This is a genomic window from Halomonas sp. AOP7-B1-5, assembly GCF_052353045.1.
Classification (GTDB): domain Bacteria; phylum Pseudomonadota; class Gammaproteobacteria; order Pseudomonadales; family Halomonadaceae; genus Vreelandella; species Vreelandella colorata.
In genome coordinates this window covers 1-52,983 of record NZ_JBQTDC010000032.1, presented here as the reverse complement: position 1 = coordinate 52,983, position 52,983 = coordinate 1, and the positions used below count along the sequence as shown (strand labels likewise).

General features: G+C 53.8%; 32 protein-coding genes. 20 read left to right on the top strand and 12 right to left on the bottom strand.

Annotated features, from left to right (window positions below; genetic code table 11):
* Window positions 1-70 precede the first annotated feature (70 nt).
* Window positions 71-1,027: a sulfotransferase family 2 domain-containing protein gene (locus ACT3XD_RS14900; RefSeq protein ID WP_192539456.1), complete on the top strand. Its 957-nt coding sequence runs from the start codon at window positions 71-73 to the stop codon at window positions 1,025-1,027.
* A gap of 154 nt (window positions 1,028-1,181) precedes the next feature.
* On the opposite strand, the gene ACT3XD_RS14895 is transcribed toward ACT3XD_RS14900, so the two are convergent.
* Window positions 1,182-2,909: an SLC13 family permease gene (locus tag ACT3XD_RS14895; protein WP_192539455.1), complete on the bottom strand. Its 1,728-nt coding sequence runs from the start codon at window positions 2,907-2,909 to the stop codon at window positions 1,182-1,184.
* 184 nt (window positions 2,910-3,093) lie between these two features.
* On the opposite strand from ACT3XD_RS14895, the gene ACT3XD_RS14890 reads away from it, so the two are divergent.
* The 16 genes from ACT3XD_RS14890 (at window position 3,094) to cysQ (ACT3XD_RS14815) (ending at window position 29,571) form a co-directional block, all read left to right on the top strand.
* On the top strand, window positions 3,094-3,834 hold the full coding sequence (locus ACT3XD_RS14890) for a helix-turn-helix domain-containing protein (protein WP_192539454.1): 741 nt from the start codon (window positions 3,094-3,096) through the stop codon (window positions 3,832-3,834).
* A gap of 41 nt (window positions 3,835-3,875) precedes the next feature.
* Window positions 3,876-4,778, top strand: coding sequence for a sulfate adenylyltransferase subunit CysD (gene cysD / locus ACT3XD_RS14885; protein ID WP_192539453.1), 903 nt, complete (start codon window positions 3,876-3,878; stop codon window positions 4,776-4,778).
* Window positions 4,778-6,682 (top strand): sulfate adenylyltransferase subunit CysN, encoded by a 1,905-nt coding sequence (cysN, locus tag ACT3XD_RS14880; protein WP_192539452.1) that lies wholly within the window; start codon window positions 4,778-4,780, stop codon window positions 6,680-6,682. Before cysD ends, cysN begins: the two co-directional genes overlap by 1 nt.
* A gap of 76 nt (window positions 6,683-6,758) precedes the next feature.
* Window positions 6,759-7,547: a 3'(2'),5'-bisphosphate nucleotidase CysQ gene (gene cysQ / locus ACT3XD_RS14875; protein WP_192539451.1), complete on the top strand. Its 789-nt coding sequence runs from the start codon at window positions 6,759-6,761 to the stop codon at window positions 7,545-7,547.
* A gap of 436 nt (window positions 7,548-7,983) precedes the next feature.
* Window positions 7,984-9,321: a phosphoglucosamine mutase gene (gene glmM, locus ACT3XD_RS14870; protein ID WP_225736296.1), complete on the top strand. Its 1,338-nt coding sequence runs from the start codon at window positions 7,984-7,986 to the stop codon at window positions 9,319-9,321.
* A 39-nt stretch (window positions 9,322-9,360) separates the two neighbouring features.
* Window positions 9,361-11,055, top strand: coding sequence for a glycosyltransferase family 2 protein (locus tag ACT3XD_RS14865; protein ID WP_192539449.1), 1,695 nt, complete (start codon window positions 9,361-9,363; stop codon window positions 11,053-11,055).
* A 43-nt stretch (window positions 11,056-11,098) separates the two neighbouring features.
* Window positions 11,099-13,432, top strand: a complete 2,334-nt coding sequence (locus ACT3XD_RS14860; protein WP_192539448.1) for a hypothetical protein — start codon at window positions 11,099-11,101, stop codon at window positions 13,430-13,432.
* Window positions 13,432-16,500 (top strand): glycosyltransferase, encoded by a 3,069-nt coding sequence (locus tag ACT3XD_RS14855; protein WP_192539447.1) that lies wholly within the window; start codon window positions 13,432-13,434, stop codon window positions 16,498-16,500. Before ACT3XD_RS14860 ends, ACT3XD_RS14855 begins: the two co-directional genes overlap by 1 nt.
* Window positions 16,501-16,626: 126 nt before the next feature.
* Window positions 16,627-18,051: an alginate O-acetyltransferase AlgX-related protein gene (locus tag ACT3XD_RS14850; protein WP_192539446.1), complete on the top strand. Its 1,425-nt coding sequence runs from the start codon at window positions 16,627-16,629 to the stop codon at window positions 18,049-18,051.
* A gap of 86 nt (window positions 18,052-18,137) precedes the next feature.
* Complete coding sequence (locus ACT3XD_RS14845) at window positions 18,138-20,405, top strand: glycosyltransferase family 2 protein (protein ID WP_192539445.1); 2,268 nt, start codon at window positions 18,138-18,140, stop codon at window positions 20,403-20,405.
* Window positions 20,406-20,426: 21 nt separating this feature from the next.
* Window positions 20,427-21,608, top strand: coding sequence for an aminoglycoside phosphotransferase family protein (locus tag ACT3XD_RS14840; RefSeq protein WP_192539444.1), 1,182 nt, complete (start codon window positions 20,427-20,429; stop codon window positions 21,606-21,608).
* A gap of 677 nt (window positions 21,609-22,285) precedes the next feature.
* Entirely contained in the window at window positions 22,286-23,341 is a 1,056-nt protein-coding gene (locus tag ACT3XD_RS14835) for a glycosyltransferase (protein ID WP_192539909.1), read from the top strand.
* Between the two features lie 63 nt (window positions 23,342-23,404).
* Entirely contained in the window at window positions 23,405-24,982 is a 1,578-nt protein-coding gene (pgm, locus tag ACT3XD_RS14830) for a phosphoglucomutase (alpha-D-glucose-1,6-bisphosphate-dependent) (protein ID WP_192539908.1), read from the top strand.
* A 1,190-nt stretch (window positions 24,983-26,172) separates the two neighbouring features.
* The gene (gene pgi, locus ACT3XD_RS14825) at window positions 26,173-27,846 is read left to right on the top strand and encodes a glucose-6-phosphate isomerase (RefSeq protein ID WP_192539897.1); all 1,674 of its coding nucleotides are present in this window, start codon (window positions 26,173-26,175) and stop codon (window positions 27,844-27,846) included.
* A 24-nt stretch (window positions 27,847-27,870) separates the two neighbouring features.
* Window positions 27,871-28,725: a UTP--glucose-1-phosphate uridylyltransferase gene (locus tag ACT3XD_RS14820; RefSeq protein ID WP_192539896.1), complete on the top strand. Its 855-nt coding sequence runs from the start codon at window positions 27,871-27,873 to the stop codon at window positions 28,723-28,725.
* A gap of 84 nt (window positions 28,726-28,809) precedes the next feature.
* On the top strand, window positions 28,810-29,571 hold the full coding sequence (gene cysQ / locus ACT3XD_RS14815) for a 3'(2'),5'-bisphosphate nucleotidase CysQ (RefSeq protein ID WP_192539895.1): 762 nt from the start codon (window positions 28,810-28,812) through the stop codon (window positions 29,569-29,571).
* 1,219 nt (window positions 29,572-30,790) lie between these two features.
* Here the strand turns inward: cysQ (ACT3XD_RS14815) and ACT3XD_RS14810 are convergent.
* From ACT3XD_RS14810 to gdhA, 3 genes are all read right to left on the bottom strand, one after another.
* Window positions 30,791-31,300 carry an REP-associated tyrosine transposase gene (locus tag ACT3XD_RS14810; RefSeq protein ID WP_192539906.1) on the bottom strand — a complete coding sequence of 170 codons (510 nt, stop codon included), beginning with the start codon at window positions 31,298-31,300 and terminating at the stop codon, window positions 30,791-30,793.
* 236 nt (window positions 31,301-31,536) lie between these two features.
* Window positions 31,537-31,950: a nucleoside diphosphate kinase regulator gene (rnk, locus tag ACT3XD_RS14805; RefSeq protein ID WP_018915570.1), complete on the bottom strand. Its 414-nt coding sequence runs from the start codon at window positions 31,948-31,950 to the stop codon at window positions 31,537-31,539.
* A gap of 152 nt (window positions 31,951-32,102) precedes the next feature.
* On the bottom strand, window positions 32,103-33,455 hold the full coding sequence (gene gdhA / locus ACT3XD_RS14800) for an NADP-specific glutamate dehydrogenase (protein WP_192539907.1): 1,353 nt from the start codon (window positions 33,453-33,455) through the stop codon (window positions 32,103-32,105).
* Between the two features lie 419 nt (window positions 33,456-33,874).
* Here gdhA and ACT3XD_RS14795 point away from each other — a divergent pair, with 419 nt between their 5' ends.
* Together ACT3XD_RS14795 and ACT3XD_RS14790 are read left to right on the top strand one after the other, a co-directional pair.
* The gene (locus tag ACT3XD_RS14795) at window positions 33,875-34,003 is read left to right on the top strand and encodes a hypothetical protein (protein WP_444280602.1); all 129 of its coding nucleotides are present in this window, start codon (window positions 33,875-33,877) and stop codon (window positions 34,001-34,003) included.
* 427 nt (window positions 34,004-34,430) lie between these two features.
* Window positions 34,431-34,559 (top strand): hypothetical protein, encoded by a 129-nt coding sequence (locus tag ACT3XD_RS14790; RefSeq protein WP_444280601.1) that lies wholly within the window; start codon window positions 34,431-34,433, stop codon window positions 34,557-34,559.
* A gap of 524 nt (window positions 34,560-35,083) precedes the next feature.
* Here the strand turns inward: ACT3XD_RS14790 and ACT3XD_RS14785 are convergent.
* From ACT3XD_RS14785 to ACT3XD_RS14750, 8 genes are all read right to left on the bottom strand, one after another.
* The gene (locus ACT3XD_RS14785; RefSeq protein WP_192539584.1) at window positions 35,084-36,691 is read right to left on the bottom strand and encodes a gamma-glutamyltransferase family protein; all 1,608 of its coding nucleotides are present in this window, start codon (window positions 36,689-36,691) and stop codon (window positions 35,084-35,086) included.
* A gap of 149 nt (window positions 36,692-36,840) precedes the next feature.
* A complete protein-coding gene (gene rfaH / locus ACT3XD_RS14780) occupies window positions 36,841-37,371 on the bottom strand; it encodes a transcription/translation regulatory transformer protein RfaH (RefSeq protein WP_192539583.1) in 531 nt (176 codons plus the stop codon).
* A gap of 4 nt (window positions 37,372-37,375) precedes the next feature.
* Window positions 37,376-38,713 carry an aminotransferase class I/II-fold pyridoxal phosphate-dependent enzyme gene (locus tag ACT3XD_RS14775; RefSeq protein WP_192539582.1) on the bottom strand — a complete coding sequence of 446 codons (1,338 nt, stop codon included), beginning with the start codon at window positions 38,711-38,713 and terminating at the stop codon, window positions 37,376-37,378.
* Window positions 38,710-46,083, bottom strand: a complete 7,374-nt coding sequence (locus ACT3XD_RS14770; RefSeq protein WP_192539581.1) for a type I polyketide synthase — start codon at window positions 46,081-46,083, stop codon at window positions 38,710-38,712. The genes ACT3XD_RS14775 and ACT3XD_RS14770 overlap by 4 nt, the downstream gene beginning before the upstream one ends.
* A complete protein-coding gene (locus tag ACT3XD_RS14765) occupies window positions 46,080-47,750 on the bottom strand; it encodes an LTA synthase family protein (protein WP_192539580.1) in 1,671 nt (556 codons plus the stop codon). The genes ACT3XD_RS14770 and ACT3XD_RS14765 overlap by 4 nt, the downstream gene beginning before the upstream one ends.
* A 1-nt stretch (window position 47,751) precedes the next feature.
* Window positions 47,752-48,558, bottom strand: a complete 807-nt coding sequence (locus tag ACT3XD_RS14760) for an SDR family NAD(P)-dependent oxidoreductase (protein ID WP_225736323.1) — start codon at window positions 48,556-48,558, stop codon at window positions 47,752-47,754.
* Complete coding sequence (locus tag ACT3XD_RS14755; RefSeq protein WP_192539579.1) at window positions 48,555-49,790, bottom strand: capsule biosynthesis protein; 1,236 nt, start codon at window positions 49,788-49,790, stop codon at window positions 48,555-48,557. Before ACT3XD_RS14755 ends, ACT3XD_RS14760 begins: the two co-directional genes overlap by 4 nt.
* A gap of 1 nt (window position 49,791) precedes the next feature.
* Entirely contained in the window at window positions 49,792-51,795 is a 2,004-nt protein-coding gene (locus tag ACT3XD_RS14750) for a capsular polysaccharide biosynthesis protein (protein WP_192539578.1), read from the bottom strand.
* A gap of 290 nt (window positions 51,796-52,085) precedes the next feature.
* Here ACT3XD_RS14750 and ACT3XD_RS14745 point away from each other — a divergent pair.
* Window positions 52,086-52,983: cache domain-containing protein (locus tag ACT3XD_RS14745; RefSeq protein ID WP_444280600.1), on the top strand; the 898-nt coding region annotated here is incomplete at its 3' end.

The window sequence follows — 52,983 nt, the reverse complement described above, 5'->3', positions numbered from 1 at the left end:
AAATGAATCCTTGCCCACTAGGCGCGAAAGTGAATGTGTCAGTGGGCGTTGTATAAAGGAGATGTAGTTCATGTCGCTTTTTTTTGTGCATATACCTAAAACAGCTGGAACAAGCTTTCGGCAGGGTGCCGAAAAATACTTTTCGTCAGAGCGAATTGTTTATGATTATGGTGCGAATTCCAAGGTAACGTCACCTCTTGCCAAAGAGTTTCTACATGCCGATCAACCTGATTTCTGGCAGTTCAGGCAGGCGCTTGATAACCCCGCCATGATTTCGGGGCATGTGCCTATCACGCGCTTTGTTTCTTTGTGGGGGGCGGGAAATACGCTTACCTTCCTGCGTGAACCACTGCAGCGTATTGCCTCTGAATATGCGCATTTTGTCAGGAATATGGATTACAAAGGGAGCTTCAAGGAATTCTATTCAGATCCGGCGATGCGTAATCGTCAGCGTAGGGCTCTCAATGGCGTGAACGTTGAGGCTATCGGGTTTATAGGTTTAACAGAACGTTATTCTGAAAGCCTGGAAGTATTGAATGATCGCTTTTCGACTCAGATTCCCGAGCGTGAAGACAACCGAGGTAAAGCGCGCCTGGAGGACCAGCACAAGCTCGATAAAGAGGATGTCGCAGAACTCAAACGCTTGAATAAACGCGATATCGAGCTTTATCAGTATGCCTCTGCACTGTTTGACTCACGCTATACGATGTTTAAGTCGAATCAACCCTGGGCGCATGCTTGCCTTGTTGAGGCCAATGCCGAGGGTGTTAGTGGCTGGGCCTGGTGGGCCGATGAGCAAGATGCGCCGTTGGAAGTCGAGCTGTGGGTCAATGATGAGCTAACCAGCACCGTACGCGCAGCAGAGCTTCGTCAGGAGTTGTGTCACTTGCTGCCTCCCCGCGGCGGGTACGTGGGCTTTCATGTGCCGTTAAAACTGTCTCCTCTTGATACGGTGCAATGTCGTATTGCCGCTACGGGGCAGCGGTTTCCGCTAAGCCCACGCCGCATCGATGAAACGGCTGCGTAATATCTTTAGGGTTAAACCAGGTCGCCGTATGAATTCGCCCTACCGTTAAGCAGGTTATATGGGGCGGATTGATGAAGGTTGGCGTATGAGGAAATTTGCCAGATAACACCATTTGTAAATCAGATGGTGTTCTGGCAGCACTAGTCAGACGCCTCTAAAACGGGAATACCAGTGGTGTAATGACCAGAACGGCGGCTGAGTAGGTAAGGCTGATCGGTAAACCGATTTTAAAGAAATCGGTAATTTTATAGCGCCCTGGTGAATAGACCATTAGGTGGGTTTGGTAGCCAAATGGAATTAAAAAGCAGGCACTGGCGCCGTATGCCACGGCCATCACAAACGGCAGCGGGTCGGCACCAAAAGCTTGGGCAGTGCTCCAGGCAACGGGGAAGGCCAATGCAGCTGCGGCGTTGTTAGTCACCGTTTCTGTCAGTAGTAGCGTCAATAGGTAGCAACCAATAAACGCGGCATAGACACCGTAACCACTGAATAGGCTCTGCATGCCGGTGGCTAATAACCCGGCCGCGCCTGAGTTTTCCAACGCTTGAGCGATGGCTAACGCCGAACCAATAATTAGCCATAGTTCAAACGGGAAGCGGCGGCGCAGCTCTGCCAGGCTAATTACTTTCATTAACAGCAGCCCGCCCAATAGTATCAGCAACCCGTGGAACAGAGGCAGCATGTTGGTGGTGGCTAACCCAATAACCGCTGCGAAGCCGCCCACGCTAAGCAGGCTCTCTTTGTTACTTAATTGTGGCCGAGTAAAACTGCCGCTTAGCAAGTGGAAGTTTCGGTCTAGATTGCGGTGCTGACGAAAATCAGCACTAACCGCTAACAGTAAGCAGTCCCCCACGCGAAGCGAAATTTTTCCTAACTGCCCCTCCAAGCGTTTTTCCCCCCGCCTTATGCCCACCACACCGGCGCTAAACATGCTGCGAAAGTCTACGTTTCGCAGCGTTTTACCTGAAAGCTCAGACTCATGGGAAATCACTACTTCTACTAGGTTAGTCGCCAGCAGGTGGTCAGCTTGATGACCAAATAGGTGTAGCCCTGGAAAGCGCTGTAACGCTTGTACCTTGCTTACTTCACCCGTGAAAACGAGCGTGTCATAGGCTTGAAGCTGCTCATCTGGTGCTACAGGGCTTATTAGTCTTCCTTGTCGTTCTATTTCCAGTAAATAAAGCCCGTCTAAGCTGCGCAGGCCGTTTTCTTCGATTGTTTTCCCAATCAGAGGAGAGTCTGGTTCCAGGTCGGCCGCTAGAAAGTAGGAAAGCTGCTCGTTGGTGTCTTCCAGCTGATGATGGGGTAAGGCGTTGGCGCGCCACATCAACACGCATAGAGTAATTAGCGCTACCGGGATTCCCACCAAGCTAAATTGGAACATGCCCAGCTCGCTGCCGGTGGCACTCAAATTAAACGAGTTCACGACCAAATTGGTAGAAGTACCTACCAGCGTAGTAATGCCGCCTAAGATAGAAGCGTAAGAGAGCGGGATCAGCAGTCGTGAAGGTGCAATACGCTGCTGGCGCGAAATGGCGCCTAAAAAGGCGGCGACCACGGCGGTGTTATTCAAGAACGCAGAAAGCACAGCTGTACTGCCCATTAAGCGTGCCGTCGCAAGCTGTGAGGAGCCCTTTAACAAAGTGCGTGAGAGCCAGTCCAGCAGGGGGGAGCGTTCAAGTGACAGCGAAACGAGAAGCAAGAGCAGTAGTGTTGCAAGTGCTGGGTTGGTGTATTGAGCGAGCAGGGTTGAGGTGTCAACCAAACCTAATAGCAAGAATATACCGGCCAAGGTGACAAAAGCGATGGCGGGCTTTAAGCGGCCGCTGATTAAAAGTACCAGTAATATTGTAATAGAAAATAGAACGGCCCAGGGGGTCATGGTGGGTCCTTGCTAATGTCAATGACGCGGTTTGCTTGCTGGATTTTACGCAGGCTTTTATGATGGTGTCTAATGTTTGCATATTCCTAAAATATTTATTCTTATAAAATATACTTAATTCAGGTGGTTAGCGATAATTTTGGGTACTAAACATTTATCGCCCGAAAAGCTTAATGAGCGCCGTATGCAAGCCGTCAAGCTGCGCTTGGATGGGGCGACGGTAGCGCTGGCTAGTCAGCAGGCTGGGCTTTCTGCGCCGACGGTTTCAGCAGCCTGGAAGGCGTTTTGTGAAGGTGGTTGGGCAGCAGTGCCGGTTCGCGCGCGTGGCCGCTCGAAGGGCCAAGCCAATGTTCTTGATGCCACTATTCAGCAACAGCTATGGGAAGTGCTTTATACGGCTCCCCCTGAGGGTCAGCCAGGCTGGAATAGTGCTGACTTGGCTATATTTTTGAAGAGAGAGCATGGCGTCGAACTGACTCGGCGTGCCATAGAGCACTGGTGGGAGCGCGAGAGGTTAAAGCACGAGCCATGGTCACTAAACACGTGGGCGAAACAACGTTCCCAACGAGGGCGATGGTATCGGCAATCGGTTGTTCCGATATTAGCTAAGCTGGGGCAGGCCGAGCTACGTTGGCAAGGTGGTGTACGCCGGGTTGCGCATACTCACCGGCCGGTTTATCAGATCTACTTACATGGAGCGCGTGGTCGGCTGTGGATGCGCTGTTTTAATCGCCCACCAGTAGCGGATGATTATCTAGCCGCAATGCAGGCGCTCATCAGTAAGAGCCAAGAAAATAAAAAGCCTGTCGTCTTGGTATTTCATGGCGCTTGGTTTTCAGCTAGCCCGGAAGTAACGGCTTGGTTGACGCAACAGACGATGTTTTGGTTAGTGCAAGTCCCTGCCGATAGCGGTGTGGCTTCTTAGCACTTAAGAACATACTTTTTCACCTAATGTTGGGATAGATGATGACATCACTCACCCATTTACAACGCTTGGAAGCTGAAAGCATCCAGATTATGCGCGAAGTGGTCGCCGAGACTGAAAATCCGGTTATGCTTTATTCTGTCGGTAAAGACTCGGCGGTAATGCTGCATTTAGCGCGTAAAGCCTTCGCGCCTTCACCACCACCTTTTCCGCTGCTACATGTTGATACCCGCTGGAAATTCCGGGCCATGTATGAATTTCGCGACAAGATGGCGGAAGATATTGGTATGGATTTGCTGGTGCATATCAATCCTGAAGGCATTGAGAAGGACATTAATCCATTTACTCACGGCTCAGCCATTCACACCGATGTAATGAAAACCGAGGGCTTGAAGCAAGCGCTGGATAAGTATGGCTTTGATGCCGCGTTTGGCGGTGCCCGGCGCGATGAAGAAAAATCGCGCGCTAAAGAGCGTATTTTTTCGTTCCGTACCGCACAGCACCGCTGGGACCCGAAAAACCAACGCCCAGAGTTGTGGAAACTGTATAACACACGTAAACACCCCAAAGAGTCGATCCGTGTGTTCCCGATCTCCAACTGGACCGAGTTGGATATATGGCAGTACATCCATCTGCAAAATATCCCTATTGTGCCGCTCTATTATGCCGCCGAACGGCCCGTGGTTGAGCGCGATGGCGCACTGATTATGGTGGATGACGAGCGTATGCCGTTAGAGCCAGGTGAAGTGCCTATGATGCGTAAAGTGCGCTTTCGGACGTTGGGGTGCTATCCGCTTACGGGTGCCGTTGAATCTGAAGCCGATACGCTGCCGGCAATTATTCAAGAAATGCTGTTGACCAAAACATCGGAACGCCAGGGTCGAGTGATTGATAATGACAGCGCGGCCTCCATGGAGAAAAAGAAGCAAGAGGGGTATTTTTAATGTCTCACTCATCTGACCTGATTGCTGATGATATCGAAGGTTACCTTAAAGCCCACGAGCATAAGGGCCTACTGCGCTTTATTACCTGCGGCAGCGTGGACGACGGCAAAAGTACTCTGATTGGCCGTTTGCTGTTTGAATCGAAGCTGCTGTTTGAAGATCAACTGGCAGCGATTGAAGCCGATTCGAAAAAGTACGGCACCCAGGGCGGCGAAATGGATTTTGCGCTGCTGGTGGATGGCCTGGCCGCTGAGCGTGAGCAAGGCATCACCATTGATGTAGCGTACCGGTTCTTCTCGACCGAGAAGCGTAAGTTTATTGTGGCGGATACCCCAGGGCACGAGCAGTACACTCGTAACATGGTCACGGGGGCTTCTACTGCCGATGCCGCTATTTTGATGGTTGATGCGCGCCGCGGTATTTTGACCCAAACCCGTCGTCATAGCTTTTTGATGTCGTTAATGGGAATGCGTCATTTAGTAGTCGCTATTAACAAGATGGATCTGGTCGATTACTCCAAAGCGCGTTTTGATGAGGTCGTTGAAGAGTATCGTGCCTTTGCCAAACAGCTGGGTTTGGAAAATATCACCTTCATTCCCATGTCGGCGCTGAAGGGCGATAACGTCATTGAACACAGCGCCAAAATGCCGTGGTACCACGGCACGACGCTGCTAGGCTATCTGGAAACGGTCGAGCTCGATGCAGAGCACCTTCAGCGCTTACCTTTCCGAATGCCGGTGCAATGGGTCAATCGCCCCAACCTGGATTTCCGTGGTTTTACCGGCATGATTGCCGGTGGCGTCGTTCGCCCGGGCGACCAAATTCGTGTGCAGCCTTCGGGTAACACCAGCTCTGTTTCACGTATTTACACGTTAGATGGTGACTTGGATGAAGCGGTGGCAGGGCAATCGATTACGCTGCTGTTGGAAGACGAAATTGATATTTCCCGCGGCGACGTGATTTCCGGCGTGGAACAGCCCGCTCACACGGCCGATCAATTTGAAACAACATTAGTGTGGATGCATGAGGCGCCATTGTTGCCGGGCCGCCCCTATTTGATGAAGCTGGGTACCCAGACAGTTTCTGCGACCGTGACCGATATCAAGTACCAGGTGAACGTTAATACCCTGGAGCATACAGCAGGCAAGCAGCTGGAATTGAACGGCATTGGGGTATGTACCATAAGTCTTAACCGTGCGGTTGCCTTTGATGCTTATAAAGACAACCAAGATACCGGCGGCTTCATTCTGATCGACCGTATGACCAATAATACGGTAGGTGCGGGAATGCTCCACTTCGCTCTTCGTCGTAGCCAGAATATTCATATGCAGCATGTGGATATTGATAAGCAGGCGCGTGCGTTAGCGAAAGGGCAGAAGCCTGCTGTACTTTGGTTCACGGGCCTTTCAGGAGCGGGCAAATCGACTATTGCGAATTTGGTTGAGAAGAAGCTGTTCAGTAGTGGGCAGCATACCTATTTGCTGGATGGCGATAATGTGCGCCATGGCTTGAACCGTGATTTAGGCTTTACCAATGCTGACCGCGTTGAAAACGTGCGCCGGGTGGCGGAAACCGCCAAGCTGATGGTGGATGCAGGGCTAATCGTGATGTCGGCGTTTATCTCGCCTTTCCGCAGCGAGCGCCAGTTAGCGCGGGATCTATTGGAGGAGGGCGAGTTCATCGAGATTTTTGTTGATGCGCCTCTGGATGTTGTTGAAGCCCGTGACCCGAAAGGCCTTTATAAAAAAGCTCGCCGAGGTGAGCTTAAAAACTTTACCGGTATTGATTCTGCCTATGAAGCCCCTGAAGCGCCGGATGTTCACTTGAAAACATCCGAAATGAACGCGGGGGAAGCAGCAGACGCGGTGATCGCAGCTTTGCGTGAACGTGGAATGATTAGCTGATTTGAATGCTCTAGCTGTCAGGTGGTAGTGACCTTGGCTACTGCTTGACAGCTTTTTTTATGCAAGGAATAAAACGATGCCTACTAACTCAGTATCCGTTATTGATCAAGCCCTGTTGGATGCGGTTGAAGTTATCGCGCGTGAAGCGGGCGATGCGATTATGAGCGTTTACGCCCGCGAGTTCAGCGTGGAAGAGAAGGAAGATAAAAGCCCGTTAACCGAAGCGGATAAAGCAGCACACAACGTTATTGTGCGCGGCCTGAAAGCGCTGCCGGTTCAGATCCCAATTCTCTCTGAAGAGGATATTGAAGGCTTTGCTGGTGCCGATACTGCTGGTCGCTACTGGTTAGTCGACCCGCTGGACGGCACTAAGGAGTTCATCAAGCGTAATGGTGAATTCACCGTCAATATTGCCTTGATTGAAAACGGTAAGCCGGTGCTCGGTGTCGTGACCGCTCCTGCGCTTGAGGTGGGTTACGTAGCAGCGAAAGGGCTGGGGGCTTTTAAGGTTGAAGCGGATGGAAGCCGTAAGGCTATTTCTGTGGCAGGTAATCCTAAAGCGGGCGTTACCTGGCGGGTAGTGGGAAGCCGTTCGCACCCCAGCCCCGATCTGGCCGCTTGGCTGGAAAAGTTGGGTGAGCACACCATGCTGCCCATGGGCAGTTCGTTAAAGTTGTGCATCATTGCCGAAGGGTTTGCTGATGCCTACCCGCGTTTAGGCCCCACCTGTTTATGGGATACCGGCGCCGCCCACGCGGTAGTGCTGGAAGCCGGTGGGCGAGTAGAAACCCTGGAAGGTACACCGCTTAGCTACGCCAACCCCAGCGAAAAGCTCAATCCCTATTTTGTGGTATGGGGGAATTAAGCAAGGCGCCATCGGTTTTTGTTTTAGCACCTTCTCGATATTGGCGGTTTTCGTAGCGCACCCGCGGGAGCAGCGCGCAGCGGTGCTGGGGTTAGGTTCGTGTAGGCATTGTTGGTTGCCCTTGGGCGTCGTTCCGCCGCCTCCCGAGGGTGCCTCATTCGCTCGTGCCTCGCGAGATTCGTTACCGCGCGCTACGGTATGTGCACTCATTTGAATGGGTGGTTTTTCGTATCGCGGCGTAAGTCCCGCGATCTGTAATAAGGGCCACACCCGCGGATGTATCTTATATTCGTTCCCCTCAGATACTCGTTACCCCGCTCTGCAAGGCTTATACTCCTGACGATTCACGATTCACGATTCACGATTCACGATTCACGATTCACGATTCACGATTCACGATTCACGATTCACGATTCACTTCTTAGGTTACTAAATGATGCGACAATATTTTGGCACGGACGGTGTACGCGGTCGTGTGGGGGAGTTCCCCATGACGCCTGGTTTTGCTATGAAGTTGGGCTGGGCAGCCGGTCAGGTACTGGGCGCTGAAGGCGTTAAAGAGGTTTTAATTGGTAAAGATACCCGTGCCAGCGGCTATATGCTGGAGTCCGCGTTAGAGGCGGGTTTTTCGGCGGCGGGGGTGAATGTTGCTTTGGTCGGGCCGTTGCCTACCCCTGGCGTTGCTTATTTAACGTCTACCTTTCGGGCGGATGCAGGTGTTGTGATTAGTGCTTCGCACAATCCATTTTACGATAACGGCATCAAGATATTTGCCCAGGGCGGCCGCAAGCTAACCGATGAGCAGGAGCAGGAAATCGAGCGCTGGCTTCAGGTGGCTATTGAAGGCGGCATGACGTGCGTAGAATCTGACAAACTTGGCAAAGCACGCCGTATTGATGATGCTGCGGGTCGTTATATTGAATACTGTAAAGCGGTTTTACCCGGTCATTTAAGTTTGAATGGCCTGAAAATAGTCGTCGATAGCGCCAATGGTGCTGCCTACAAGGTGGCGCCTGCTGTGTATAGTGAACTCGGCGCTGAGTTAATCAGCATTCATGATAAGCCCAATGGCGTGAACATTAATGCCCACTGCGGCGCAACGGCTATGCAGAGCCTACGTGCCGCGGTACTGGAACACCAGGCAGATATGGGGATAGCGCTGGACGGCGATGCCGACCGCCTGATGATGGTTGACCATACCGGTATAGTAGTGGATGGCGATGAGCTGCTATACCTATTAGCCAAAGACGCCAAAGCCGAAGGCTATAACGGCGGCGTCGTAGGCACGAAGATGAGCAATCTTGGTTTGGAGCAGGCGCTTGCGGCCATAGATGTTCCATTTAAACGTGCCAAGGTGGGTGACCGCTACGTAATGGCGCAGCTAAAGAAAACCGGCTGGCGCTTAGGTGGAGAAGGCTCAGGCCACTTACTAAGCCTTGACCATGCCTCTACGGGTGATGCCATTATTGCCTCATTGAGGGTGCTTACCTGTTTGCTGCAGCAGCAGGCAACGCTGTTCGAAGCCAAGCAAGACATGCAGAAACTGCCGCAAACGCTGATTAATGTCCGCTATACCGCCCAGCAAGGGCACGACCCCCTTGAAGACCCTGCGGTAAAGCAGGTGGTTATAGAGGTAGAACAGTTGCTGGGGCAAACTGGCCGTGTGCTGTTGCGTAAGTCGGGCACTGAACCATTGATTCGGGTAATGGTAGAGGCCGTCGATGCAGGTCAAGCTCAGGCATGTGCTCAGCGTATCGCTGATATGTTTACCTAGTTGACCAATAGATTGTCCTGTAATGCGAGGTAGTGACTTTTGACATCAACTTCAACGCTTGGCCTGCCCAATAAGCATGCATCAGAAGGTCGTTTGTCAGATATTACTGATATCGAGCAAAGCCCTTGGTTTGATGCTGAGTGGTATATGCTGCAGTACCCCGATGTGGCGGTATCAGGAATGTCGCCTGCACAGCACTATCTTTTATTGGGGGAGGCTTGGGGGCGAAGAGCAGGCCCGCGGTTTGATGCGGAGTATTATCTTAATAGCCATCCGGATGTAGCCAAAGCAGGTATCAGCCCGTTACTGCACTTCACGCGTAATGGTGAAAAAGAGGGGCGTTGGCCTGTTCGGCTCAGAGCTAATGAGCTTGAGGAGTTGCTCTGGCAACAAACCCGCACCATATCGCAGCTTAGTGCTCTAGAGAGGCTGCTTACTCACCAGGACCCTTGGGAGGCAAGCTATGCTGCCTGGGCGTTAGGCCGTTGGTATGCCTGGCAAGGTGAGTGGCAATGCTGTGCGGATATATTGGCACATCGCTATCAGCTGACCGACGCTAAGCCTGCTACGCCAGCCCCCAGATTGTTGGAGATAGAAGCTCTAATCAACACTGGGCAGCTAGTAGAAGCTTGGCGGCGTATCCAGCAGCTAGAAGAGACGTTTCCGAATTATCTGGATACCTCGCTAGCGTTATCCAACGTGTTTGCTGTGCAAGCCTCTGCCTACGCGAGGAGCAGTTCTAAACAGGCCGTAGCGCTTACAGAGCAGCTTCGTTTGCAGCATATCAATACGCTGTTTGTGAGTGCCAATCTGTCTCCTATCATGCTTAAAGATGATAACCAGCCGTTAACGCTTGATAACCTGATCTCAGAAAGCCCAGAAGCGGCCTACTCTGCGGTGATAAATGAGAAGGGCTGGGTCAATGATGAGAAAGACTGGGCAAATGGTGAGAAGAGCTTAGTCAGTATTATCATGCCCGTATTTAACGCTGAAAAGCATCTTGAAACAGCACTGCATAGCCTAGCCCGGCAATTGTATACGGATTTGGAAGTTATTGTAGTAGATGATGCTTCTACCGATAACACCTTGACCATAGCTCAAGCATTCAGCCAGCAGGATGCACGCTTTCGTGTATTGGCCCAGCCCAGAAACCAGGGCGCTTATGCAGCGCGCAATCGGGGCTTGGCAGCATCGAAGGGCGCTTTTATTACCGTTCACGATAGCGATGACTGGTCGCATCCACAAAAAATTGAATTACAGGTGAAGGGCTTGAAGACCCAGCCAGCCTGGAAGGCATGTTTTAGTGATTGGGTCCGTTGTTCTACCGAACTAATGTTTAACCGCTGGCGTCTGGAAGCGCTGGATGGCTGGATTTATCGTAATACGTCATCGTTTATGTTTCGCCGCGAGGTTTTCGAAACATTAGGCTTTTGGGATGTTGTGAGAGTAGACGCGGATACTGAGTATTTTCAGCGGTTTACCGCTGCCTTTGGCGTTAAGGCCTTTGGCGGAGTCAAGCGAGGCGTTCCACTTGCTTTCGGGCGCAGCTTACCTACTTCTCTTAGTCAGGCTGGGCCTACTCATCTTGTTACTCAGTTCAAGGGAGTACGCTGTGAGTATCGTGAGGCAGCAGCCCAGTGGCATGCAGGTGCCGACCAGCCAAGCGATTTGTATCTGTCAGATAATCCTAAAACCCGTCCCTTCCCATCGCCAGCTGCCAACTTGCCCGGTTAAGCTGGTATTCTATTGTTAATTTATTACGTGTCAGGAATTCATTGTGAGCCAGCAACAGCATCAGGTAGCACCACACGCCGCCACGGAACTCGCTATTAAACCCTCCATTAATACCTTGGCCCAGGGGTCGATGTTCTGGCAGCCTGATTACCGCGAGCCTTCTGCTTGGCTGGAGCACCTGCCGTTTCTGTTTTGGTTGATTGAAGCATTACGGCCGCAGCAGTCGGTAGGGCTGGGGGTCGATGATGTCGCCCACTTTGCGGTTTGCCAGGCGGCGTCGCGCCTTCGCTTAGGTACTCGCTGTTACATGGTAGGTGATGATGTAAAAAACAAGCAGGATGCCGAAGCGATACGTGCTTATGCCGCCGATCATTTTGCCACTACCAGCCAATGGCTTGAAACAAGCCCCACACGGGCGATAGAGCAGTTTGATGAAGGCTCGGTTGATCTGTTGTTGTTGCATTTAGAAGCCGATGACAACAGCGTGGATTACCTGCTAGACCGCTGGTTATCTAAGCTTTCCTCCCAAGGCCTCGTCATAGTGCCGGGCGTGGCTCGCCGGGAGCCTGGCTGCCTTGTGTTCCGTGCCTTTGATACTATCAAGGCCCGTTATCCTCACTTTGTATTCCACCATGCCGGTGGGCTGGGCGTTATTGCAGTAGGCAATGAGCTGCCTCCTCTGGTTAACAACTTGTTGGGCGCGCTGGAATCAAATGCTTCTACCCAAGTAGTGCAGGATGTGTTCGCACGCCTTGGCCGTAGCTGTCAGGATAAAGTGACTGTTCGACAGCAGCAGGCACTTTTTCAATCGCTGGAAGCGCGTGTCACCGAGCAGGCAAACAGTCTTGCCGATGCTGAGCAAACGATAACGCATCAGGCAGAGCAGCTGCGCCAGGCAGATGATGAGCGCGGCAAGCTTAAGTCACGCCTTGAGCAGCAGGAGGCGCGATTTGCTCACGAACGCGGCCGGTTAGCTGAGCAAGTTAGTGCGCTTGAAGAGTTCAAAGCTGAGCTGAAAAAAGAGTTGATGCGCCAGCGTGAACAGAGCGAGCGCTATGCGGCTGAGACAAGCGATCACGCTCAAGCGGCCAAAGAAAGCGGTCAATTGCTCAACCAAGCCCAGCAGCAGTTAGAAGCAAAGGTGAATCAGTTAGCCGAACAAAATAAGCAGCTAGCAGAAAAGGATAAGCAGCTAGAAGAACAGGATAAACAGCTAGCAGAAAAGGATAAGCAGTTAGCCGAAAAGGATAAGCAGCTAGAAGCAAACGATACGCAGTTAGAAGAAAAGGATAAAGAGTTACTCGTCGCACGTGAAGAGAACGCTCAGTTAACCAGCAAGCTTGAGCAAACCGAGCATTCCCTTGCTGACGCTCAATCGCAAGTCTTGGCTTTGCGAAACCGGGGGCAGGCGCTTGAAGGTGAAGTGAAAGAAACAAAACAAATGCTGGATACGCGGTTTAGCGAGCTGGCAAAATTGACCAACCTGCTTGAAGCTAATGAGCAAAGTTTGCGAGAGGCGCACGAAGAAAGCGCTGAATTAACCCGCAAATTGCAGAAAACCGATGCCTCCTTACAAGCCCGCTTTAATGAGCTGGGCCAACTAACACGCAAGCTTCAGGAAGCCGAGCAGCGCATCAGCGAGGGGGAAAAAAACCGCGCTGATATTGAGCAGCAAATGGCTCGACAAAAAACGACGTATGAAAAAGAGCAAGCGGCGTTATCTGCTCAGTTAAAGGCTTTAGCTGAGCGCGAAAAAGCTGCCCTTGGTAGCGTTGACGAGCGTTTCAGCGAACTAGCGGTGCTCACTGACCTGCTAGAGAAAAATGAAGCCCAGCGGGAGCAGCTAGCGCGCGATTTAGCAGCGGCAAATGATGCTGCCACGATGGCCAGGCAGAAGTGGGAGGCGGATGCTAAAGCTAACCGTGAAACTCAAGCGCAGCAGCGTCGCGAGATAGAGCGTCAGGCACATGAGCTTGCTGACCTTGTTAGTCAGCTTGAAGCACAGCGTAATAATGAGAATAACGGCGACACTGCCTCATTAACGGTAGCTCCAGTAGTGCCCAGTGTTGCCAAGCCCCCCCCCTTAACGAAGCGTGCTATTAAGCGTCAGGCTGCACTCATTGAAGCGAGCCAGTGGTTTGATGCGAAATGGTATTTAGCGCAGTACCCGGATATTGCGTCAGACGCCAAAATGTCTGCCAACCCAGCCCGGCACTATTTGTTGATGGGCGGCTTTGAAGGTCGTAATCCAGGACCTGGTTTTGATTCGGCTTACTATTTGGCGCATAACCCCGATGTAGTAGAAAGCGGCATTAACCCGCTGATTCACTATCTGAAATTTGGTGAAAAAGAACAGCGCAGTGTTAAGGGGCAATAATGAGTAACGCTAACCGTACATTGTTACTTGATGCGGGGTTATTTGACGAAACGTGGTATCTAAACCGTTATCCCGATGCGTCGTATAGTCAGCTATCTGCTCTCGATCATTTTTTAAACTATGGTTGGGCGCTTGGGCGCTGCCCTGGGCCAGGTTTTGACCCACAAACTTATCAGCAGCGTTACCCTGATGTTGGTCTTTCAGAGCTGGACCCGTTACTACACTATCTTCGCCATGGCCGTCATGAAGGGCGCCTTGGGCAGGCGGACGCAAACGCTGTTCACCAAGCTGCTAGATTGGCGGTAGTAGTCCATGCCTATCACTTGGATTTAATCGCGTCGCTGGCTGATCGTCTAGCGCTGCTAAGTGAGCCGTTTGATTTATTCATAACGACACCCCATGCAAAAGATACTGCCGAAATAATGGCGTTACAGCGCCGCTTTACAGGCGCTGAAGTAGTGACTTGTCCAAACCGAGGGCGTGATATTGCGCCGTTCTTTTCGCTATTGCCTCGCTTGCAGCGCTATGAGCTGTGCTTGAAGCTGCACACCAAGCAGGGGGTTACACCTGTCGCCAGGCAGTGGCGTGAGGCGTTGCTGCGTAACGTATTGCCAAATCGCGATGGCGTACGGCAGTTAGTGGCCAAGCTGCGCAGTGATACTCGTTTACAGCTCGCTGGTCCAAAGTCTCTCTTTATGAGCCAACAGGCTATGCGTTTCGGTAATGGCCCTTGGTTGGAGCGCTTAGCGCCTCGCTTAAATGTTCCTATTGAAAATGATTGGGGCTTTTTTGCTGGAAGCATGTTTTGGTGTCGTCCCCAGGCGCTTGCCGCACTGGCTGAGGAAGTGTCTAAGCAGGCCTTCGAGCCAGAAACTGGCCAACAGGATGGTGAGCTGGCCCATGCACTGGAGCGGTTAGCCGCGGGGGTGATTCAGCCGCAATCAGAGCGGCTTTTATTGCTTTCGCAAGCCGCCTCTGGTGAGTTCTCAATGACGCCCTACCATTCGGGGATGCCGCTTGAGCGCACCATGCCGTCTCAGTTGCTGGTTGGCGATGATAGCGGTTCACGCTTGGTTAATAACACCGAGTCAGTAGAAAATCTTCTGTTGGCGGGTGACCTGAATTTAAACGGGGGGATGGCCATTTGCGGTTGGCTGGCCTCGCGTGCTTCTTCTGTGCCGCGTAAGGTGCGGGTTCGTATAGATAGCCAATATGAAATTGAGGCCCAAGCGGATCAGTATCGTTCAGACCTGCGTGATAACGGCTTACATGATGGCCGCCATGCGTTTGAAGTCTATCCTCCGCTTGAATTGGTAGATGGCGAGAACCACCAAATCGAACTGATTGATTCTGCCAGCGGCCAGACGGTTGCCAAAGGTAAGGCGCGCTGGGCGTTTAAGCGCAGTTTCAGTGATTTTGCCGGATACTTGGCCCACGGCTTGGTTGATCCTTACATGCCGCGCCCATTCCGTGAGGCGGATAAACGCTGCTTGGCGGCTATGGAGAATGTGGCCGATGCGTTAGTGCGAGATGCAGAGGCGTTGGATAACGCGCCGCTGGTATCGGTTATCATGCCTTGTTTTAACCGGCTTGAGACTATTGAAGCTGCTGTTGAGTCGGTATGCCGTCAGTCGTATGAACATTGGGAATTGCTGTTGGTAGATGATGGCAGCACCGATGGAACGCGGGAGTGGTGCCAGCGGCGAACCGCTACGGATAGCCGCATTAAAATGATTGCTCTAAAGAGCAACGGCGGCGTATCGGTTGCCCGTAACAGGGGGCTTGCCGCTTCTAAAGGGCATTATTTGGCTTACCTGGATTCTGATAATACGTGGGATCCGCGTTATTTAGCTGCCATGATAGGCGCGTTTAGCCGTGAACCTGACGCAGAGGCGCTTTATTCGGGTCTTTACCATTATGCAGGTAACGCCTCGGAGCCAGCAGGGGTTTTATTTGGACCTCTAAACCGCGCGTTATTGTTTAATAAGAACTATGTGGATCTTAACGCCTTTTGTCATACCCGGGCGGCTTATGAACGCTGCGGCGGCTTTGATGAAACGCTACCCAGATTTGTCGATTGGGATCTGATTCGCCGCTATAGCAAGCAGTTACGCCTTTGTTCAGTGCCTGTCGTATTGACTCACTATTATTTTGGGAGAACGACTAATACGCTAACGGCCAACGCCCAATACAGTGGTTATCTTGAGCGGGTGCGTGAAGCAACTGGCCATCAGTGGGCGCCCGTTTCTTCTGCGGGTCTACAGCGTGGCATATCAGTGGTTATTCCAAGCTATGAGTCGTTGGACGATTTGCGTGATTGCTTGGCAAGCTTGGAGGCGTTGGCGTTAGGCGACAAGCTTGAGGTCATTATTGTTGATAATGATTCCTCGTCACCGGTTAAGGATTTTTTAAAGGAGGCTCAGGCCGCAGGACGTTTGCGGGCGATCTTTAACACGTGTAATTATGGGTTTACTCAGGCGGTCAACCTGGGATTGGCAGCCGCTAACCCTGAGCATGATCTGGTTCTGCTCAATAATGATGCACTTGTTGAGCAAGGCGCGCTGGAAGCCATGCAGTCAGCGGCTACATGTTTACCCGAGTGTGGTTTGATAGTGCCTCAACAGATATTGCCGGGGGACACGCCGACACTAACTACCCATGTGCCTTATGCCGACCCTTCGCAACCTTGTGATGTTAATCTTTCAGCACATCACGGCAATATTGTGCCACCGCCACTGCTGCATGATGGGCAGGTGCTGGAGGTAAGTTTTGCACCTTTCTTCTGCGTCTATATCCCCCGCGAAACATATCGCCGTGCTGGGCCTCTGGATGCTCAGTTTGGGCGGCATTATCGCTCCGACCGCATTTACTGCGATGTAGTAAGGCATTTATTGGGCCTGCGTATTTATCACGTTAGTGATGCCTGCGTTGTCCATAAATTGCAAAAATCCACACGCGTACTTTCTGACCGGTCAAATAGTCAATTTGATCTTATGTTCAAGCAAAATCAGTGGGATGAGACAACTCGTCTGTCGCTGGGTTTTCGTAAAGCGGTGTGGGATATCTGATTAGTAGAACATCACTTTTCGTATTGCAGCACTTTCCATTAAGGAAGGTGTCTTAACGGCTAGTTGGCCCATTGCATCGGCCTGATCAAGTGTTCTTGTAGTCAGCTATGGACGGTTTTACTAAGAATGATTGAAAACACAGGTCTTAAGCGCCCCTTGGGGACGCCAGCTGTACGCTTCACACGGTTTGTTAAACGTTTAGTTGAACGTGAAACGCTGGGCAGTAATACCGCTGGGCTGCGTTGGCACCTTGATTTTCCTGATAGTCAGCGTTCTCCTTGGATACTTCCAGGGGGCTGGGTAGTGCAAGGTTGGCTTGTATTGCCCGATTCGTTAGCCGAGTGGGTGGGCAAGGTCGAAATCGTGGCCCGATGGGGTAAGACATTCGAGCTGAGTCATCCTCTTTCGATACGACGCCCTGATGTTATTGAGGCGATATTTGGAACGGAAACGGCAGAGCATCCTCAGGTACAGTGCGGCTTTCGTTTTACGGTACCTCATTTTGTAGATCAGTTTTCGCTATTTATTCGTTTGGGTGATGATCAGTCGCTGCTTACTCTGGTTGAGATGTCTCACGATCATATCGATAAGGCGTCCCCACCTACAATCAAGGTGCTTGAAGGAAAGCAGGGGTGGCTATTTCTGGATAATGATACTAACGGGAGCGTTGATCAATATCGTGGTCGGCTGCGTTTAACGGATGAGGGCATTAGCCAGTGGCAGAAATATTTACAAGGCGTCACACAGATTGCTAACAGCATCAGTGCTGCTCACGCAGTGCTGGTGGCGCCCTCTAAAGAAAGTGTCATGGGGCCTCACTACCACCCTTTTGCAGAGGGCAGTAGTGGCCCCATACAGCAATTATTGGCCTTGCCTGAAGCGCGCAATATCGTGTACCCACAAGCGCATCTAGCTCAGCTGGGAGATGGTGCCTTTATTCGCACTGATACCCACTGGACGCAACAGGGGGCCATGGTAGCTACGAAAGCGTTAGCGGTGGCCATGAGCCTTGACCCAGGCGCAGTAGATGCAGTATTTGCCAAGGATAAGTATAAACAGCGTAAATTCACGGGTGATCTGGGTAATAAATTTACCCCAGAGCGTCATTGTAATATACAGACATTAAGTACGTTTAACTTTATTAAGTATCGTCATTTTGATAATTGCTTACCCAATTTTGGGCGCTTGATGCTAGTAGTTAATGAGCAGGCGCTGATACCCGAGATCTGCTTAATATTTGGCTCCTCCTCAAGTTATTCGATGATGAATTATGTCTGTCGTCTGTTTAAGCAGGTGGTTTTTGTTCACAGCGCAGGCACCCTCGATCCAGAGCTGATTAAAGCAGTCAATCCGGCTTATTTAGTAGTGCAAACGAATGCGCGGTTTGTGGTTCAGGTGCCGGGAGTCAAGCAGTCACTGCTGGAGTTGATTCATGAAAAGCGTGCTCGCTTATCCAAAGACGAAAGGGCTTCCGTAGCTAAGCGACGTATTGATGTCGAGCCGGATGATGTGCTGGTGCATAAACTTAATTTAATTCCTTGGCTTGTGTAGCAGGGGCTTATAGCAGGCTGATGAACGGTAGCCGCAGGGCTGCTACCATGCTCGCTCCATATCCGGCGGATAAGACACTTTTTTGAATGAATGCTACTCAAACATCACGAGATACGTCTTGGTATCCTCATCACCGCAGCCCCCGGCAGTTTATTCCGTTACAGCAAATAAAGGTTGCGGCATCTCCTGGTGAATGGCATTCACTGGGTGCTGACCCGCTTTTTGCATTAGAGGGGCAGCTACCGCTACCGGGCTGGAATATGCTGGAGTTGGATGAGGAAAGTAGTGTTAGCGGTGTTGTCGCTACGCTAACGCTTGAGTCTTCTCGACGGCAGGTTACTTTTGACTTTCCAGTACGTCAGGGGAAAGTAACCAAGCGGTTGGTCTTTGTGCCATTTGGCGTTAAACGAGTAACCTTTGTTCCTATGAATGCCGCGGGCACCTTTACCCTGCGGCATTTCCAGTTCGTTTGGCTAACCCCCATGTTTGCTCACAACCGCCTACTTCAGCGGCTGGCCAACATGCACCAGCACTATCGCGACCTGCCCCTGGCCGAGGTAAAGCAGAGCTTGCAGCAACAGGCAAGCAAGCAGAGCCGGAAGTGGCAAAGCATAGCGCTTGAGGACTACGACAGCACCTTTATCAGCATGTCGACGCGTCGCCACTATCAGCAGTGGATTCGCCAGATTGAACAGCGCCGTGCGCCGAGCGATCATGATGTTGCAATTCGGACCAATGTCCATGCCTTTGAAAGTAGTGTTTTATTGGTCTGCCCTCATTGCAGTGCTACGAATGAGTGTTTGGATGACTTTAAACATAAATTGGCCATCAGTTTGGCAAGCTTGGCGGAACAGGCACTTGCGCCGCGCCGGGTACTGCTTCTAATAACACCTGGCCGTCATAAAGAGCTAAGTGATTGGTTGAAGCAATGGCAGCGTGAATTATCGGTTCTTGTCGTGCGTGAAACGGAAGCGCTAAGTGTGGCTGCCCAGCGCTTGGAAGCGCTTTCTTACTGTGAGAACACCTGGGTATGGTTTTTACGCCTTGGCGATCGCTTGGCTGAAAATGCTTTATTCTATGCTGCTTGTATCGCACACGATAATCCCCAAGCTCAGATGTTAATTGCCGATGAGGACAGCCTTGACGAGCATGGCATACGCCACTCGCCAGTGTTCAAGCCGGAATATAATCCCGACTTGCTACTCTCAATGCCGTACATGGGGAGAGCGGTATGCTACCAGCATGCATTTGTTCCCAGGCTGGCGGTGGAAAGCTGCGCAGGGCAGGTTAATAACGCCAACTGGTTGGATTACGCGCAAACCTTGAGTGTAACTCGACGGCGTGATTTTATGGCTACAAAGCTGGCGCATATACCGCATATTGCTTACCACGGCGTACCGGAACAGGTGAGTACGTCGTTTGTTTCATTGGTACAGCAACACCTTAATCAGCTTGATACTAGCGCTCAGGTGCGTGACGGCCTGCTATCGGGTACCCAGCGCGTGCGCTGGCCGATGCCCAGTCCAGAGCCTTTGGTAAGCCTTTTGGTGCCGACGAGGAACGGGGTGGATATTTTACGCCCTTGTGTCGATGCGATATTAGATCGCACCGATTACTCCCACTTTGAGCTGATCATTCTGGATAATCAGAGCACATGCACTGAAACGCTGGCTTATTTACACGATGTGGAAGGGCGGGATTCTCGGGTTAAAGTGCTGCACTGGGATCATCCCTTCAACTACTCATCAATTAATAACTTTGGCGCGGCTCAGGCGCGTGGCAGCATCATTGGGTTAATCAATAATGATGTTGAGCCAATAGAGGGCACGTGGCTGACCGAGATGGTAGAGCAGGTTTCGCGCCCAGAGATTGGCTGCGTGGGTGCCAAACTCTATTACCCTAACGATACCGTGCAACATGGCGGGGTGATTCTAGGGCTAGGCGGTTTGGCAGGCCACGCGCATCGTTTTTTTCAGCGTGATGAAGACGGCTATATGGGCCGTTTGAAAGTCACTCAGAACCTTTCAGCCGTGACCGCTGCCTGCCTGCTGCTTCGCAAGTCGGTATTCGACGAAGTGAATGGCCTGAACGAGGCTGACTTGGCCGTGGCGTATAATGATGTGGATTTATGCATCAAGGTGCGTGAAGCCGGTTATCGTAATCTTTGGACGCCTTATGCAGCGCTTTATCATCACGAATCAATTTCTCGCGGTGCAGATGACACCCCTGAAAAGCGTGCTCGATGGTTAAGTGAATATGCCTACATGCGTAAAGCCTGGGGTGAATTGCTTGATAGCGACCCAGCCTATAATCCTAACTTAACATTAGTGCACGAAGATTTTTCGTTACGGTAAACAGCGTCGATTAGAGTACCCATGTTGAAACCTATAAAGAAAACGGCTGTACTCGGCTTTGTGGATAGGGTGTGTGAAAAGGCGGTGAGTGGTTGGAGTTTATCGCCTTATGTCATTGTTATGGTAAATGGTCAGGAACGTTGTCGTCTTGCTTGCAGCCGTTATCGTGAGGATGTCAAAACGGCAGGGCTATCGCTTTGTGGCAACGTAGGGTTTTATCAAAAATTAGTGCTGGCGCATGGGGATGTGGTGAGGGTCGTAACACAGCAAGGGGTACCGTTGCGGCATAGTCCTTGGCTTTTTAGGGACTCACAGCGAGGGGATTGGTTACCTATGACCTTGTCTCATCAGCACGCTGAGTACAATGCCGTCGCTGAACTTCCTAGCCAGTTATCGGTAGAAGGCTTTCAACCATTATTTGGGCAGTCTGGGCGGCGTGTAGCGGGAGCGGTGCTTCAAGTCGCTAACCAAGCGCCGGTAGTGGTGCGTTTTGATGTAGACCACGCGGCTCATACTAATGTGATGCAGTTATACGACAAGATAATAAAACCACGCCAGCTTGCTGCGCCGCTACTATTAACAGCGCTTCCTCAGAAGGGCAGTATTTTACAAGTATTTGCCTATCAACAAGGTGTCACGCTGGATAAAATTGGCAATGGCTGGGAGGAGTGGGTGCCGATGGTTATGGCGCAGTTGCTCACTCTTCAACAAGCAGGCGTGGCAGAGCGAGGCTCTTTAAAGCGCCGGGCTAGCCGCCTTAGAAGCCTGTTATATAAATTATTTCCTTTGGTGTTTGCGCAAGCCTTAAGAGAAAATTTTAATAAGCGTGAATTAGCATTTCTTCTTGTGTTGGTGCGTATTACGGCCCGCTTGCCTCGCGTGTTGTCACATGGTGATCTGCATCGTAATAATGTACTTATCGATACCCAGCAGCGGCAGGTGGCTCTGATTGACTGGGACCGGTGGGGTTATCTTCCCTTAGGGTTTGACGCTGCGCTGCTATTGCGTGGCTTACCATGGCATGCAGTTGAGCCATTAGTAGGCAAAAATGTCGAGCAACAGTTAGGTGCTTTTGTATTTACCTATCTTTTTCAATGTTTAGACGTTGTGAACTTTGCGCGCTCTGAAGAGGCCGCTTTGCTGCGTGCCCGTATTTATGAGTTATATAAACAGTTAAAACCGGATGCCGCTAAAAGCAAGTAGCCCGATGGTCTTATCAATATTCCCCGTAGGGCTCCAGCCTGGCGCGGATGGAACGCGAGCGGTGCTGGGTTTCGATGCCATGTAGCGCGTGGTAAGCGCTAGCGTACCCGCAGCGGCGGCCCGGCGCGGTAGCATTGCGCAGCGATGCCGGGGTTGGGTGGCAAAGCCAGGGCGGCTTGGCGCCGCCACCCGCGGGTGCCTAATTTGCTCGTGCCTCGCAAAACGTTACCACGCGCTACGAGTGCTTAAACGCCGACGTAACGCAATGACATGTAGCGCGAGGTAAGCGCCAGCGCACCCGCGGGTGCCTAACTTGCTCGTGCCTCGCAAAACGTTACCACGCGCTACGAGTGCTTAAACGCCGACGTAACGCAGACATGTAGCGCGTGGTAAGCGCCAGCGCACCCGCGGGAGCATTGCGCAGCGATGCCGGGGTTGGGTGGCAAAGCCAGGGCGGCTGGCGCCGCCTCCCGCGGGTGCCTAATTTGCTCGTACCTCGCAAAACGTTACCACGCGCTACGAGTGCTTAAACGCCGACGTAACGCAGACATGTAGCGCATGGTAAGCGCCAGCGCACCCGCGGGAGCATCGCGCAGCGATGCCGGGGTTGGGTGGCGCGGTACAAAAAATATTATCACTGAAGAGTGAAGTGGTGAGGTGTAAAGTGAGGGATAAGTTTGAGCAGTGAGACACTCTGGGTAGTGCTCAGCGATGGCGGGCAACCAACGGAAGATATCTACTTTCTGGAATCTGCTGCCCCTGAGTTACGCCGCCAGGGGGGAGAGATTGAACGCGTTGTCGCTTCACGTTCTTTTGGCGCTGCTTGGCTGCATGGCCGAACGTTTCTACGTCAATATTCAGGCGCCAATCTACTGCTTTGCCGCTCTCTGCCTCGCGCTTGGCTACGCTGGTTGGAGCATCATCGCAATGCTTTTGGTTACATTGCCTATTTAATCGATGATGATATTGCCGCTGCAGCCCTCGACACCACCTTGCCCAATGCATACCGTCAGCGCATGGCGCGGATTGCGCATCTCCAGCCACGCTTGCTGACGCTTAGTGATGAATTGGTGGCATGCAGCGAAAAGCTTGCTCAGCGTTTTTATGCTCGTCATCCTCATGTCTCAGTATTAACGCCGCCGTTAATTGCCTCCTTGCCAGCCCTGGAGCATTTTATACAGCCGCCCTCAGCACAGGCGCCGTGGCAGATTGGTTTTCACGGTACGCGGGCTCACCTTAATGATCTGCTGTATATAGCGCCAGCACTCTGGGCCCTCCAGCAGGGGCGAAAGGATACTCAGCTTGAAGTTATGCTGGGCAAACATACGCCTAAACAGCTTGCTGAATTACCTCGGATCAAAACGCCAGCTTCGCTACCATGGCATGCGTTTCGCCGCTACCAGGCTAGCCGCCAACTGCACATTGGCGTGGCGCCACTTTTAGAAACCCGGTTTAACCAGGGCAAGTCATTTATTAAGTTTCTGGATATTACTGCAATGGGGGGCGTGGGCATTTACTCAAACCGCTACCCTTATACAGAGATAGTTCGCCACGGTGAAAACGGGTTATTAGTAGAAGACTCGCCCCAGGCATGGCAGGCTGGTTTGCAACAGCTACTAAATAATCCGCAAGCTACTGCGGCTATGGCACGCCAGGCTGCTAGTGATGCATTGAAAATAGGCGATCCGCACATCGCGCTGACCTTTTGGCAATCCAAAAAACGTTGCCGCTGAATTTTATATGTTGTTCTGAACCATCTTTTGAGTAGGTAAAGAGTTTCCAAGGGAGTGAAATGTATGGATGCCATTGTAAAAGCTTTTTTTGATGAAAAGCCGAACGCCAACGTCGCTAAAGAGCGCGTGGCTTTCGGCACGTCAGGCCACCGTGGCCGCGCCACCGAGCGCACCTTTAACGCATTCCATATCTACGCCATCACTCAGGCCGTGGTGGATTACCGTGTTGAGGCAGGCTACCAAGGGCCGTTGTTTTTAGGTTTTGATACCCATGCTCTTTCCAAACCAGCCTGGGAGTGCGCGCTGCAAGTGTTGGCCGCTAACCAAGTGCCGGTATTGGTTGAAAAAGATCACGGCTATACCGCAACACCCTTGGTTAGCCATGCCATTTTGCAGCACAACGCTTCAAATCAGGCATTAGCCGATGGTTTGATCATTACGCCTTCGCATAATCCGCCTGAAGATGGTGGCATTAAGTACAATCCTTCTCACGGTGGCCCGGCAGATACAGAAGCCACATCGTGGATAGAGCTACGTGCCAATGCCTATCTTCTACGTGAGCTTGGCGATGTGTCGCTGGTTTCCGTGGAAGAAGCGCTTGCTCACGCTCAGGAGTACGATTTTACCGCGCAGTACGTAGCACAGCTGGGCGACGTCGTGGATATGGCGGCCATTCAAAATGCCAACCTGACGTTAGGCGTTGACCCTATGGGCGGTACCGCATTGCCGGTATGGCAGGCGGTTGCTGCCCACTACCATCTGAGCCTTGAGGTGGTGAATACCACGGTTGACCCGGAATTTGCGTTTATGCCACCCGATCACGACGGCAAGATCCGTATGGACTGCTCAAGCTCGGCGGCGATGGCGAATCTGCTGAATATCAAGGACCGCTTTGATGTGGCGTTTGGCAACGATCCGGATGCCGACCGCCACGGCATTGTCGATACTAACGGCCTGATGAACCCCAACCACTTTCTGGCTGTGTGTATCGACTACCTGATTACTCATCGGCCTGAGTGGGCGGCGTCGCTTAAAATCGGTAAAACGCTGGTGTCCTCCTCGATGATCGACCGAGTCGTGGCGTCTCATCAGCGTGAGCTTTATGAAGTGCCGGTTGGCTTTAAGTGGTTTGTGGATGGCCTGCACCAAGGCTGGCTGGCATTCGGCGGTGAAGAGAGCGCCGGAGCCAGCTTGTTAACGCGTGATGGCAAAGCGTGGTCCACTGATAAAGACGGCATTGCGTTGTGCTTACTGGCCGCGGAAATTCTGGCGGTGACGGGTAAAACCCCTAGCGAGTATTACCGCGAGCTAACTCAGCGCTTTGGCGAGCCTTTCTACAAGCGCGTAGATACCGCCTGCACTGCCGAAGAGAAAGCCGCCTTTAAAAAGCTGGATAGCGAAAGCGTCACGGCCCAGGCGTTGGCCGGCGATGCGATCACTGCCGTACTGGTCGCCGCGCCGGGTAACGGTGCAAGCATTGGCGGTATTAAAGTGACCACCGAAAACGGCTGGTTTGCCGCACGCCCCAGCGGCACGGAATCGCTTTATAAAGTGTATGCCGAAAGCTTTAAAGGCCCCGAGCATCTGGAAGAATTAATTGAAAGCGCTACCGCCTTGCTCGCCGAAGTATTGAAAGGGTAGGGCAATCGGTTTTGGTGCCCAAGGCCAGAGCGGCTGGCGCCGCCTCCCGCGGGTGCCTTATTTGCTCGTTCCTCGCAAAACGTTACCACGCGCTACGGTGATTACCTGGCTCTAATTCGGCGAGATAAAAATGTAGCGCGGCGTAAGCGTCAGCGCACCCGCGGGAACATCGCGAAGCGATGTCGGGGTTGGTGCCAAGGCCAGAGCCGCGGGTGCCTAATTTGCTCGTTCCTCGCAAAACGTTACCACGCGCTACGGTGATTACCTGGCTCTAATTCGGCGAGATAAAAATGTAGCGCGGCGTAAGCGTCAGCGCACCCGCGGGAACATCGCGAAGCGATGTCAGGATTGGTGCCAAGGCCAGAGCCGCGGGGGCCTACTTTGCTCGTTCCTCGCAAAACGTTACCATGCGCTACGATGATTACCTGGCTCTAATTCGGCGAGATAAAAATGTAGCGCGGCGTAAGCGTCAGCGCACCCGCGGGAACATCGCGAAGCGATGTCGGGGTTGGTGCCAAGGCCAGAGCCGCGGGTGCCTTATTTGCTCGTTCCTCGCAAAGCGTTACCACGTGCTACGGTGATTACTTGGCTCTAATTCGGCGAGATAAAAATGTAGCGCGGCGTAAGCGTCAGCGTACCCGCGGGAACATCGCGAAGCGATGTCAGGATTGGTGCCAAGGCCAGAGCCGCGGGGGCCTTATTTGCTCGTTCCTCGCAAAATGTTACCACGCGCTACGGTGATTACCTGGCTCTAATTCGGCGAGATAAAAATGTAGCGCGGCGTAAGCGTCAGCGCACACGCGGGAACATCGCGAAGCGATGTCGGGGTTGGTGCCAAGGCCAGAGCCGCGGGGGCCTAATTTGCTCGTTCCTCGCAAAACGTTACCACGCGCTACGATGATTACCTGGCTCTAATTCGGCGAGTTAAAAATGTAGCGCGGCGTAAGCGTCAGCGCACCCGCGGGAACATCGCGAAGCGATGTCGGGGGTCGATGCCCAGGCCAGGGTGGCTGGCGCCTCAGAGCAATACTCGCAATGCCTTTTCACTTTTAACATTTAGCATCGTATAGGAGCTATATTTTATCCTATTGTAAGTTAATGGATTAGCGAGCAAGAAACTTGAACTGGCTCTGTATTTGCGTCATATAAAGCGGGTTCATTGATAGAAACGATGTTTCAAGGATGAAATCATGAATGTATCAAAGCTTTCACGCTCCCCGCGTGCTTATACGCCGGTAACGGCACTGGATGCCCATGCCGAGCAATTACAGGCGCAACCCTTAAGCGATCTTTTAGGTGGCGACACATTATCCGCCCAGCAGCGCGCAAGTGATTTGGCCTTTACCTTCGGCTCACTTCACGTCGATTTCAGTAAACAGCGCATTACCCCTCATACGCTAAAGCTTTTAAGTGACTGGGCACGTAGCTGCGGGGTCGAAACAAAACGCACGGCCTTGTTTGCCGGGAAAAACGTCAATACCTCTGAGCGGCGGGCTGCGCTGCATATGGCAGCGCGCTGGCCAAGCACTAAAAAGCCGCCTAGTGGTATGGAGTCAGCCGCTACCTTCTGCCAGCAACAACAGGCTCGTTTGGCTGAGATGGTAGCCCGCGTACATGAAGGCCAGTGGTTTGGCGCAACCGGCCAAACCATCACCGATGTGGTGCATATTGGCGTGGGTGGCTCAGATTTAGGGCCAAAATTGATCAGCGAGGCCTTGGCTGACCGCCCAAGCCATGAAAAGGCAAGCGTTCATTATGTTTCCACTATGGATGGTGCACAGTTATTGCCTTTAATGGAGCGCTTGAATCCTGCCACCACGCTTCTGGTATTAGCCTCAAAGTCATTTACCACCGCCGATACCCAGTTCAACGTGCGTACGGCACTCGCTTGGCTAAGTGAGGCGTTGGAAATAGATGTACCCACGGTTTGTCGCTATCAATTAGTGGGTGTGTCGTCCAAACCTGAAAAGATGACGGATTTTGGCATTCCTGAGGCGCACCAACTGGTATTTAAAGACTGGATTGGCGGCCGCTTCTCGCTTTGGTCACCCATTGGGGTCAGTGTGGCCATGCAGTTGGGCATGGAGGCGTTTAATGCGCTGCTGGCCGGTGCCCATGCCATGGACCAACACTTTTTAGACGCCCCGCTTGAAGAGAATTTACCCGCTTTGATGGCGCTGGTCGGTGCCTGGAACTGCCAGTTTTTGAATATTCCGACCCATGCGGTACTACCTTACGATGGCCGATTGAAGAGTTTTTCTGCATATTTGCAGCAGCTCGAAATGGAGTCCAACGGTAAAAGCGTGGGCTTGGATGGCCGCTCGGTTAATCATGCTACATGCCCGATAATATGGGGCGATGTGGGGCCTAATGCGCAGCACGCGTTTTATCAATTACTTCACCAGGGCGGGCATACTGTTAGTGCTGATTTTGTAGCCGTTGCCAAGCGCGATGTAACGGCAACCGATGACGTAAGCAGTTCGTTATGCGCCCAGGAGCAACTGACGCTTGCCAACTGCCTGGCTCAGTCGCAGCTTTTTGCGCTGGGCGATGATGCCATTCCTGCCACGTTACGCGGCCATATGGCGCAAGGCTATCGGGGTAATCATCCCAATTCGCTACTCTTGCTGAAAGAGTTGAATGCCTGGGGTATTGGCGCGCTATTAGCGCTTTATGAGCACAAGGTATTTGTGCAATCGGTGCTTTGGAACCTTAACCCCTTCGATCAACCGGGGGTTGAGCTTGGCAAGCAATTGGCCACCAGCCTCTATGAAATGCTTGCAGGCGAAACACTTGCCCATAACAATGTAAAAGACCCCAGTACAGAACAGCTGCTGTGTAAAATTAACGAGTGGCGCCAGTAACGTAACGAAATAAGGAAGTAAGTAATGACCCAGGTGCGCAAGGCGATTATTCCAGTAGCCGGTTTTGGTACGCGGTTGTTGCCGATTAGTAAGGCAATTCCCAAAGAAATGGTACCCGTTGTTGACCGTCCGTTAATCCAGCATGTGGTAGAGGAAGCGCTGGCGGCCGGTATTAATGAAATTGTGTTGGTGACTCGTTCGGGTAAATCGGCTATTGAAGATCACTTTGATGCCCATGCAGAGCTTGAAGATGCGCTTGCCAGTAAAGGCAAAGATGCCTTGCTGGCAACGCTTGCGGCCATTGCTCCGCCAGAGCTTAAAATTACCAGTGTGCGCCAGCCGAACGCTCAAGGCCTGGGCCATGCGGTTTTCTGCGCCGCCCATTTGTTGGGTAAAGATGAGCCGTTTGCTGTTATCCTGCCGGACGTTCTCGTTAAGCCTCAGGCGAATAGCAATACCTGTGACCTGGGCCGCATGGTTGAGCTTTGGGACGCCAGCAACGCCGCGCAAATCATGGTGGAAGCAGTGCCGCAGGAAGATGTTTATCGTTACGGTATCGTTGACTGCGACGAGCCCAGTGCCGGTGAAAGCGCGGACATGCGCGGCGTGGTAGAAAAGCCCAAGCCCGAAGATGCACCTTCACGCTTATCGGTAATCGGTCGTTATATTTTGCCCTACCGGATTATGGAGTTGTTACGTGACCAGCCCCCCGGTGCCGGTAATGAAATCCAGTTAACCGATGCGATTGACCGCCTAATGCAGGAAGGCCAGCAGGTTCAGGCATTCCGTATGCAGGGGCGCACTTTTGACTGTGGTCATATTGAAGGCTGGCTGCAGGCGAATAATACTCTGGCGCGTGAAGCAGGGTATAGCCTGTAAGCACCGGATGCTTATACTTCATAGAAAACCGCCTATATAGGGCGGTTTTCGCGTTTTTCAGCCACCATTTTTATAAGGGCCGTTATGGAGAGTTTACTTACGCAGGTGCTGGACATTGCCCGTGAAGCGGGTAGCGCTATTTTAAAAGTGTATGCTCAGGATTTTGAGGTGGAAATCAAATCCGACCACAGCCCGGTAACGGCAGCTGATAAAACGGCCAACCAGATGATTTTAAACGGTCTCAATGCTCTTGAAGAGAAGATCCCTATTCTGTCTGAGGAAGGAGGTGAGTATTTTGTAGGCGCCGATGCAAAAGGGCGTTATTGGCTAATCGACCCGCTGGATGGCACAAAGGAGTTTGTTAAGCGCAACGATGAGTTCACGGTTAATATCGCATTGATTGAGCACGGCAAGCCTGTATTAGGGGTGGTGCTGGCACCGGTATTTAACGTGGCCTATATCGCAGCCACAGGGGTGGGAGCATTCAAGATTGATGAACATGGGCAGCAAACCCCTATTCGCGTTTCTGGTAAGCCGGGCGAAGGCCAGAAATGGCGTGTGATGGGCAGCCGCTCTCACGCACATCCTCATCTTGAGCGTTGGTTGAAACAGTTAGGCCCGCATGAGACACGACCTATGGGCAGCTCGTTAAAATTCGGCATCATCGCCGAAGGTAGCGCCGATGTGTATCCCCGTTTAGGCCCCACCAGCCTATGGGATACCGCCGCCGCTCAAACGGTCGTTGAACAGGCGGGTGGGCGTGTGGTGACCTTAGATGGAACGCCCTTAAGTTACGCGACCCCTGCGCAAATCCTCAATCCCGATTTTGTTGTTTGGGGTTATTAAGCGTAGAGCGAAGCGGTGACAGGGTTGGGTGCCAAAGCCTAGGCGGCTGGCGCCGCCTCCCGCGGGTGCCTTATGCTCGTTCCTCACATGCGTTACCACGCGCTATGGTTGTTGCCGGATTCCAATTTGGCGTGATACCCATGTAGCGCGGCGTAAGCGTCAGCGCACCCGCGGGAGCATCGCGAAGCGGTGCCGGGGTTGGGTGCCAAAGCCTGGGCGGCTGGCGCCGCCTCCCGCGGGTGCCTTATGCTCGTCCCTCGCAAAACGTTACCACGCGCTACGGTGGTTGCCTGGCTCTAATACGGTGGGAGATAAATGTAGCGCGGCGTAAGCGTCAGCGTCAGCGCACCCGCGGGAGCATCGCGAAGCGGTGCTGGGTTTGGGTGCCAAAGCCTAGGCGGCTGGCGCCGCCTCCCGCGGGTGCCTTATGCTCGTTCCTCGCATTCGTTACCACGCGCTACGTTGTTGTCGGTTCCCAATTTAGCGCGATAAAGATGCTTGCCACATTTCAACATGGTGCAAGATACATGTAGCGCGGCGTAAGCGTCAGCGCACCCGCGGGAGCATCGCGAAGCGGTGCCGGGTTTGGGTGCCAAAGCCTAGGCGGCTGGCGCCGCCTCTCGCGGGTGCCTTATGCTCGTTCCTCGCATTCGTTACCACGCGCTACGTTTGTTGCCGGTTTCCAATTTGGCACGATAAAGGTGCTTGCCACATTTCAACCTGATGCGAGATACATGTAGCGCGGCGTAAGCGTCAGCGCACCCGCGGGAGCAGCGCGAAGCGGTGCTGGGGTTGAGTGCCAAAGCCTAGGCGGCTGGCGCCACCTCTCGCGGGTGCCTTATGCTCGTTCCTCGCATTCGTTACCGCGCGCTACGGTTGTTGCCGGTTCCCAATTTGGCACGATAAAGGTGCTTGCCATATTTCAACCTGGTGCGAAATACATGTAGCGCGGCGTAAGCGTCAGCGCACCCGCGGGCGCATCGCGAAGCGGTGCCGGGTTTGGGTGCCAAAGCCTAGGCGGCTGGCGCCGCCTCTCGCGGGTGCCTTATGCTCGTTCCTCACATGCGTTACCCCGCGCTACGGTTGTTGCCGGATTCCAATTTGGCACGATAAAGGTGCTTGCCACATTTCAACCTGATGCGAAATACATGTAACGCGGCGTAAGCGTCAGCGCACCCGCGGGAGCATCGCGAAGCGGTGCCTGGTGGCAGGCCAGTGCCTATTCCCAATTCATTTCGGCAACGTCGGGAATACGTTGTGAGCCCCAGTCGCTTTCGTACCAACCTTTCTCTACGCATTGATGAAAACTTGACCACTCCCAATCGCGCGGTGCTTTGGCCCAGCCGTGTTTTACGGGGTTGTAGTGAATGTAATCCATATGCCGCTGCCAATCGTGTTCATCACGGATCACGTGCTCCCAGAAGCCGCGTTGCCAAGCGCCTGAGCTTTTACTGGGACGCTGGAATTCATGCGATGCGTATTTTTTGATATCTCTCCAGCGCGATGAGTAATCCGTATCACCTTCCGGCAGAACCCAGAGGCAGTGAAGATGATCGGGAAGTAGTACAAACGCGTCCATTACAAAAGGCCGTTCGTGGCGCACTCGTCGAAAAGCTCTCCCAAGGGCGTTTATATTGAGTTGATCGGCGAGCAATGGCTGGCGTGAATGAGTTACCACTGTAAAAAAATAGGTAGCGCCGGGGGCATGTGCTCGTCGATAAGTTGCCATTGCTGGCTTCCTTCAAAATATTTATAAATATTGCGAAGTAAGATTAATGCTTTGAGGAAAGTATTTCATCTTTGTGGAGCTTGTATTTATGTCAGGCCGCCGTTGCGTGTGCGCTAACGCTTACACGCACTACACGTTCGTTGCATGTATTAAATGTAGTGCGTAAGCAACCTTGGGCGCATCGACTACAGCGCCTGACGACTCTGGCCAGGCGCGAAAGGAGGGGCAAAAAATGCTTAACGATGAAACTGCTGTTCGCGTTCGGGCTGCCATAAGATGGCATCAATGCGAAGGCGTGCTTCAGCATTGTTAGGCAGCGGCCAGTCGATAATATCGCCTACTTTAAGGCCGATAAGGCCAGCGCCAATCGGGGCCATCACTGAGATACCGTCTTCCACCGTGCTTAGCGCATGGGGGTAAACCAATGTGCGTACCATTTGGCGCCCGCGGGTTAAATCGGTGAAGCGAATTTGGCTATTCATGCTGACCACGTTGTCAGGAATATCCTTGGGATCAATCACTTCCCCGCGGGCTAACTCTTCCTCGAGCAGCGTGGCTACGGCAAGCTCTTTATCGCTTGCGTTATCAATCAAGCGCTGCAAGCGTTCTGCATCAAGACGGTTAATAATAATGGGAGGACGCTGCCCCATGGTTACTCTCCTTAGAAAGCAATGAAATCAATCGTGTACTTCAATTAAACAGTAAATAAACGATTTTTGTACCTATCAATAAAAACAGCCCTCCCCGAAAAGGGAGGACTGTTCGCCAGTGCCAGTGTAAGCGATCTAGCAGAGGAAGGCGATCACATTACTCCTTGCTCTATCATGGCATCTGCGACCTTTCTGAACCCGGCAATATTGGCGCCCAGTACCAGGTTGGTGGGGTCGCCGAACTCTTCTGCCGTGGTGGAGCACTGCTGGTAAATATTGGTCATTATCTCTTTAAGCTTCTGGTCAACTTTTTCAAGCGGCCATTGTTCCATACTGCTGTTTTGCGCCATTTCTAGCTGACTAGTCGCCACGCCGCCAGCATTAGCCGCTTTGCCTGGGCCGTAGGCAATCTTAGCGGCTAGGAAGCAGTCAACTGCCTCGGTGGTGGAGGGCATATTGGCGCCTTCACTTACACAGTTAACCCCGTTGGCGAGTAGCGTTTTGGCATCAAGCTCGGTTAACTCGTTTTGCGTAGCGCTCGGGAATGCAGCATCCGCTTTAATGTGCCAAACCGCATGACCACCTTGCGGGTAATCCCGCGCGCTAATGTAGTGGGCGTCAGGACGTTCGCTTAGGTACTCTTCAAGCGATACACGCTTTACTTCTTTGAGCTGCTTAAGAAGCTCAAGATCGATACCGTTGGGGTCGTGAATCGTGCCGCGAGAGTCGCTACAGGTAATGGGGGTGGCGCCCAGTTCATAAAGCTTTTCAATAGTGTAAATGGCCACGTTACCCGCGCCGGATACCAGGCAGGCTTTACCTTCAAGGCTTTCGCCACGGTCGGCCAGCATGTTTTGCGCGAAGTAAACTGCGCCATAACCAGTGGCTTCTTTACGGCCTAGAGAGCCGCCCCAGTTCAAGCCCTTGCCGGTTAATACGCCTTCATAGCGACCGGTGAGGCGTTTGTATTGCCCGTACATATAGCCAATTTCGCGCGCGCCAACGCCGATATCACCCGCCGGCACATCGCGAGTAGGGCCGATATGACGGTAAAGTTCCGACATGAAGGCCTGGCAGAAACGCATGATTTCGTTGTCTGATTTGCCCTTCGGGTCAAAGTCAGAGCCGCCTTTGCCGCCGCCAATAGGTAGCCCGGTTAAGGCGTTTTTAAAGATTTGTTCAAAACCCAGGAATTTGATGGTGCCTGCCGTTACGCTTGGGTGAAAGCGTAAGCCGCCTTTATACGGGCCAAGCGCTGAGTTGAACTGAATGCGGTAGCCTTTATTTACCCGCACTTGTCCTGAGTCATCTAGCCAGCAAACGCGGAACATGATCTGGCGTTCGGGTTCTACCATCCGCTCAATAATGCTGTGCTTAAGATAGTGCGGCTGGCGCTCAAACAGCGGACGCAGGCATTCCAGAACTTCTTCAGCGGCTTGGTAAAATTCAACTTGAGCGGGGCTGCTAAGCTTTAAGCGGGTCAGCGTGTCGTGAACATAAGGCATGAAAAAGTACCATTTAATAGGGATTAAAAACGTTGTTAGCTGGCCAGCTCTTTCAAGTATTAAACGGCTGATGCGCTTTTTTGCATACCCTATGTCGTTTCGGAATGAGTAAAAAAATATAAAAATTTAGACTAAAGTTGAAAGATTTTCGCTCGAAACTATTTTATTAGTATTTTCTAACTAACAGTAATTAAACGTTTCCGGTTTTTGATGCAGAATTGTTGGTGTATAGCGCTAAAGGGGTGACTACCACAGGCGGGCTGATGCTGCGCTGCGGCCGTGCCATCCAACTCTGGCACCGCTTCGCGCTGCTCTCGCGGGTGCGCTGACGCTTACGCCGCGCTACATTTGAACAGTGCCATATTTGATAGGGGCGTGAATCGTCGCGCGTGGTAACAAATCTTGCGAGGTACGAGCAAATGCGGCACCCGCGGATGGCGGCTGCAAGCCGCCCTGGCCGTGCCATCCAACCCTGGCATCGCTTTGCGCTGCTCCCGCGCCGGGCCGCCGCTGCGGGTGCGCTGACGCTTACACCGCGCTACATTTGAACAGTGCCCATATTTGATAGGGGCGCGAATCGTCGCGCGTGGTAACAAAGGCGAGGGACGAGCAAATGCGGCACCCGCGGATGGCGGCTGCCAAGCCGCCCGGGCCGTGCCACCCAACTCTGGCACCGCTTCGCGCTGCTCCCGCGGGTGCGCTGACGCTTACACCGCGCTACATTTGAACAGTGCCATATTTGATAGGGGCGTGAATCGTCGCGCGTGGTAACAAATCTTGCGAGGGACGAGCAAATGCGGCACCCGCGGATGGCGGCTGCCAAGCCGCCCGGGCCGTGCCATCCAACCCTGGCACCGCTTCGCGCTGCTCCCGCGGGTGCGCTAACGCTTACACCGCGCTACATTTGAACGGTGCCATGTTTGATAGGGGCGTGAATCGTCGCGCGTGGTAACAAATCTTGCGAGGTACGAGCAAATGCGGCATCCGCGGATGGCGGCTGCCAAGCTCTCTGGCCGTGCCATCCAACCCCAGCACCGCTTCGCGCTGCTCCCGCGCCGGGCCGCCGCTGCGGGTGCGCTGACGCTTACGCCGCGCTACATTTGAACGGTGCCATTTTTGATAGGGGCGTGAATCGTCGCGCGTGGTAACAAATCTTGCGAGGTACGAGCAAATGCGGCACCCGCGAATGGCGGCTGCCAAGCCGCCCGGGCCGTGCCACCCAACCTTGGCAACGCTTCGCGCTGCTCCCGCGCCGGGCCGCCGCTGCGGGTGCGCTGGCGCTTACACCGCGCTACATTTGAACGGTGCCATGTTTGATAGGTGTGAGAATCGTAGCGCGTGGTAACAAATCTTGCGAGGTACGAGCAAATGCGGCACCCGCGAATGGCGGCTGCCAAGCCGCCCGGGCCGTGCCACCCAACTCTGGCACCGCTTCGCGCTGCTCCCGCGGGTGCGCTGACGCTTACGCCGCGCTACATTTGAACAGTGCCATATTTGGTAGGGGCGCGAATCGTCGCGTGGGTAACGAAGGCGAGGTACGCGCATCCGCGGCAGTGTTTGAGCCATCAATGCTGGAGGGTGTTAGTGAATAACAAGGCGGCATTGGGCCGCCTTAGCTTGAATTGGAATTAAACGGGCAATACCGCGCCATCGGCGCGTGGCTCGGTGCCGCCTTGAAGCACGCCATTTTCTGCATTGCGTAGAATGATCTGCCCACGGCCAAACGTGAGTGCATCGGTGCTCCGGACAATATGATGACCGCGCCGCTCAAGCGCTTGGGCGAGATGGTCGGGGAAGCCTGGTTCTACCTCAACGGTTTTGCCTGCCACCCATTTCCAACGGGGAAGATCCAGCGCAGCCTGGGGGTTGAGCTTATCTGCCAGCATGCTGGCCACTACCTGTACGTGGCCTTGGGGTTGCATATACCCACCCATTACACCGAAGGGGCCAACCGCCCGGTTATCCTTGGTAATAAACCCGGGAATAATCGTGTGGTAAGTGCGCTTTCCGGGGCGCAGCACGTTGGCGTGTTGTTCATCAAGCGAGAAAGACCAGCCGCGGTTTTGCAGGCTGATGCCCGTGCCGGGTACCACAATGCCCGAGCCAAACCCTTCAAAATTGCTTTGGATAAAAGACACCATATTGCCTTCATCGTCGGCGGTTGCCAGGTAAACCGTTCCGCCTAGTAGCGGGTTGCCATGCAGTGGATCAATGGCTTGTTCGCCTATAAGGGCGGCGCGCTGTTCTAGATAGCGCGGGGCGAGCAATTGCTCGACGCTGTGCGTCATATCGCTATGCTCGGTGATATAACGTAGGCCATCCACATAGCCAAGTTTGGTGGCTTCGATACGTCGATGCAGCGTTTCAACCGGATCATGGGGCTCATCGCCAAGCGCTTCTAAAATACCGAGCGCCTGCAAGGCGATCAAGCCACTGCCGTTGGGTGGGATTTCCCAGATATCGTGACCTTGATAACGGACGTTGATCGGATCGACCCATTCTGATCTGAAGGCCGCAAGGTCTTCCTTGCGCAGAAAACCACCATGCTCGCGCGAGAAGGCGTCCATGGCATCGGCTAGCTCGCCTTGGTAAAACGCCTTGGCGCCGCTTTGGGCAATAGCGCGAAGCGTTTTGGCCATATCCGGCGAGCGCCAGATGTCACCCGCCTTGGGGGCGTGGCCTTCTGGGGCAAAGTGCTCAAACCAGGGCGCAAACTCCGGGCGGTCGTACTGCTTGTAGCGGGTGTAGGCTTTTTGCCAAAGCTGACTCACCACCGGCGAAACCGCGAAGCCCTCTTCGGCAAGGGCAATTGCAGGGGCCAGCAGCGTTGGCAGGGGCAGTTTGCCAAATCGCTCGGAAAGTGTGGCCCAGGCAGCCGGGGCGCCCGGCACGGTAACGGGGATTAACCCGTGTGCGGGCATTTCTTCATGGCCAAGCGCACGCAGGGCTTCTCCGCTTATGCCCATCGGGGCTCTGCCGCTGGCATTTAAACCGTGCAGCTTATCGTTGACCCATACCAGGGCAAACGCATCGCTACCGATACCATTAGAGGTAGGTTCAACGACGGTAAGCGCGGCCGCTGTGGCGATGGCTGCATCAATTGCATTGCCGCCTTGGCGCAAAATGTCTGCGCCTACTTGGGCAGCCAGCGATTGGGAAGTGGCTACCATGCCGCGTTTACCGAAAGTGACCATACGCCGAGACGCGGTGGGGTAGTAATGAGGGTCGAGATTCATTAACGAGCATCCTTATGCCTGGAAGTGCCAGGCAGGCCAATGTTTGTTTATGGCTCAACATTAGCAGGATAAGCTTATGAACGTCTTTTGATACTTAGGCTAAGCAAGCGTGCGCTTGCCTAGATGCCGCTAAGGTTTATGCTCACCACTCACGGCTTCCGCAACTGATCCAGAGGCACATTAAGGTGCTGAGGCCGCTGAAGTACGTTGAGCAGCACAATAGCGCGCTCTTCCCCTTTGCAGCGCTCGAATATGGCTTCCAGATCTTTAAAAGGGCCTTCGGTAATAGTGACCTTCTCACCCGCGCTGAAGTAGGTGTGGCTGCCTTCCTGGCGGTGGGGCTGGGCGCGAAGTGTCTCTACTAGTGCGCTGGGTACGCTTACGGGGTTATTACCAAAGGTGAGCAGGCGCAGTACGCCTCGTGTCGAGCGAATGGGCCGCCAGTTGCTCACTACTTGGTCAAGGCGAATAAACAGATAGTAGGGGAATAGAGGCTCGGTCACGGTGACAAGCTTGCCCTGGCGCCTGCGTTTAACATCCAGCACCGGATGAAACACCTCATAACCCTGGTTAGTGAGGTGCTCGGCGGCGCGAAATGATTCACTGCCTTTACACTGAATGACGTACCAGCTGGCGGAGGTGCCTTCTTCGCTGCCGGACGCTATGTGACTGGGTTCCATAGGGTTAGCTTTTGGCTTGGGCGAGCAGGGCGGCCAGGGCATCTAACGTTTGATCAATATGCTCCTGAGTGTGGGCATAGGATAGGAAAAACCGCAGTCGGGCACTCTTTTCAGGCACGGCCGGATGCAGGATCGGCTGCACGTTGATGTGGTATTGCTCAAGCAGCGTATGCGAAAGATGCGCCGCCAATGGCGAGCTGCCCACAATAATGGGCACTACGGCAGCACCTATGCTATGGCCGGTATCCATGCCGTGCTTTTGGGCTTGCTGCAGGAAATAGCGCGAAATCGTGTGAAGTTTTTCCACCCGCTCCGGCTCCTGCTGCATTAGCTCAAGCACTTTGATGGATGGCGCAGCCACTTGGGCAGGCATTCCCACGCTGTATAAAAAGCCCGGCGCAAAGTAGCGCAGCGTTTCTACCAGGGCTTTATTACCCGCAATATAACCGCCGCATCCGGAGAGCGTTTTGCTCATGGTGCCCATCCAGATATCTACATCACACGGGTCGATGGCAAAGTACTCGTGAAGCCCTAAGCCACTATCGCCCATAACGCCGAAAGAGTGCGCTTCATCGACCATCAGCCATACCTGATGGCGCTTTTTAAGCTCAATAAAGCGCGGCAGATCAGGGATGTCGCCATCCATGCTGTAAAGCCCTTCGATGACTACAATCACACGTTCAAACTGATGGCGATGGCGGCTAAGCAGCGCATCTAGCGCGTCGGGGTCGTTATGCGCAAACGACATCCGCTTGGCACCGGAAAGCTGCGCGCCGACCAATGAGCTGTTGTGAATATACTCATCGTGGAGCACGAGATCTTTAGGCCCCAGCAGATAGCCAAGCGTTGAAACGTTAGTGGCATGCCCGCTAACAAACGCAACCGCATCATCGACCTGGTAAGCCTTGGCGATGGCCTGTTCAAGCTCACGGTGAATCGGCCGTTCACCCGAGACTACCCGGCTGGCGGATACCGACGTGCCATAGCGAGCCACTGCATCGCTGGCCGCCTGGTTAACGCGTGGGTCGCCTGAATAGCCAAGGTAGTTGTAGCTGGCGAAGTTGATGCAGGGCTGCCCTTGAATAACGCTGGTTGCTCCGGCAACGCCTTCGTGCACTTTGAAGAAGGGGTCTTTCAACCCCAACTGTTCGGCGCCCTGGCGCAGCATGGCAAGCTGCTGATAGCCAGGGTGGGCATCAAATCGCGTAAAGCGCTCGGGCACCGGGCTTGAGGATGTGTCGTAGCCTGGAGAGGAGCTGGCAGCGTTGGTGGCGCGTGGCGTGTTGCGTTTACGTGCCTGTTCCAACAGCTGCCGTTTTAAATCAGAGCGCTTGGCGGTCATGGTGTCTCGGTCGTCGATGATGTTGAGGCAGGCTCAGAGAGCCCGTCAGCCCCGTGGCGAGCGGCGAGAGAGGCTAACGCATCTTGCGGTGCTTCTTCAACATCATCGTCATGCTGGTGGAGCTTTTTAATCAGCACACCGGCGAGCTTGTTAAGCGTTGAGGCTTCGCTGAGCACCATGACCGGCACCTGAACGCCCAGGCGGTTTTCGATTGCGGTCATCAGCTCAACGCCCATCAACGAGTCAAAGCCCATATCGTAGACCGAGCGATTAACGTCAATCTTCTCTTCTTCAATCAGCAGAATACTCGCAAGCTCTGCGCGAAGTAGCTCTGTCACCGTGGTGTGCAGTTCTTCCGGCGAAAGGTCGGCAAGCAGGGCGCTGATATCATCATCACTTTCATGACTGTTATCGTCATCACTGGCGCGGGCTATCTCGTTAAAGCGCGGCGCATTGGCCGTCGGCAAGAAGCGGGCCAGCGCTCCCCACTCAAGCTCCAGTACGCCAAGGCTTGGCCCGGGAGTTACCAGCATTTGCTCAAGCACGTTAAGCGCATCATCAGAGCGCAGGGCAGAACCGCCTAAGCGCTCTTGCAGCGCATCACGCGTACGCGTGTTGCGGGCCAGGAAGCCGACATCCTCAATCGCGCCCCAGCGTACGCAGGTCGCAGGAAGACCAACTGCCCGGCGGGCAGCTGCAAACGCTTCAAGCCAGTGGTTGGCGGCCACGTAATTGGCCTGGCCTGGGTTGCCGAAGAGCGTAGTCGCTGATGAGTAGAGGATAAAGAAATCCAACGGCTCGTCTCGTGTTAACGCATCCAGATGGCGGGCGCCTTCAATTTTGGGTGTTAATACCTTTTGAATACGCTCGGCATTCAGGTTGCGAATCAAGCCGTCGTCGATCACCGTGGCGGCGTGCACGATACCGCGCAGCGGGCCAAGCTCAGCGTTGGCACGTGTCAGGACGTTCGCCAGCGCATCGCGGTCGGTAATGTCGCAGGCAACTGCCATCACCTTGACGCCTTGGGCGTCGAATTCGGTGATAGCGGCTTGCGCTTCTTCACTGGAAGGGCCGCTGCGGCTAAGCAGAATTAGCTGGCGAGCGCCTTTACTGACCAGCCACTGAGCGGTTTTAAGACCGAACCCGCCCAGGCCACCGGTCACCAGGTAGCTGCCATCGCCGCTAAGGTTTAGCGTTTCACAGCCAAGCGCCTCGTTCTTGGGCGGCGCAATGGGCTGCTCGTAGGTAACGACGACTTTGCCGATCTGGCGCGCTTGCTGCATATAGCGGAAGGCATCGATCACCTGGCTATGGCTAAACGCGGTAAACGGTAGCGGGCTGAGCGTGCCGTCGTTAAACAGCGCCATCATTTCCCCAAACAAACGCTGGGTAAGGGCGGGCTGTACCTTCATCAACTGGTCAGAGTCGATACCGAAATAGCTTAAGTTATTGCGGAACGGGCGCAGGCCGATATGTGTATTTTCGTAGAAATCGCGTTTACCCAGTTCCAGGAATCGACCAAAAGGGCGCAGGGCGCGCAGGTTTTGGTTGATGGCTTCTCCGGCAAGCGAGTTCAGTACGATATCGACACCTTCACCTTGGGTATCTTCAAGGATCTCTTCAGCAAAGGTCAGCGAGCGTGAATCATAAAGGCGCTCAACGCCCATCAGGCGTAAAAAGTCACGCTTCTCTTCAGAACCTACCGTGGCGTAAATTTCCGCGCCAAGCCACTGGGCGATTTGCAGCGCGGCAATGCCTACGCCGCCCGCTGCACCATGGATCAGGACTTTTTCGCCCGGCTCCAGGCGTGCCAGGTGTTTTAGCGCGTAGTACACGGTAAAGAACGTAGTGGGGATGGTCGCGGCGGCAGCGTAGCTTACGCCTTCCGGCAGCGGCGCCACCGCGTGCTGGCTGGCAATCAGCCGGTCACTGAAGCTTGCCGGGCCAAAACCAACCACGGCTTGGCCTGGGGCTACGTGAGTGACGTTATCACCGACAGCGACGACTTCGCCGGAGAACTCAAGGCCGAGCGTCGGCCCGGCAAAACCGTTCTCGATCGCTTCATCAGACAGCAGGCCGAGGGTGTACATCACGTCACGGAAGTTAAGCCCCGTGGCTTTTACCTTGATTTCAACGTCATCGGCCTTGAGCGCGGGCAGCTCACGCGGACGCCACTGCAGCTGGCGCAACTGGCCGGGAAGAGCAAAGCCGAGGGTCATTGCCTGCCGCGCTGAGGTGCCGTCAACTACCTGTTGAGGCGCCGGTGCCGGCAAGGTGCGCAGACGGGTGGCAAAGCGCTCACCGTTAGCATTAATGACGACTTCGTTTTCGCTATCCGGCGCGGTCAACGACTCGACCCATGCACTTAGCGCAGCATCACTGACGTCGTCAGGGATATCCAGCAGGCTGGCGGTATGGCCAACGGCTTCATTGGCAAGCGAGCGGCCAAAGCCCCAGAATGCGGCATCATCAAACATGTGGGCTTGCGTGTGCTGCGACTGCCACAGCACGCTAACGCCTTGAGTGGTCAACCATAGCGTTGCCGAGGCAAGCCCAGCGGCTTCCAGAGCCAGGCTCCACTGCTGAGCACGGTGGCAGCGCAGCGTTTGCGCGGCGGTGCCGGTGTTGCCAAGGTCGCGCAGATCAATCACATTCAGCGTTTGGAGAGCTTCACCCCATTCATCCAGCGAATTTTGTAACAGTTCACTGGGCGAGCCGTCGCTTTGCTCAACGATCACGCTTGCCTGACGCGCGGTAAGCGCGTTGGCAAGGCGCGCCGCGAGCGCTTGGTTGGCGTCATCGGTCACGATTAGCTGGCAAGCTGCATTCGCGCTGCTTCCCGTTGCCTGTGCAGATGACGATTCGGGCATCTGGGCATGCAGCAGATACGCGCCGGTATCACTTTCTTCAAGCTCGATAGGGGCTGAAACGCTAAAGCCTTGGGCGCTTAGCCACTCGCTTACCGTGGCGGGTTCCAGAGCCGTTTGATCAATCCCCGGCGTGGCTAGCACATCGTCTAGCCAGCGGCTGGGGGCAACGCCCACCATCATGATATGTGCCCCAGGCGCTAGCTGCGCTGGTAGGGCTTCAATCAACTGATACGTGCGGGCAGGCTGGGTGGCATCCGCGCTGATAAAGGCTAGCTGGGCTTTTTCTGCGTTTGCTAACGTCGGTGGCGCATCATCCAACGACTGCACATCAATTAACGGGTAACGCTCTTGCAACTGCTCGGCCTGATGGCGTGCGCTGTCATGCGTGGTGATCACCCGATAGTGATGATTATCGGCTAGCGGTGAGCCGGCCAGCTGTTCCAGCAGGCGTTGCCCCAGCGCCGGTGCGCATGGGCCAGCTTCAAGCAGCTGTAAGCGCTCGCTTGCACCCAAGGCGCCAAGCGATGCTTCCATTAGGCTGCCCAGCTCGCTGGCAAGCACCTGCCAGCCGCTTTCGCCAACCAGCACGCGGTTAAGTCTTGCCAGGTGCTCTGTCGAAATACCCAGCGTATCTAGCTGGGTAGAGCCATTTTGCAGCGCCTGACGATGCAGGCCGAGCCGGCCTACCAGGTGAATCGGCGCAAAGTAGTCAGGGTAGTCCTGTACCAGCAGTTGCCAGATCGTTTCAGGCGGCAGGGCTTCGTCGTTACCCTCGACGGTAAAGCCTTGCTGGGCAAATGCTTCGCTGAGGCTATCCAGTAATGGGGCGACTTCCTGAGCATAACGCTGGCCGGTATGCGTCGCGTAACGATCGCCCAGCCCCGCCAGGCGGCTTAATGCCTCGGCAGGCAGGGGAAGCGGCGAAGCGCTAAGCGGCGCTGGCGTCAGCTCAACATCCAGGTAGCTAAGCTGCTGGTGGTGAGCGCGGTTCAGGCGTATCGCCTTGAAGCGTGTCTGGCTCAGCACGGCAACGGCGTTACCTGCCGCGTCATAAAGTTCGAAGTCAGCGGTAAACGAGTGGGGTGCACGTTTGCCCATCACAGCACGGGCCAGTACCGGCGTGCCGGCCTGGGTATTGACCTGTATACGGCCTACTCGAACGGGAACAAATGCAAGCTGGGCGGCAAATTCGCTGTGCTGTGCCAGCAGCGGAATAAACATCTGGAAAGCACTATCCAGAATGCCTGGGTGCACGTGAAGCGTCGATAGCTGTGCCTGAACGTCGCTGGATAAGTCGATAGCACCGATCACGGCGTTATCTTCGATCCAACCGTGGCTGATCGCCTGGAACGCAGGGCCGTAATGCAGGCCGATGCGCTCAGCCAGGTGTAAGTGATCCGCCAGGGTGTAATCCGGCGCGCGCGTAGGCAGTGCTGGCGCTTGGCGATTGAGCAGAAAGCCGCGGCTTTCGTGCATGTTGCGTGCTACTGCGTTCAACTGCCACTCAACGCCGGTGGCCGGCTCGCGGGAGTGAATGGCGATGCGCCCGTCATCCGGGTTAAGCGATAAGCGCAAGGTGCGGCCATTGGGGCCGTCCAGCAGCAACGGTGCGCGAATTTCCAGCTCTTCGATATCTAAAAGCGGGGTATCTTTCTGCTGCAGCGCGGCGGCCAGAGTTAACTCAACAAAGCCTGCCCCTGGGAATACCGCGCCTTCACCCACTACATGGTCGGCAAGCCAGGGCTGGCGTTTGGTATCCAGCTGGCTTTCCCAGGTGTGTTCTTGCTGTGCCAGCGGATAACCCAGCAGCGGATGCTGGTAGTAGCGGGAAAGCAGGCCTTGGCCGTCTTCGGTGCTGTTGACCCAATGGCGTGTGCGCTGCCATGTGTAGCGCGGCAGTAATACGCGCTGGCCTTCCACGGGGAAGATATGGCGTATATCAAACGTTAGCCCGCTCAATAGCAGCTGGCTAACGCTTTGCTGAAGTTTTTCAAGGCCGGGTTTGTGACGCTCGATCGTGCCAATCACCAGCCCGTTACGCTCTTGCTGGCGCAGTGACTCATTAAGATAGCGACGCAGGATGGGGTGAGCGCCAATCTCTACAAAAACGTTATAACCCTGTTTAATCAGCGCGGTCGCGGCGTGATCGAATAGGACCGGTTCGCGGATATTTTCCCACCAATAGGTAGCACCTAAGGCGCTACCTTGGCTGAGTTCGCCAGTGACGGTTGAGTAATAGGGGAGCTGCGTCTCACGTGGCGTAATCGTGCTTAATGCATCAATCACGCCACTTTGAATACTGTCCATGGCCGGGCTATGGAAGGCATAATCCAAAGGCAGGCGTTTGGCAAAGGTGCTTTGCTCGCTTAAGGCTGCCTCAAGCGCGGTTAATTGGTCGTTCTCACCGGCCAGCGTAATCCCTTTAGGGCTGTTAATACCTGCCAGACACACCTGATTGAATTCTGGTTTGGCAAGCAAGGGGGCAATGTCCTCAGCGCTCATGGCAACCGCGGTCATGCCACCCATGCCCCGGGTTTTGCCTTGATAGAAGCTGCGGTAATAGATCACTTTTACCGCGTCTTCAAGGCTTAACGCGCCCGATGCCCAGGCGGCGGCGACTTCACCCACGCTGTGTCCAAATACCGCTGTCGGCAGGACGCCTTGCGCTTTAAGCCATTCGGTTAACGCTACCTGCAGCGCAAAAAGAGCGGGCTGGGCAATTTCGGTAAGCTCGAAGCGGTTCTCACCGTTTTGACCGGTAAGCTCGGCGCGTAGTGAAAAATCGCCGTACTGCTGGAACAGAGCATCTACACGATCAATTGCCTCGGCAAATACCGGGGCCGACTCGAGCAGGTCACGGCCCATGGTTTCCCATTGGCAGCCGTTGCCGTCATACACAAACACAGGCCCGCGGGCATTGGTTAGCCGCTCCAGGGTGGTGACGCTTGTGGTCTCCCCCTCGGCGTATTGGTTTAGCGCCGCGGCGGCCTCTTCTGGCGTTTTAGCAAAGCAGAGCGCACCAAATGCGTGCTGTTCACGATGATGGAATAGCGTATGGGCAATATCGTAAAACGCATTGCTGCCATCATTAGCGCTGTCTTGATTATGGCTGGCGGTAAAGTGCGCCGCGAGATTCTGGGCCGTCGCGGTAAGCGCTTCCTGGCTTTTGGCACTTAGCCGAATAGGCACGGCGTGGGCGGGCGCTTGGCTGGGCGCTGGTAATTTTTCAGGCGCACTTTCCAGAATGACGTGGGCGTTAGCGCCGCCAAAGCCAAACGAGTTAATCCCGATCACCAGGCGACCCTCTTTTTTCAGGGGCTGGGCTTTGGTGACGACGTGCAGGTTCCATTCATCAAATTTAATGCGCGGATTAAGCTTACGAATACCGATGGTGGCGGGCACTTCGCGGTGCTGCAAACTGTAAAGTGCTTTGGCAAGACCGGCTACCCCTGACGCGGTTTCCAGGTGACCGACGTTGCTTTTAATAGAGCCAATCGGGAGCGGCGTTTGACGATATTTGCCCAAGGCTTCGCCAATGGCGCGAGTTTCTATCGGATCACCCACGGCGGTGCCCGTGCCGTGAGCTTCCAGGTAGTCGATCTCATCGGGCGCAATCCCTGCCTGCGCGTAGGCACGGCGCATCAGGTCGATCTGGGCGGTAGGGTTGGGCACCGTGATGCCCGATTTATGGCCATCGGTATTAACTGCCGAGCCCGCCACTACTGCCAAAATATTGTCGCCGTCAGCGATGGCTTGGTCGTAGTCTTTGAGCAGGAAAAGCCCGGCGCCTTCAGAGCGTACGTAGCCGTTGCCCGCTTCATCGAACACCTGGCAGCGACCGGTCGGCGACAGCATGCTCGCCTTGGAGAAAATAATAAAACCGTACGGGTGAAGGTGAAGGCTAATGCCGCCGGCCAGCGCCATGTTGGTTTCACCGCTGCGAATAGACTGGCAGGCCTGGTGAAATGCGACCATGGATGATGAGCAAGCCGTATCCAACGACATGCTGGGGCCATGCAGGTCAAACACGTAAGACAGACGGTTTGAGGCAATGCTGGATGTGTTGCCCGTGGCGGTCGAGGCATCGATGGCCGCCATGTCATCGGCCATACGGTACGAGTAATCAAGGCTGGCAACGCCTAGGAACACTCCACACTGGCTGCCACGCAGGCTGCTTGGCACGATGCCAGCGCTTTCCATGGTTTCCCAGGCGAGCTCTAGCAGCATGCGCTGCTGAGGGTCCATATTGGCCGCTTCGCGGGGCGAAATACCAAAGAACTCAGCATCGAATCCACTAATATCACCAAGGCTACCCGCGGCAAACGTGACGCTGGTGCCGGGATGGCGTTTGTCCGGGTGCCAGAAGGCGTCATGGCTCCAGCGGTCAGGCGCCACTTGGGTAACTAAATCTTTCTCGGCTTGCAGGTCCTGCCAGAACGTTTCAGGGGTGGTGCCGGGGAAACGATGGGCGGCGCCGATAATGGCAACGCGTTTAGTCATTCTTGCTCCTGAGGTTCTGGTTCTGCCTTGATTACATCGCTACTTATACCGCGTCCAAACGCTTGTTTAAATAGCTGGACGCCAAGTTCGCTGGCTTCCAGCGCGTACGGCTCATGCTGGTGTTGCGCTGTATCGCATGATCGTACCTGAGACTGACTGGGCAATTCCGTTGACCATATCATGTACGGGGTATGACCTTTAGGCGGTGAAAAGTATTCATACGCTGCCGGTAGAATCGGCACATGATCGCCATACCAGCCTAGCAGCCCCGGCCTTTTAGCCTCATTCAGGGCGGTTTTGACATTGGCCAGCATTTTGTCGGCCTCGCCCAAATGGCGCAAATACACAGATAAATCGCGCATGTGCGTGGGCAGTGGCCAGGGCGCTGTGGGCAGCGTAGCCGCTAAACTTTCTTGCTGAGGCGCTTCCAAGTGTAGCGGGCCATGGTTTTCCATGGTAATGACGAATACAAAAAACGGTCTATTATCGCTATCTTCAAGCAGTCGTCCAACCTTTCGTGCCACGGCTAAGTCGCCAATGTACTGGCCTTGCTTATCGCTGCTCTCAAAACTGCTGATATCGATGAACTGATCAAACCCTAAGAGGGGGATCACTTTATGACGCATATAGAAGCTGGCGGGGTAGGGGTGAATACATACCGTACGGTAACCCGCTGCCTGAAACGTGCTCGCAAGGCTGGGAAGTGGATGACGTGACAGCGTGCGATAGGGGTTAAATTGGCGCGGCCCCCAGGCGCTGGGTGAAAGCCCGGTGAGTACCGCGCATTCCGTGCGCACGGTATTGGCGCCCCAGGCAGGCACACTTAGCTCCCCATGCTCTAGGGCTTGCTTACGCGTCGCATCAAAATGCGTTAACAAGCTGCCGCTGACATCTGCATACCAGGGGCGCGGATCAAAAAACGATTCGCTTTGCACCAACACGACATTGGGCCGTGCTTCTGATGAAGCATCGCCGTGTAACGGTGTGCGGTGGTCTTCTTTCAGATGATGGGCTAACTGATAAAACGGCGATTGTTCCGGTGCGGGCGCGGAGGAGCGCATTAACGCAACGCCGTAGGCCCAAAGGCTTGCGAATAGCCCCAGACGGTTCATGTCATCAACAGGGTTCAGCGTAATTGGCGCAAGCGCTCGCCAACCCAGCGTAATCAGCAGCACGCCTGACACGCTTATCAGCAAGCAGTGGGTAATAAAACGCTGCCCGCCCCAGCGCGATACTAGCGAAGGCTCCCAATACACAAACGCCCCAATAGCTGCCGCTCCCGCACCAATCGCGGCAATGGCAAGGCCAGTACCAAAAAAAGGTACATAAAGGCGGGGATGAAGAATAGCATCCCAGAAGTATTCAAAATCGTGGCAAATAAACGGTTCGTTCAGCGTGCGTGATTTGGTATTGCTGGATTGAACGACGACAAGCTGTAGTGAAAGAATAAAAATTACCGCAAACCAGGGGCGCTGAAGCACTAAAACAAATACGCCAAACAGCAATAGCCAACTGCCCAGGTGCACGCTGTTGGCCGCCAAGCCGCGCCGCCAAAGCGGTTGAGGGCGCGGGCTAAGCAGCGCTTCAAAAACGATCGTTCCAAGCAGGCCTGTTAATAGAGGCCATAGTAGCTGAAATAGTAGCTGAATAGACAGTGAGGTGGTCATCTTAGCCACCCCCTGAGTGGTCAATATGATCAAAGCCCAGACGTTTGATCAGCCACTGGGAAACCCCAGCAGGAAGTACCGCCAGCCACCAGGTGCCGAAATTAAGCGGGAAAGGGAAGCTAATGCGCGCCCGGTTAGCATCGATCGCGCGTTTGATTACCTTGGCTGCCCGCTCCGGTGGCCATTCGAACGGCTTGGGGCCGGGCATGGCGTTGCACATGGGTGACGTTACATAGCCAGGCATTATCACGGTCACACCGATGCCGTGAGGGGCCAGCAGGCCGCGCAGGCCTTCGCCGTAGGCTTTAATGCCTGCTTTGCTGGCGCTATACGTCGGTGTGGAAGGCAGGCCGTGCCACCCGGCAAGCGAACTGATAAACACCAGCTGACCGCTGCCCCGCGCCTGCATCGCGGGCACCAAATGCTGAGCCATGGCGATTGGCGTTTTGAGGTTTATATCCAATAGGGCCTGCACATCGTCCCAGGGTTCCAGCGACCCTGATACTTGGGGATGGGTGTTTTTACCCGCGTTGGCTATCACGATATCCGGCAGGTGCTCTGCACAAAGGGCATGAAGCCACTGCGCGAGCGCTGCCTCATCAGTAAGATTGACCGAGGCAGTGGTTACTTGTGCACCCTGTTCGCGGCAGGTGTCGGCTAGAGCCAAGAGTGCCTCTTGCTGCCGGCCATGCAGCACTAAATGGGTGTGCTGGTTGGCGTAGGCTTTTGCCAGCGCACCGCCAATGGCGCCCGTCGCCCCGGTAATCAATACGCAGCGCTGGGCGCCGGATGTTGACGCGATGCTCAAAGTAATTTCTCCAGCGGCGATGGGCAGGCTTCCAGTATGTGGGCTGCATTGTTGACCGCGAGGTCAATGCTGGGCTGGCAGTAGAAACCGCCGTTGACCTGTACGGTATGCATCACCGTGTTGCGGAAGTAGTTAAAAAGCTCCTGACTTGGCTTGGGCGGCTGATTCCAAAACTCATTCAGACTTCCTTCATAGGTAAGCCCGGCGAGGTTGTAGATCGGGTCGCTCAGCGCGAAGGTGGGGCACTGCTTCTCCAGAGAAACAAACCCGACGGTGCTGTTAACCGTTACGGTACCCAAGGCATGTTTGATAAGCGTGTCTAAATTACCTGACTCCAAATAGACGATGCGCTCTTGCAGGCCGTAAAACTGGGCCAATTGTTTAATGATGTTGGCATAGTTCACCAGCCCCATATCCAGCGGATGGTTTTTTATGCACAGCAGCGCATCGCCAGGCGCATGCTCGGCAAACGACCCCATTACATGATCCATCACTTCCTGCATATTGGCATAAGGCGAGTGGTCACGAATCTGGGCATCCGTATTTAGCTGAAGCGGCAATATAAAGTAAGGCTTGGCGCTTTCAATCAACGTTTTAATACGCTGGGCGTCGCGCTTTTTCCACTGCTTCAACAGCGTAAAACGCTTGATGTAACCAGCGTACTCGACTGGCGCCGTAATGGGCGCATGGTTACGATAATGCGGCGCCACCAACGGGTTGGCTAACCCCGCCAGATGATAGGCAACATCGTGCATGGCGCGAATCTTAAACGATGAACGAAAGCGCACGGGTGGGGGCATTTCAGGCAGCGCTTTACCCGTTTCATAGAACCACGTGGGGTCACGGGGTAAAAGCGAATGCCCGTTAACACCATCGCGCTCAAGCGTTACCCAGAAAGGGCGAAAATAGCCCTCTTCAAATACATGCGTGCGCACTCCAGCCTTTTGGGCATTATCAACCGCAGGCCGGTGAATAGGCCGACGGTCGCCAAACATTACCTGATCAGTGATCGCGTAGCGCTGCCAGAGTGATTCAATATAGGCCGGCAGTTCACTTAATGGGTCGCGAAATAAATGGTTTTCACTATGCGTCCGTTGCCAGTAAGCAATATCGCCTGCGTTGAAGTTGACCTTAACCACGCGGTGGCCGTCGTCAGAAAGCCTACGTGCCAAACGCTGATAGAAGGGCGAGCAGACCCCTTGTAAGAATAAGAATGCGCGCTTTTGCTTCAACTCAATGTCTTCCAATCAATAAATTACGGTAAAGCCGGTAGAGACGCTGCTTCCATGTCAGCGTCGGCTGGTATGTTCTTGCCTGTTCTAAAAGACTAACGACGGTTTCCGCATTGCAAAGCTGGCGGCTTAACGGGTCTACATAGCCCGGGTAGAGAATTAACGTGCCTGCTACCAGCGCATCGAGCGATAAACGGCGTGAACGGCGCTCGCAACGCATGGCATCCTGCGTTAATCCCCAGCCAGCGTAAAAAGGCATGCCATAGGTTACGACCTCGCGGTGGCGTAATAGTGCCTCAAATCCGGTTAATGAACTCATGGTGTGAACCGCATCGACGCGCTCTAATAGTGTCGCGATATCCATATGGCTGGCATCTAAATCATACAGGCGTTGGGTATCGGGTTCGAGTGCCCCTATGCGCGCGCCACTTATCACATCAGGGTGTGCTTTATAGATGATGTAGGCGTCAGGGTTGGCCGCGCGAACCGCTTTTAAAAGCGCATTATTAGTACGTATTTGAGGCGAGCCCATGGCGATGGAGGCGTCACTTTCGACTTGGCCCGGTACCAAAATCATCCGCTTATTGTACGGCAAATCGATAGAGCTGTGCCCGCGGACGTTGTATTTGGAAAGCTTTAACGCCACCAAGCGCTCTCGCAGCTGCGCTGCTCGTTCAAGCAGATCATCGCTAAACGCTGTGTGCTGGAGTAGTGTTTCCAGGTCACTTGGCTGGTTCGGGTCGTAATAAATGCCCTGGGCGTCAATCACTAGCGAAAGTGGCTGGGTAAGATCCACGCCCAAACCCACTGAGCGAATGAAACCATCCTCGATTCGCCATATGTGGGGCATTAGCGCTGCGTGCTGCTGCTCGAATTTTGGGTCAATACGGCTGGACCACACTAAAAGTTTTTGTGCAGGCGGCTTATTGGGCAGCGCCGCTTGATAGGTAAGCTGCGCCGCGCCTCCCATAAAATGATGAATAAAACGCCGCTTCCAGGATGAAAAGCCGCACGCCAGCCACTCGCCGCACAGCCGCTCCTGCTGGCGTTTTTGATCAGCAATTAGTGCGATGGTGTCTTCTAATGTAGAGGGCTTAAGCGTGTAGGGGTTGGCGTAGCGCGTATAGCGTAAATAGGCTGCCGCAAACACTTCATTTAGCGACCGCTGTTTACGTCGTCGTGAGCAGGGAACTTGGTCTTGGGTTAATCCCCAACTGGCATAGAAGGGCAAACCAAAACAGTGAACGCGTTTGCCCGCCAGCAAAGCTTCAAACCCCAGTTGGCTGGTAACCACATACACCGTATCCACCTGATCAAATAGCGCCCAGGGGTTAACATCTTCACTAATCAAGCGACAGCGCGGATGGTTTTGTGCGTTTAACAGGTGCCCTTGTTTTTTACCGGCAATGACGTCTGGGTGTATTTTGACCAGAATTTCAGCGTCTGGATGGTCGTTCAACGCGGCTTCCAGCATGCGCTCGAAACTTTCTGCACTTGCACCGCCAAATTCAATCGAGGCATCACCTGCGGTTTGGTCAACTACCAACACCCTCGCCAGGGGCGAGTAGTCTATAGTAATGTCCGGTGCATGATTGTATTTTGAAAGGCGATAGCGGGAGAGCTGCTTGATACATCGCTCGGCATGATGAATTTCATCTGATGTAAACGAAGCGGTATTTAGCCAGTTTTCGAGATCCGAGGGCCGTGAGGCATCATAATAAATGCCGGTATGGTCAACCACTACGCTATGCGCTTGAAAGCCGGCCACGCCAAGGCCAAGCGAGCGTAAAAAGCCGTCTTCCAGGGCGATATAAGGTAGCCGGTGACGTTTGGCATAACGCCTGGCAGCAAGGCTTGTCGGTTTTAGGCCCCAGCCAATGACGGCATCAGGCTTTTTTTGAAATGATCGTAGGCGTGAGAAGTGGCTAAATTCAGACAGCAGAGCGGGAAGCGTGTCTATTTTACCAATGCCTGCTGATGTGTAACCTGCCGTGCTTTTCGCCATGAGAGGATCGTCGTTAGTAACGGGATAATAAGCTAGGCGAGCGAACATACGTGAAACCGGCGCGCTTATCAATTGAGCGCAGTAAGTACTTACTAATTTTTACCAAATAGCACAAATAATCGAATAGTTTAAAAATAATAGAATTAACTTTGTTTTAATCAACGCGCACAATAATGATGTTTTTGGTAATTTAGTATTAACTCGAATAATGAGTGGTGTGCAAGTACAGGGAAGTATTCAAAAAAGGATAATAGGTGCTCTTGTCTTACCCATTAAAGAAAATACGTTCTTTGAGGACGCTGAAAGGTCGGCTACTGCTGGGACTTTCAGGAACCTTATTGTTGCTGGTTGCACTGCTGTTGGGTTTGGCATGGCAGGTGGGTAAAACCCTGGTGCTTGAAACCAATATGGCTCACTTGCGCTACGAAGCACGGCTCTTGGCAGATGAGGTCACTCAGCAAGTTGAGTTACGCATTGATGCACTGCAGCGTCTAGACCGAATTATTGGCTATAGCGATGATCCCGAATGGCTAAGTTACGAGCTGCGCCACAACGATACCATGATGGCCTGGTTTGATGGCATTGTGGTGATTGGTAGAGATGGGCGCGTTATTGCTGACTGGCCAAGTGTTGTGGGACGCGTAGGGCTTGATACGTCTGATACCGAGTTTTTCAAAATGGTGCGTGGAACGCGGCAGCCGCACATGAGTGAGCCTTTTACAGGTCGAGCCAGCAATGCACCTATGGTATTGGTGAGCGTGCCGCGTATTAATGATAGCGGCGAGTTCGTGGGCATGGTGGGTGGTGTGCTCAGTCTTGATTCAGGCGGGCTGTTTAGCCGTTTGGCGAAAGTGCGTCTAGGTGAGCAAGGCTATGCCGGTGTGGCGACTGCTTCTGGAACCATACTGTATCACCCGGAGGTCACCCTGATTAATACTGAAATAGCGGTTCCCGCGGCTAACCCTTTATTGGATCAGGCGCTTGACGGTTGGCAGGGGGATGGCGTTGGTGAGTTGTTTAGCGGGCAAATAGGTTTACAGGCCTATACGCAGGTATGGCCCGCAAACTGGATTATTGGCCTTTTTTTACCCAATGAGCAGGCGCAGCTACCGCTATCTGGGTTTATTCATAAGCTAGGATGGATGTGGCTATCGCTGGCCATTCTGATGATGCCAATACTGTGGTTTT

Bases quoted from the DNA above. Each gene is read 5' to 3' on its own strand.
- ACT3XD_RS14900 (WP_192539456.1), top strand. From the start codon at position 71: ATGTCGCTTTTTTTTGTGCATATACCTAAAACAGCTGGAACAAGCTTT.
- ACT3XD_RS14895 (WP_192539455.1), bottom strand. From the start codon at position 2,909: ATGACCCCCTGGGCCGTTCTATTTTCTATTACAATATTACTGGTACTT.
- ACT3XD_RS14890 (WP_192539454.1), top strand. From the start codon at position 3,094: ATGCAAGCCGTCAAGCTGCGCTTGGATGGGGCGACGGTAGCGCTGGCT.
- cysD (WP_192539453.1), top strand. From the start codon at position 3,876: ATGACATCACTCACCCATTTACAACGCTTGGAAGCTGAAAGCATCCAG.
- cysN (WP_192539452.1), top strand. From the start codon at position 4,778: ATGTCTCACTCATCTGACCTGATTGCTGATGATATCGAAGGTTACCTT.
- cysQ (WP_192539451.1), top strand. From the start codon at position 6,759: ATGCCTACTAACTCAGTATCCGTTATTGATCAAGCCCTGTTGGATGCG.
- glmM (WP_225736296.1), top strand. From the start codon at position 7,984: ATGCGACAATATTTTGGCACGGACGGTGTACGCGGTCGTGTGGGGGAG.
- ACT3XD_RS14855 (WP_192539447.1), top strand. From the start codon at position 13,432: ATGAGTAACGCTAACCGTACATTGTTACTTGATGCGGGGTTATTTGAC.
- ACT3XD_RS14850 (WP_192539446.1), top strand. From the start codon at position 16,627: ATGATTGAAAACACAGGTCTTAAGCGCCCCTTGGGGACGCCAGCTGTA.
- ACT3XD_RS14845 (WP_192539445.1), top strand. From the start codon at position 18,138: ATGAATGCTACTCAAACATCACGAGATACGTCTTGGTATCCTCATCAC.
- ACT3XD_RS14840 (WP_192539444.1), top strand. From the start codon at position 20,427: ATGTTGAAACCTATAAAGAAAACGGCTGTACTCGGCTTTGTGGATAGG.
- pgm (WP_192539908.1), top strand. From the start codon at position 23,405: ATGGATGCCATTGTAAAAGCTTTTTTTGATGAAAAGCCGAACGCCAAC.
- pgi (WP_192539897.1), top strand. From the start codon at position 26,173: ATGAATGTATCAAAGCTTTCACGCTCCCCGCGTGCTTATACGCCGGTA.
- ACT3XD_RS14820 (WP_192539896.1), top strand. From the start codon at position 27,871: ATGACCCAGGTGCGCAAGGCGATTATTCCAGTAGCCGGTTTTGGTACG.
- cysQ (WP_192539895.1), top strand. From the start codon at position 28,810: ATGGAGAGTTTACTTACGCAGGTGCTGGACATTGCCCGTGAAGCGGGT.
- ACT3XD_RS14810 (WP_192539906.1), bottom strand. From the start codon at position 31,300: ATGGCAACTTATCGACGAGCACATGCCCCCGGCGCTACCTATTTTTTT.
- rnk (WP_018915570.1), bottom strand. From the start codon at position 31,950: ATGGGGCAGCGTCCTCCCATTATTATTAACCGTCTTGATGCAGAACGC.
- gdhA (WP_192539907.1), bottom strand. From the start codon at position 33,455: ATGCCTTATGTTCACGACACGCTGACCCGCTTAAAGCTTAGCAGCCCC.
- ACT3XD_RS14795 (WP_444280602.1), top strand. From the start codon at position 33,875: ATGCGGCACCCGCGGATGGCGGCTGCAAGCCGCCCTGGCCGTGCCATC.
- ACT3XD_RS14790 (WP_444280601.1), top strand. From the start codon at position 34,431: ATGCGGCATCCGCGGATGGCGGCTGCCAAGCTCTCTGGCCGTGCCATC.
- ACT3XD_RS14785 (WP_192539584.1), bottom strand. From the start codon at position 36,691: ATGAATCTCGACCCTCATTACTACCCCACCGCGTCTCGGCGTATGGTC.
- rfaH (WP_192539583.1), bottom strand. From the start codon at position 37,371: ATGGAACCCAGTCACATAGCGTCCGGCAGCGAAGAAGGCACCTCCGCC.
- ACT3XD_RS14775 (WP_192539582.1), bottom strand. From the start codon at position 38,713: ATGACCGCCAAGCGCTCTGATTTAAAACGGCAGCTGTTGGAACAGGCA.
- ACT3XD_RS14770 (WP_192539581.1), bottom strand. From the start codon at position 46,083: ATGACTAAACGCGTTGCCATTATCGGCGCCGCCCATCGTTTCCCCGGC.
- ACT3XD_RS14765 (WP_192539580.1), bottom strand. From the start codon at position 47,750: ATGACCACCTCACTGTCTATTCAGCTACTATTTCAGCTACTATGGCCT.
- ACT3XD_RS14750 (WP_192539578.1), bottom strand. From the start codon at position 51,795: ATGGCGAAAAGCACGGCAGGTTACACATCAGCAGGCATTGGTAAAATA.